This window comes from Corynebacterium sp., assembly GCF_030535495.1.
Lineage (GTDB): Bacteria > Actinomycetota > Actinomycetes > Mycobacteriales > Mycobacteriaceae > Corynebacterium.
Genome location: NZ_JAUNRW010000003.1, coordinates 1 through 57,671 on the forward strand (window position 1 = coordinate 1; position 57,671 = coordinate 57,671).

At 68.2% G+C, this 57,671-nt stretch carries 46 protein-coding genes (1 of these 46 running past the window's edge); 17 read left to right on the forward strand and 29 right to left on the reverse strand.

Going from position 1 to position 57,671, the window contains the following annotated elements; translation table 11 throughout:
- Positions 1–322 precede the first annotated feature (322 nt).
- The 3 genes from Q4F73_RS00755 to Q4F73_RS00765 form a co-directional block, all read right to left on the reverse strand.
- A complete protein-coding gene (locus Q4F73_RS00755) occupies positions 323–2,149 on the reverse strand; it encodes a phosphoenolpyruvate carboxykinase (GTP) (protein WP_303357436.1) in 1,827 nt (608 codons plus the stop codon).
- 97 nt (positions 2,150–2,246) lie between these two features.
- Positions 2,247–2,639, reverse strand: a complete 393-nt coding sequence (locus Q4F73_RS00760; protein ID WP_303357437.1) for a hypothetical protein — start codon at positions 2,637–2,639, stop codon at positions 2,247–2,249.
- Positions 2,639–3,679 (reverse strand): hypothetical protein, encoded by a 1,041-nt coding sequence (locus tag Q4F73_RS00765; protein WP_303357438.1) that lies wholly within the window; start codon positions 3,677–3,679, stop codon positions 2,639–2,641. The genes Q4F73_RS00760 and Q4F73_RS00765 overlap by 1 nt, the downstream gene beginning before the upstream one ends.
- Before the next feature lie 106 nt (positions 3,680–3,785).
- On the opposite strand from Q4F73_RS00765, the gene trmB reads away from it, so the two are divergent.
- From trmB to Q4F73_RS00790, 5 genes are read left to right on the forward strand one after another with little or no spacing between them, the layout of a single operon-like run.
- Complete coding sequence (gene trmB / locus Q4F73_RS00770; protein WP_303357439.1) at positions 3,786–4,565, forward strand: tRNA (guanosine(46)-N7)-methyltransferase TrmB; 780 nt, start codon at positions 3,786–3,788, stop codon at positions 4,563–4,565.
- Between the two features lie 33 nt (positions 4,566–4,598).
- On the forward strand, positions 4,599–5,276 hold the full coding sequence (locus Q4F73_RS00775; RefSeq protein WP_303357440.1) for an NYN domain-containing protein: 678 nt from the start codon (positions 4,599–4,601) through the stop codon (positions 5,274–5,276).
- 8 nt (positions 5,277–5,284) lie between these two features.
- Complete coding sequence (locus tag Q4F73_RS00780; protein ID WP_303357441.1) at positions 5,285–7,621, forward strand: MMPL family transporter; 2,337 nt, start codon at positions 5,285–5,287, stop codon at positions 7,619–7,621.
- A gap of 2 nt (positions 7,622–7,623) precedes the next feature.
- Positions 7,624–8,595 carry a YbhN family protein gene (locus Q4F73_RS00785; protein ID WP_303357442.1) on the forward strand — a complete coding sequence of 324 codons (972 nt, stop codon included), beginning with the start codon at positions 7,624–7,626 and terminating at the stop codon, positions 8,593–8,595.
- Between the two features lie 10 nt (positions 8,596–8,605).
- A complete protein-coding gene (locus Q4F73_RS00790) occupies positions 8,606–8,986 on the forward strand; it encodes a DUF3054 domain-containing protein (protein WP_303357443.1) in 381 nt (126 codons plus the stop codon).
- 194 nt (positions 8,987–9,180) lie between these two features.
- Here the strand turns inward: Q4F73_RS00790 and Q4F73_RS00795 are convergent, their stop codons facing one another.
- From Q4F73_RS00795 to Q4F73_RS00845, 11 genes are all read right to left on the reverse strand, one after another.
- Positions 9,181–10,743, reverse strand: a complete 1,563-nt coding sequence (locus Q4F73_RS00795; protein WP_303357444.1) for an acyl-CoA carboxylase subunit beta — start codon at positions 10,741–10,743, stop codon at positions 9,181–9,183.
- Between the two features lie 3 nt (positions 10,744–10,746).
- On the reverse strand, positions 10,747–15,555 hold the full coding sequence (gene pks13, locus Q4F73_RS00800; RefSeq protein WP_303357445.1) for a polyketide synthase Pks13: 4,809 nt from the start codon (positions 15,553–15,555) through the stop codon (positions 10,747–10,749).
- A 99-nt stretch (positions 15,556–15,654) separates the two neighbouring features.
- The gene (locus Q4F73_RS00805; RefSeq protein ID WP_303357446.1) at positions 15,655–17,526 is read right to left on the reverse strand and encodes a FadD32-like long-chain-fatty-acid--AMP ligase; all 1,872 of its coding nucleotides are present in this window, start codon (positions 17,524–17,526) and stop codon (positions 15,655–15,657) included.
- 170 nt (positions 17,527–17,696) lie between these two features.
- Positions 17,697–18,605, reverse strand: a complete 909-nt coding sequence (locus Q4F73_RS00810; RefSeq protein WP_303357447.1) for a cutinase family protein — start codon at positions 18,603–18,605, stop codon at positions 17,697–17,699.
- Between the two features lie 9 nt (positions 18,606–18,614).
- On the reverse strand, positions 18,615–19,112 hold the full coding sequence (locus Q4F73_RS00815; protein WP_303357448.1) for a hypothetical protein: 498 nt from the start codon (positions 19,110–19,112) through the stop codon (positions 18,615–18,617).
- Positions 19,112–21,040 carry an alpha/beta hydrolase-fold protein gene (locus tag Q4F73_RS00820; RefSeq protein ID WP_303357449.1) on the reverse strand — a complete coding sequence of 643 codons (1,929 nt, stop codon included), beginning with the start codon at positions 21,038–21,040 and terminating at the stop codon, positions 19,112–19,114. The genes Q4F73_RS00815 and Q4F73_RS00820 overlap by 1 nt, the downstream gene beginning before the upstream one ends.
- 261 nt (positions 21,041–21,301) lie before the next feature.
- Positions 21,302–22,318, reverse strand: a complete 1,017-nt coding sequence (locus tag Q4F73_RS00825; RefSeq protein ID WP_303357450.1) for an alpha/beta hydrolase family protein — start codon at positions 22,316–22,318, stop codon at positions 21,302–21,304.
- Between the two features lie 162 nt (positions 22,319–22,480).
- Positions 22,481–24,409 carry a flagellar motor control protein ZomB gene (gene zomB, locus Q4F73_RS00830; RefSeq protein WP_303357451.1) on the reverse strand — a complete coding sequence of 643 codons (1,929 nt, stop codon included), beginning with the start codon at positions 24,407–24,409 and terminating at the stop codon, positions 22,481–22,483.
- Between the two features lie 34 nt (positions 24,410–24,443).
- Positions 24,444–25,439 carry a decaprenyl-phosphate phosphoribosyltransferase gene (locus tag Q4F73_RS00835; RefSeq protein WP_303357452.1) on the reverse strand — a complete coding sequence of 332 codons (996 nt, stop codon included), beginning with the start codon at positions 25,437–25,439 and terminating at the stop codon, positions 24,444–24,446.
- Complete coding sequence (locus Q4F73_RS00840; RefSeq protein ID WP_303357453.1) at positions 25,436–25,942, reverse strand: phosphatase PAP2 family protein; 507 nt, start codon at positions 25,940–25,942, stop codon at positions 25,436–25,438. Before Q4F73_RS00840 ends, Q4F73_RS00835 begins: the two co-directional genes overlap by 4 nt.
- Positions 25,939–27,858 (reverse strand): glycosyltransferase, encoded by a 1,920-nt coding sequence (locus tag Q4F73_RS00845; RefSeq protein ID WP_303357482.1) that lies wholly within the window; start codon positions 27,856–27,858, stop codon positions 25,939–25,941. The genes Q4F73_RS00840 and Q4F73_RS00845 overlap by 4 nt, the downstream gene beginning before the upstream one ends.
- A 135-nt stretch (positions 27,859–27,993) precedes the next feature.
- Here Q4F73_RS00845 and Q4F73_RS00850 point away from each other — a divergent pair, with 135 nt between their 5' ends.
- Positions 27,994–29,358: a DUF5129 domain-containing protein gene (locus tag Q4F73_RS00850; RefSeq protein WP_303357454.1), complete on the forward strand. Its 1,365-nt coding sequence runs from the start codon at positions 27,994–27,996 to the stop codon at positions 29,356–29,358.
- On the opposite strand, the gene Q4F73_RS00855 is transcribed toward Q4F73_RS00850, so the two are convergent.
- The 3 genes from Q4F73_RS00855 to glf form a co-directional block, all read right to left on the reverse strand.
- Positions 29,355–29,963, reverse strand: a complete 609-nt coding sequence (locus Q4F73_RS00855; protein WP_303357455.1) for a three-helix bundle dimerization domain-containing protein — start codon at positions 29,961–29,963, stop codon at positions 29,355–29,357. The genes Q4F73_RS00850 and Q4F73_RS00855 overlap by 4 nt on opposite strands.
- Before the next feature lie 221 nt (positions 29,964–30,184).
- Complete coding sequence (locus Q4F73_RS00860) at positions 30,185–30,808, reverse strand: low molecular weight phosphatase family protein (RefSeq protein WP_303357456.1); 624 nt, start codon at positions 30,806–30,808, stop codon at positions 30,185–30,187.
- A 91-nt stretch (positions 30,809–30,899) separates the two neighbouring features.
- Complete coding sequence (gene glf / locus Q4F73_RS00865) at positions 30,900–32,093, reverse strand: UDP-galactopyranose mutase (RefSeq protein ID WP_303357457.1); 1,194 nt, start codon at positions 32,091–32,093, stop codon at positions 30,900–30,902.
- A gap of 187 nt (positions 32,094–32,280) precedes the next feature.
- On the opposite strand from glf, the gene Q4F73_RS00870 reads away from it, so the two are divergent.
- Together Q4F73_RS00870 and Q4F73_RS00875 are read left to right on the forward strand one after the other, a co-directional pair.
- Positions 32,281–34,299, forward strand: coding sequence for an N-acetylmuramoyl-L-alanine amidase (locus Q4F73_RS00870; RefSeq protein WP_303357458.1), 2,019 nt, complete (start codon positions 32,281–32,283; stop codon positions 34,297–34,299).
- Positions 34,300–34,471: 172 nt separating this feature from the next.
- Positions 34,472–35,845: an HNH endonuclease signature motif containing protein gene (locus Q4F73_RS00875; RefSeq protein WP_303357483.1), complete on the forward strand. Its 1,374-nt coding sequence runs from the start codon at positions 34,472–34,474 to the stop codon at positions 35,843–35,845.
- On the opposite strand, the gene glpK is transcribed toward Q4F73_RS00875, so the two are convergent.
- The 4 genes from glpK to serS are packed head-to-tail and all read right to left on the reverse strand — an operon-like array spanning position 35,842 to position 40,405.
- Positions 35,842–37,350, reverse strand: coding sequence for a glycerol kinase GlpK (gene glpK / locus Q4F73_RS00880; protein ID WP_303357459.1), 1,509 nt, complete (start codon positions 37,348–37,350; stop codon positions 35,842–35,844). The two genes, Q4F73_RS00875 and glpK, sit on opposite strands and share 4 nt — an antisense overlap.
- Before the next feature lie 9 nt (positions 37,351–37,359).
- On the reverse strand, positions 37,360–38,196 hold the full coding sequence (locus Q4F73_RS00885; protein WP_303357460.1) for a Cof-type HAD-IIB family hydrolase: 837 nt from the start codon (positions 38,194–38,196) through the stop codon (positions 37,360–37,362).
- 3 nt (positions 38,197–38,199) lie between these two features.
- Complete coding sequence (locus Q4F73_RS00890) at positions 38,200–39,135, reverse strand: 1-acyl-sn-glycerol-3-phosphate acyltransferase (RefSeq protein WP_303357461.1); 936 nt, start codon at positions 39,133–39,135, stop codon at positions 38,200–38,202.
- A 10-nt stretch (positions 39,136–39,145) separates the two neighbouring features.
- Complete coding sequence (gene serS / locus Q4F73_RS00895; protein WP_303357462.1) at positions 39,146–40,405, reverse strand: serine--tRNA ligase; 1,260 nt, start codon at positions 40,403–40,405, stop codon at positions 39,146–39,148.
- Positions 40,406–40,493: 88 nt separating this feature from the next.
- Here serS and Q4F73_RS00900 point away from each other — a divergent pair, with 88 nt between their 5' ends.
- Genes Q4F73_RS00900 through Q4F73_RS00910 form a run of 3 tightly spaced genes read left to right on the forward strand, consistent with a single transcriptional unit; the run spans position 40,494 to position 42,649 of the window.
- Positions 40,494–41,252: a GntR family transcriptional regulator gene (locus Q4F73_RS00900; protein ID WP_303357463.1), complete on the forward strand. Its 759-nt coding sequence runs from the start codon at positions 40,494–40,496 to the stop codon at positions 41,250–41,252.
- Between the two features lie 12 nt (positions 41,253–41,264).
- On the forward strand, positions 41,265–42,302 hold the full coding sequence (locus Q4F73_RS00905; protein ID WP_303357464.1) for a septum formation family protein: 1,038 nt from the start codon (positions 41,265–41,267) through the stop codon (positions 42,300–42,302).
- Positions 42,302–42,649, forward strand: a complete 348-nt coding sequence (locus Q4F73_RS00910; RefSeq protein ID WP_303357465.1) for a metallopeptidase family protein — start codon at positions 42,302–42,304, stop codon at positions 42,647–42,649. The genes Q4F73_RS00905 and Q4F73_RS00910 overlap by 1 nt, the downstream gene beginning before the upstream one ends.
- On the opposite strand, the gene Q4F73_RS00915 is transcribed toward Q4F73_RS00910, so the two are convergent.
- Entirely contained in the window at positions 42,646–43,332 is a 687-nt protein-coding gene (locus Q4F73_RS00915; protein WP_303357466.1) for a histidine phosphatase family protein, read from the reverse strand. The two genes, Q4F73_RS00910 and Q4F73_RS00915, sit on opposite strands and share 4 nt — an antisense overlap.
- The gene (gene pheA, locus Q4F73_RS00920) at positions 43,329–44,264 is read right to left on the reverse strand and encodes a prephenate dehydratase (RefSeq protein WP_303357467.1); all 936 of its coding nucleotides are present in this window, start codon (positions 44,262–44,264) and stop codon (positions 43,329–43,331) included. Before pheA ends, Q4F73_RS00915 begins: the two co-directional genes overlap by 4 nt.
- A 34-nt stretch (positions 44,265–44,298) precedes the next feature.
- Here pheA and Q4F73_RS00925 point away from each other — a divergent pair, with 34 nt between their 5' ends.
- The 4 genes from Q4F73_RS00925 to Q4F73_RS00940 are packed head-to-tail and all read left to right on the forward strand — an operon-like array spanning position 44,299 to position 48,072.
- Positions 44,299–45,495 carry an amidase gene (locus tag Q4F73_RS00925; RefSeq protein WP_303357468.1) on the forward strand — a complete coding sequence of 399 codons (1,197 nt, stop codon included), beginning with the start codon at positions 44,299–44,301 and terminating at the stop codon, positions 45,493–45,495.
- The gene (locus tag Q4F73_RS00930; protein WP_303357469.1) at positions 45,492–46,214 is read left to right on the forward strand and encodes a CPBP family intramembrane glutamic endopeptidase; all 723 of its coding nucleotides are present in this window, start codon (positions 45,492–45,494) and stop codon (positions 46,212–46,214) included. Before Q4F73_RS00925 ends, Q4F73_RS00930 begins: the two co-directional genes overlap by 4 nt.
- A gap of 3 nt (positions 46,215–46,217) precedes the next feature.
- The gene (locus Q4F73_RS00935; RefSeq protein WP_303357470.1) at positions 46,218–46,871 is read left to right on the forward strand and encodes a Fic family protein; all 654 of its coding nucleotides are present in this window, start codon (positions 46,218–46,220) and stop codon (positions 46,869–46,871) included.
- Positions 46,872–46,881: 10 nt separating this feature from the next.
- Positions 46,882–48,072: an LCP family protein gene (locus Q4F73_RS00940; RefSeq protein ID WP_303357471.1), complete on the forward strand. Its 1,191-nt coding sequence runs from the start codon at positions 46,882–46,884 to the stop codon at positions 48,070–48,072.
- A 59-nt stretch (positions 48,073–48,131) separates the two neighbouring features.
- On the opposite strand, the gene Q4F73_RS00945 is transcribed toward Q4F73_RS00940, so the two are convergent.
- From Q4F73_RS00945 to Q4F73_RS00960, 4 genes are all read right to left on the reverse strand, one after another.
- Positions 48,132–49,046, reverse strand: a complete 915-nt coding sequence (locus Q4F73_RS00945; protein WP_303357472.1) for a DUF5926 family protein — start codon at positions 49,044–49,046, stop codon at positions 48,132–48,134.
- A gap of 29 nt (positions 49,047–49,075) precedes the next feature.
- A complete protein-coding gene (locus tag Q4F73_RS00950) occupies positions 49,076–49,789 on the reverse strand; it encodes a glycerophosphodiester phosphodiesterase family protein (RefSeq protein WP_303357473.1) in 714 nt (237 codons plus the stop codon).
- Positions 49,790–51,652, reverse strand: coding sequence for a pyruvate kinase (locus tag Q4F73_RS00955; RefSeq protein WP_303357474.1), 1,863 nt, complete (start codon positions 51,650–51,652; stop codon positions 49,790–49,792).
- 76 nt (positions 51,653–51,728) lie between these two features.
- Positions 51,729–52,685 carry an L-lactate dehydrogenase gene (locus tag Q4F73_RS00960; RefSeq protein ID WP_303357475.1) on the reverse strand — a complete coding sequence of 319 codons (957 nt, stop codon included), beginning with the start codon at positions 52,683–52,685 and terminating at the stop codon, positions 51,729–51,731.
- Positions 52,686–52,815: 130 nt separating this feature from the next.
- Here Q4F73_RS00960 and Q4F73_RS00965 point away from each other — a divergent pair, with 130 nt between their 5' ends.
- A complete protein-coding gene (locus Q4F73_RS00965) occupies positions 52,816–54,609 on the forward strand; it encodes an alpha/beta-hydrolase family protein (RefSeq protein ID WP_303357476.1) in 1,794 nt (597 codons plus the stop codon).
- On the opposite strand, the gene Q4F73_RS00970 is transcribed toward Q4F73_RS00965, so the two are convergent.
- Positions 54,599–56,299 (reverse strand): alkaline phosphatase, encoded by a 1,701-nt coding sequence (locus tag Q4F73_RS00970; RefSeq protein ID WP_303357477.1) that lies wholly within the window; start codon positions 56,297–56,299, stop codon positions 54,599–54,601. The genes Q4F73_RS00965 and Q4F73_RS00970 overlap by 11 nt on opposite strands.
- Positions 56,300–56,401: 102 nt before the next feature.
- On the opposite strand from Q4F73_RS00970, the gene Q4F73_RS00975 reads away from it, so the two are divergent.
- Positions 56,402–57,067: an HAD family hydrolase gene (locus Q4F73_RS00975; RefSeq protein WP_303357478.1), complete on the forward strand. Its 666-nt coding sequence runs from the start codon at positions 56,402–56,404 to the stop codon at positions 57,065–57,067.
- On the opposite strand, the gene Q4F73_RS00980 is transcribed toward Q4F73_RS00975, so the two are convergent.
- Positions 57,054–57,671: the 3' end of a plasmid pRiA4b ORF-3 family protein gene (locus Q4F73_RS00980; RefSeq protein ID WP_303357479.1), read on the reverse strand. 717 nt of this gene lie beyond the right edge of the window; only the last 618 of its 1,335 coding nucleotides appear in the window; its start codon lies off the right edge, out of view; the stop codon is at positions 57,054–57,056. The two genes, Q4F73_RS00975 and Q4F73_RS00980, sit on opposite strands and share 14 nt — an antisense overlap.

The following is a 57,671-nucleotide window of genomic DNA, read 5'->3' on the forward strand; positions in this document are numbered from 1 at the left end:
GGTGCGTGAGTTCCTCGTCTCCAACCTCGTGGTGGTGCTGCGGAAACGGGGCTGAAGCTATGTCATTGACAGAAGCCTCCGGTACTGACTGCAGATAGTTTGCAATGACAGGGACGTTCCTTCCCAGAGATCGAAGAGTCGAGGCCGTTGCCCCGCACAGAATCTTCATTCACGATTCCTGATTGCGAATGCCGACCCTTCATTGCAAGTGTTTTGCAATGAAGATTCACAATGAGGCTCTCGCCTTTTGACATGACCGGAAGACAAGTCCACCCCCCAGGGACCAAGGTCAACCTGGGGGGTGGAAGTTACTCAGCGGGGCCTACTTGTGAGCCTCGATGCGCTCCTTGAGCTTACCCAGCTGCTCGTGCACCTCGGTGGGAACACGCGGGCCGAGGAAGGCGAGGTACTCCTCGTCGTCGGCGACGTCGCGGGCCCAGTCGGCGGACGGTGCGGTCAGAGCCTCCTGGACGTCCTCGAGCGGGGTGTCCAGACCGGTGAGGTCCAGGTCCTCGACGCGGGCGGTCTGACCGGCGACGGTCTCCTCGGCGCCGACCTTGCCCTCGATGCGCTCGACGACCCACTTGAGTACGCGGGCGTTGTCACCGAAGCCCGGCCACAGGAAGCGGCCGTCCTCGCCGCGGCGGAACCAGTTGACCAGGAAGATCTCCGGCATGCGGTCGCCGCCGTCCTTGCCCATGTCGATCCAGTGCTGCAGGTAGTCACCGGCGTTGTAGCCCATGAACGGCAGCATGGCCATCGGGTCGTGGCGCAGGGAGCCGACCTTGGCCTCGGCGGAGGCGGCGGTCTGGCCGGAGGCCAGGGTGGCGCCGATGAAGGTGCCGTGCTCCCAGTCGTAGGCCTGGGTGACCAGCGGGACGGTGTCGGCGCGGCGGCCACCGAAGAGGATGGCGTCGATCTTGACACCCTTGGGGTCGTTGTACTCCGGTGCGGCGACCGGGCACTGCTCGATGGCGACGCAGTAGCGGGAGTTCGGGTGCGCGGCGTTGGTGCCGGACTCCGGGGTCCACTCGTTGCCCAGCCAGTCGATGAGGTGGGCCGGCTTGTCGCCGTCCATGCCCTCCCACCAGACGTCACCGTCGTCGGTCAGTGCGACGTTGGTGAACAGGGTGTTACCCGGCTCCATGGTCTCCATGGCGATCGGGTTGGAGGCGTAGTTGGTGCCCGGGGCGACGCCGAAGAAACCGTTCTCCGGGTTGACGGCGTAGAGGCCGTCCTCGCGCAGCTTGAGCCAGGCGATGTCGTCACCGACGACCTCGGCGGACCAGCCCTCGATGGTCGGGGTGATCATGGCGAGGTTGGTCTTACCGCAGGCGGACGGGAAGGCGGCGGCGATGTTGTAGCTCTTGCCCTCCGGGGAGTTGAGCTTGAGGATGAGCATGTGCTCGGCCATCCAGCCCTCTTCCTTGGCCATGACGGAGGCGATACGCAGGGCGTAGCACTTCTTGGCCAGGATGGCGTTGCCGCCGTAACCGGAGCCGTAGGACCAGATCTCCTTGGTCTCCGGGAAGTGGGTGATGTACTTGGTGTCGTTGCACGGCCACGGCACATCCTCCTCGCCCGGCTCCAGCGGGGCGCCGACGGAGTGGAGGGCGTGGACGAAGTCACCGTCGGTGCCGATCTTCTCCAGGGCCTCCGCGCCCATACGGGTCATGATGCGCATGGAGAGCACCACGTAGGCGGAGTCGGTGAGCTGGACACCCAGCTTGGGGTCCTCGTCGGTGATGGGGCCCATGCAGAAGGGGACGACGTACATGGTGCGGCCCTTCATGGCGCCGCGGAAGACCTCGGTCATCTCCTTCTTCATCTCGGCCGGGTCGGCCCAGTTGTTGGTGACGCCGGCGTCCTCCTCCTTCTCGGAGCAGATGAAGGTGCGGGACTCCACGCGGGCGACATCGTCCGGGTTGGAGCGGGCGAGGAAGCTGTTGGGGCGCTTCTCCTCGTTGAGCTTGATGAGGGTGCCTGCCTCGACCAGTTCCGCGGTGAGACGGTCCCACTCCTCCTGAGAGCCGTCGGCGAAGACGACGTTCTCCGGCTGGAACAGCTCCACTGCCTCTGCGATCCAGGAGAGGAGCTTCTCGTTATCGGTCGGGGCCGGGCCGACGAGGCCCTTGATCTCGGTGGTCATATGTTCTCCTGACGTTGCGGCAGAGTTTCCTCTTTACAGGTTATCCATTAAATCGCGGTTGCGGCGGGCTGACCGGTTAAGCGAGAAGTGTCACATGTCATAACCAGCCCTTTTCACCGTGTTCGATCCAGTGCCACCCGGCCTTTTCCAGGGATGTCCCGGGGTTTCCCGCCCCACTTTCGGGGGTGGTATCGTCCGCCAAACCCCACGACAGGGGTGTTACGGCAGGCGCCACTTCGGGGTCAGGTACAGCCAGTCCCCAGGCTGCGCGGTGCGGATCGGTGGTGAACACGTCCACTCCCCCATCGGCGTGGACCGAGGAGATGTGGTCGATGATGCCGTCGCCGTCGAGGTCCGCGTAGACGGTCATCCCCTCCGCATCCGCGAGGGTGACGGCGTCCCCCGGCTCACCCTCCAGGTGGAACTGGTCATCACCGAGCTCCAGGCGCAGATCCCCCGACCCAGCGAGGGCCTCCAGTCCATGCAACATCACAGTTCCTCCGAAACTTGTCGTCGTAGCCAGGCGGCAGGGGCGCTGGGGCGGGTGCGCAGGCGGGCGGTCTCCTCGCGGAGCCAGGCCCGCCGTGCTTCTCGACGCCCCGTCCACCACCGCATCCCGCCCACCGTCACCGCCGCCGCCACGCCCACGGCAGGCGCGGTCTGCGCGGCCGCCAGCCCCGCCACCGCGCCCAGAGCCACGGCCTGGGCGGTGACCTCCCAGAAGACCGGTGGGCTCCCCGGGGTCACCGGGCGGCGCCGCTCCAGGTGATCGGCTGCCCGCAGCCAGGTCCCGGGGCGGGGCTCGGGCACGGCGACCGGGCGCCGCAGGGCGGACCACACGGCGTCGAGCTCGGACTGCCCGGACCGCAGGACCTGGCCGGGCACATCGGCCGGCAGCGGCGCGGTCGACACGAGGCGCCCGCAGCGGCGGGCCGCATCGCGCAGGGTGGGGTGATCGGCGGCGTTCCAGCCCCCGGGCGGGGCGACGGCCAGGACCACATCCACGTGGGGGTCGTTGACCACCTCGCATCCCGGCAGCTCAACCACCGGGGAACCGGGGCCGATCACCGCCACGCGGGGCACCCCACGCGCGGGAAGATCGGGACCGGCGATGGCAAGCAACTCGCCTGCCACGGCGGGGTGCCGGGAGGCCAGGGCGCGGAGCTCGCCGGCGAGGAGGCGGGAGCGAGCGTCGATAAGCGGCAGTTCGGGGCACCGGGCAGGAAGTTCCGGGACAACCAGAATGACCTGCGGCCCCGCCGCGATCCGCGAGCGCAGCGCGGCGGTGAGCGGGCCGGGGTGGATGAGCACCACGATGTCCGCGCCCGGAGTGAGCACCGGCCAACGGACGCAGACCTCCCGCACGGGCCAGCCGGGCAGCGGGACCGGGCCGTCGAGGGTGCAGGCGCCCACGCGCGGCGGGCCGGTGAGTTCGAGCAGGATCCGCCGCAGGGCCAGGCCCACCGGGCAGCCGAAATCCCGCTCCTGCGCCCAGTCCGCGGCGCGGATGAACATCTCCGGAGTCTCCACCGGCCCTCCCCCCGTGTCGTCAGGCTCATCCTCACCCACGCGTTCCCGGCGCGCAACCGGGGCCGGAAAATTGAAGTTTGCCCACGACAGGGGGAGAATATGAACGATGACTATTTCTGATTTTTCCGATGACCAGCGCCCCCTCGGCGACCTCCCGGCCGGCCGGCCCCTGCAGACCGATTTCGGTGATGACGGCCGCGACTACCCGCGCCTGGGAGCGGTGAGTTTCCGCCGCGGCACGCTCACCGACAACCAGGAGAAACTCTGGGAGGAGAACTGGCCGCGCCTGGGACGTGTGCTGGCCGACGAGCGCCTCGACCTGGAGGAGTGGTTCGGCCGCGAGGCCCCGACGATCCTCGAGATCGGTTCGGGCACCGGCACCTCCACGGCCGCGATGGCCCCGCTGGAGGCCGACACGAACATCATCGCCGTGGAGCTGTACAAGCCGGGCCTGGCGAAACTGCTCGGTGCGGTGGTGCGCGGCGGCATCGACAACATCCGCATGGTGCGTGGCGACGGCGTGGAGGTCCTGGCCCGCATGCTGCCCGAGGCCTCCCTCGACGGGGTCCGCATCTTCTTCCCGGACCCGTGGCCGAAGGCCCGCCACCACAAGCGGCGGATCATCCAGACCGGCACGCTGCACCTCATCGCCACCCGCCTCAAGCCGGGCGGCGTCCTCCACGTGGCCACCGACCACGCCGGTTACGCCGAGTGGATCACCGAGCTCGTTCACACCGAGCCGCTGCTGGAGTACCGGGGCTGGCCGTGGCCGGAGTGCCCACAGTTGGTCGACCGCCAGGTGATCACCAAGTTCGAGGGCAAGGGCCTGGACAAGGACCACACCATCACCGAATTCCTGTGGCAGCGCACCGCCGAAAATTCCTGATTTCTTCTGCATAAAACCGAAAAGAGTTTTCCCGTGAGCGATCTTCACGAATCCACCCACCAGTACGGCGCCCAGGAGGCACCCGGGCCGGAGAACCTGCTTCTCGTCTGGGACGCCCCCAACCTGGACATGGGATTGGGTGCCATCCTCGGCGGGCGCCCGACCGCCGCCTACCGCCCGCGTTTCGACGCCATCGGCCGCTGGATGCTGGCCCGCGCCGGCAAGCTCTCCCATGAGACCGGCAGCCGCGTGGAGGCCGAGGCCACCGTGTTCACCAACGTCACCCCGGGCGGCGCGGATGTCATCCGCCCCTGGGTGGAGGCGTTGCGCAACGTCGGTTTCGCCGTCTTCGCCAAGCCGAAGACCGACGAGGACTCCGACGTCGACCCGGACATGCTGGCGCACATCCGGCGTCGGCACGCGGAAGGGGTGCTGCGCGGGCTGGTCGTCGCCTCCGCTGACGGGCAGAACTTCAAGGAGACCATCGACGAACTCATCGCCGAGGGGCTGCCCGTCACCGTCATCGGCTTCCACGAGCACGCCTCGTGGGCGGTGGCCTCGGAGACGATCGAGTTCATCGACCTCGAGGAGATCACCGGTGTCTTCCGGGAGCCGCTGCCGCGCATCAGCCTCGACCAGCTTCCCGACGAAGGCGCCTGGCTCCAGCCCTTCCGTCCGCTGTCAGCACTGCTCGCCGGCCGCAACCACTAGGAGGGCCCATGTTCGAGAAGTGGGGACATTTCTCCTACCGGCACCGCCGCCTGGTGCCGCTCATCGTCATCGCCGCCATCCTGGCGGTGTACGCCATCTTCGGCACCCAGCTGGGCAACCGGATGAGCCAGGAGGGCTGGGACGACCCCGGCTCCAGCTCGACGGCCGCCGCCCACATCGAGCAGGACGTCTTCGGTCGCGACAACTCCGGCGACGTCATCCTGCTCTTCGAGTCCGCGGACGGGCGCCCGCTCAATGACCCGGCGACGTTCGGGGCGCTGGCCTCGCACCTGGAGTCCCTGCAGGAGCAGTACCCGGACGAGATCATGCACGTCACCAGCTACTTCGACACGCGCAACGCGCAGCTGATCAACGAGGACGGCACCCGGGCCTTCGCCGCGATCGGGCTGCGTGGTGACGGCGAACAGACACTCCGCGATTTCCGGGCCATCGAGGACTCCCTCGTCGACGATTCCCTGCCCGCCGAGATCCGGGTCGCCGGCGCGACCGCTGTCGCCGATTCCCTCGACGACGGCATGGCCGGGGACATCGTCCGCGCGGAGGTCATCGCCCTGCCGGTGGTGGCCGTGCTATTGCTGTTCGTCTTCGGCTCCGCCGTCGCCGCCCTCATGCCGCTCATCGTGGGCATCCTCTCCATCGCCGGTTCCCTCGGCGTGCTCTCGGTCCTCGCCGGGCTCACCCAGGTCAATGTGTTCGCCCAGTCCGTGGTCACCCTCCTGGGCCTGGGCCTGGCCATCGACTACGGCCTGTTCATGGTCTCCCGTTTCCGCGAGGAGCTGGACAAGGGGGCATCCGTGCCCGATGCCGTGGGCACGACGACGGCCACCGCCGGCAAGACGGTGGTGTTCTCGGCGGCGATGGTGGCGGTCGCCCTCTCCGGCCTGCTGGTCTTCCCGCAGGCCTTCCTCAAGTCGGTGGCCTACGGCGCGATCTCGGCGGTCGGCCTGGCCGCCCTGCTGTCGGTGACGGTGCTGCCCGCCCTGTTCGGCATGCTGGGCCGCAACATCGACAAGTGGACCGTCCGGCGCACCAAGCGCACCGCCCGCCGCCTGGAGGACACCGTCTGGTTCCGCCTCCCGGGCTGGGCCATGAAGCACGCCAAGCTGGTCACCGTCGCCGTCGCGGGTCTGCTCATCGCGCTCACCCTGCCACTGGCGGGTGTGAAGTTCGGCGGCATCAACGAGACCTACCTTCCGCCGAGCAACGACGTCCGCGTCGCGCAGGACGACTTCAACGACACCTTCCCCGCCTTCCGCACCGAGCCGGTGAAGCTGGTGGTCACCGACGCCACCGATCAGCAGCTGGTGGACATCTTCGTGCAGCTGCGCGACATCGAGGGCCTCAGCTCCCAGTTCACCCCGGACCACGGCACGGTCGACGGCACCACGGTGCTCTCCGCCGGTATCCAGGACCGCGACCTCAACAGCTCGGTCGTCGATCAGCTGCGTGCCATCGACGTCCCCGAGGGGGCGAACGTCCACATCGGCGGCACCCCGGCGATGGAGATCGAGTCCATCGAGGCGCTCATGGAGAAGCTGCCGTGGATGGCGCTCTACATCGTGGTGGCCACGTTCATCCTCATGGCGCTGGTGTTCGGCTCGCTCATCCTGCCGGCGAAGGCGATCATCATGACCGTCCTGGGCCTCGGCGCCACCCTGGGCATTCTCACCGCCATGTTCGTCGGCGGTGTCGGCGCCGACCTGTTCAACTTCACGCCCGGCCCGCTCATGTCACCGGTGCTGGTGCTCATCGTGGCCATCGTCTACGGCCTGTCCACAGACTACGAGGTCTTCCTCGTCTCCCGCATGGTCGAGGCCCGGGACAGAGGCAGATCGACGGACGACGCCATCCGCTACGGCACGGCCCAGACCGGGTCGATCATCACGGCGGCCGCCCTCATCATGATCGTCGTGGCCGGAGCCTTCGGCTTCTCCGAAATCGTCATGATGAAGTACATCGCCTTCGGCATGATCTTCGCCCTGGCCATCGACGCCACCATCATCCGCATGATGCTCGTCCCCGCGGTCATGCACCTGCTGCGCGAGGACAACTGGTGGGCCCCGCGCTTCATCAAACGCGCCTACGAGAAGATGGGCCACAGCGAGGAGCTGCCGCCGGTACCCGCCCCCGCCCCGACCCCGGCGACACCGGAGCCCGAGGTGGGCGAGGAGGTGCTGCTTAACGACGCCGCCGTCCTCGCCGACGACGAGGAGGCCGCCCGCGGCGGCCGCACCACCGCGGAGGATGAGGAGCTCATTCCTTTCGCGGAGCTCATGGCCCGTCTCGAGGCCGACCGGAACGGCCCCCGCCAGCTGGGACGCTGAGCATGTGGCGCTGGGTGCGCTGGCTGGCCCCGCTGGTGGTGCTCATCATCCTGGGGCTGATGTTCCGGGACCAGATGCCGTTCATCGGCGACGGCGTCCGCCGGCTGCGCGACGCCTCCCCGTGGGCGGTGGTGGCCGCCGTGGCCTGTGCCCTCGTCTCCATCGTGGCGATGGCCGAGGTCATGCGCCTGCTGCTGGGCTCCGGCGGCACCCACGTCCCGCTGCGCGACACCACCGCCATCACGCTGGCCTCCAACTCCTGGTCGACGTCGCTGCCCGGGGGCCCGGCGTTCTCGGCGGTACTCACCTATCAGGTGCAGCGCTCCTGGGGTGCCAGCCGCCTGCTGTGCGGCTGGTTCTTCGTGCTCAGCTCCGCGGTGTCCACGATGTGGCTCGTGGTCATCGGAGTGGCCGGCGTCTTCTTCCTCGGCGCCGACGTCAACGTCTTTTCCCTCCTGCTCACCCTGGCGCTCATGACGGCGCTGTCCTGGGCGCTGTGGTGGGCCGCCAACCACCCCGCCACCCTGGAACGCTGGGCCCGGCAGCTGCTGACACGGCTGTCACCGGACAAGGTCGAGGCGGTGGTGGATCAGATCCACCAGCTCGAGACCGTACGGCTCAACCGAAGGCGCTTCGCCCTGGTGGCCGGCTGGTCACTGCTCAACCGCGCGGCCGACGTGCTCACCCTGTTCCTGTGCGTCTGGGCCGTGACGGATTCCGCGCCGGCCGTGGCGGGGGTGCTGCTGGCCTACACCACGGCGAAAATCGCGGGATCCGCCCAGGTGACCCCGGGCGGGCTGGGGACGGTGGAGGCGGCGATCATCGCCGTCCTCGTCGCCGCCGGTCTCACCGCCGTCGACGCCACCGGCGCAGCCCTGGTCTACCGCCTCGTCTCCTTCGCGCTCATCACCGCCGTCGGGTGGGTGGTCTACTTCCTCCACTACGCGCGCAGAGGTGTCCACGCCAGGGGTTAGGCTGGAGGGCATGAACCGCTCCACCGCTCTGCTGGCCGACGTCGTCGCCATCGCCGCCTTCGCTCTCTTCGCCCGCATCGCGCACCAGACCGATGACATGCCGTTGAACGTCCAGGGGTGGCTGTCCACCTGGTGGCCGTTCCTCCTGGGCGTGCTGGTGTCCTGGGGGCTCATCGTCGGTCTGAAGCTCGACGGCCACCGGGTGTTCCCGGCCGGGATCATGACGTGGGCGGTCACCGTCGTCGTGGGTCTGGGCATCTGGGCAGTGCGCAACGGCGCACTCCCCCACTGGTCCTTCATCCTCGTCGCCACCCTCATGTCCGGCCTGCTGCTGCTCGGCTGGCGCGGGCTCGCCCGGTGGTCCCGACATGCAAAAACCGCCTCCCCGTGACGGGGAGGCGGTGACTGCACGACAGTTTAAGCCTGGATGGAGTGGCTCATCTGGTTGGCGATCATGAAGATGAGGCCAAGGATGTCGGTGACGAGGTCTGCGGCCATGCTCAGCATAGGGATCTCCTTCAGACAGTTGATGGGCAGTGACAACAACTACATCGTCTCACAGTAACCGATTCGTTACATAAAGATCTACATCGGCATGATCGTGTGCTTCTTCGGCAGGTCCACCTCGACCTTGGTCGCCATCTGCCGCACCGCCTGCCGCAGCGCCAGGCGGGTCTGGCTCGGCTGGATCATCGCGTCGAGGTAACCGCGCTCAGCGGCCACATACGGGCTGGTCATGTTCTCGTCGTAGAAGTCCATGAAGATCTTCTTCAGGTAGTCACGCTGCTCCGGCGGGGCCGCCGCGAGCTGCTTGCCCTGGATCATCACCACCGCCGCCGCGGAACCCATGACGGCGATCTGCGCGGTCGGCCACGCCAGGTTGATGTCACCGGTGAGGTTCTTCGAGCCCATGACGGCGTAGGCGCCGCCGTAGGCCTTGCGGACGATGAGCGTGATCTTCGGGACAGTCGCCTCCACCAGGGCGAACGCCAGCTTGGCGCCGCGGTGGATGAGTCCGGCCTTCTCCTGCTCCACACCCGGCAGGTAACCGGGGGTGTCCACGATGAACACGAGCGGGATGTTGTAGGCGTCGCAGATACGGATGAAACGCGCCCCCTTGTCCGCTGCATCGGCGTCAATGCAGCCGGCGAAGTGCATCGGGTTGTTGGCCACGAAGCCGACGGCGCGGCCGTCGATACGCCCGAAGGCGGTGATGAGATTCGGGGCGTAGTTGGCCTGGATCTCCACCAGATTGTCGTCGTCGCCGAGCAGGGGCAGCAGATCGAGCATGTCATAACCGGCGTTGGAGTCGTCCGGCATGAACAGGTCGAGTTCCGGGGCCTGGGCGACCTCCTCGTCCGACGGGGCGCCGAAGACCGGGGCGGGATCATGGCAGGTCAGCGGCAGGTGATCGAGCAGATCTCGGACGAAGTCGAAGGCCTCCTCCTCGCTGGGCAGGACGGCGGAGATGTTGCCGTTGAGCTCCTGCTGACGCGCACCACCCAGTTCCGCGGAGGTGACGTCCTCACCGGTGACCTCGCGGATGACGGCGGGGCCGGTGACATACATCTCGGTCTGTCCCTCGACGGCGATGACGAAGTCCGTCGTCACCGGGGCGTACACCGCGCCACCGGCGGACTTGCCCAGCATGATGGAGATCTGCGGGCTACGGCCCGACAGCGGCAGCTGGCGCCGCGAGATCTCCGAGTACATCGCCAGGGAGGTCACCGCATCCTGGATGCGGGCGCCACCGGAATCCTGAATGCCGATGATCGGGCAGCCGATCTTGATGGCCATCTCCATGACCTCCACGACCTTGCGGCCGAAGGTCTCACCGACGGAACCGCCGTAGACGGTCTTGTCGTGGGCGTAGATGCACACCGGGCGGCCGTCGATACGCCCGTACCCGGTGACCACACCGTCCGAGTAGACGGCATCCTCGACACCGGGGGTCTTGGCCAGGGCGCCGATCTCGACGAAGGAGCCGTCGTCGAGAAGCGCCGCGATGCGCTCGCGCGGGGTCGTCTGCCCCGCCTCGTCACGCTTCGCACGCGCCCGCTCACTGCCCGGATCGCGGGCGCAGTCGAGCCGGGCCCGCAGATCAGCGAGTTTGTCGGCGGTGGTGGTGTCGGTGGACGTGTCAGTCACAGATCACTCCAGTTCATCAATCCGCTTGGCCATGTGCGCACCGACGACGCCGATGGCCGGCTCGTCGGGCACTGCGAGGTGATCGCCCTTGAGCTGGACGATGTCAAGGTCGTCCACGATAGCCGACCATCCACCGTCCGGGTCAATGTGGGCATAACGCGGCTCCAGTTCGATGGCACCCTCGTGCATGCCCTCGGCGCGGAAGAGCAGCACCGGCAGCTTGACCTCCGCCCACCGGGCGAAGTCGAGCTTGTCCAGGATGCGGTTGTCCACGAAGCTGGCGCGCTGGTGCTCGAGAACACCGGCTGCCAGACCGTGCTCGGAGGCGTCGGTGGTAGCCAGGAACTGCTCGAGCATGCCGAGCATGGCCTCCTCACCGGCGGTCTCCAGCAGTTCGAAGGGCACGGGGAACTCCAGGCCGTAGGTGCGCTTGGCGAAGTCGCTGTAGCGCTGCCAGCGGGCCTTCGTCTCCTCCATCGTGTCCGGGATGGGCTCCGAGGGCTGCACCGTGTCCAGCAGGGCGATGTAGGCGACCTCGACGTCGGTGTCCTTGAGCTGGGCGGCCACCTCATAGGCGAGCGCACCACCGAAGGACCAGCCACCGAGGATCACGGGGCGACCCGCGGAGTACTCACGGATCTCCTCCAGGTAGGCGGCGGCGCGCTCCTCGAGGGTGCCCTCCAGGCGCTCGACGCCGTAGACCGGGACATCCTCCGGCAGGCGGCGGGCCAGCGGCAGGAAGACCACGGACGAACCACCGGCCGGATGGAACATGAACACACTCGGCTTGGTGGAACCCTCCGGGCGGGCGCGCAGCACGCGGATGTTGCCTTCGACCTCGGTCTCCAGGAGATCACGCACGACGTTGGCCACCGGCTCCAGGGTCTCGGCCTGGGCCACGACCTCCGGATCGATCTCGGCGCCGACGCGCTCGGACAGTCGCTCGGCGATCTGCTGCGCCGTCTCGGCGGAGATCCCCGGCAGCTGCGAGGTCACACCGGCCGGGGCACGCCCGGTGATGGTGGCCCAGGTGCCGAAGACCATGCGCTCGGCGGCATCACGCGGTGCCACGCCGACGCCCTGGGGCGGCGCCAGTTCCGCGGAGTCCCGCACGTCGGTCGCGGCCTCCTCGACGGCATCTGCGGAGACGACGGGCTCGATGAGGGGGGTGGCGGTGGACGTGGCGGCGACCGCCTCCTCCACGATGCGGACCACATCGGCGACGGAGGCGTCGCGCAGGGCCTGCACCTGCAGTGGCGGGATCTGGAAGTCGTTTTCCACCCGGTTCTTGATGCGCATGCCCATGAGCGAGTCCAGGCCGAGGTCGATGAGCGGCAGCTCACGCGGCAGGTCATTGACGTCATAGCCCATCGACTCGGAGACGATGGCGCGCAGGCGGTCCTCCACGGTCTCGCCGGAAGCCGGGTCCCAGCGCAGCTCTGCGACCTCGAGTGCCTCCTCCGGGAACTCCTCGGCGGCGGAGGCCTGCGGCGCCTGCACGCCCGGCACTGCGGCGGGTGCGCCGAGGGCGAGGGCGGTGGCGAAACCCTCCGCCAGCAGGGTGGTGGTCCCGGTGTCGGAGACCCCGTGAACGGTGATGGTCAGTCCGCCGATGCTGCGCTGCACCACGGTGGTGATCTCACCGTTGACCGGCAGCATCTGGTGTTCCTCGGCGGCCACGAGCTGGGCGCCGGGCTGCACGGACTCGGCGGCGCGCTCGAGCAGTGCCAGGGCGGAGGGGACGAGGTCGGCGGTCGTCGAGAAGCCGATGATGCCGTTGGGCATGGTGACACGCTGGCCCGGCAGGTCACCGGCCCGGTTGCTGGACGGGCGGGCGTTCGTCCAGTAGCGCTGGTGCTTCCACGTGATGGACGGCGCGGGAAGGACCTCACCCGGGCCGTACACCAGGGAGAAATCGACGGGGGCGCCGGCGGTGTAGAGCTTGGCCAGCAGGTCGCGCAGGGACTCGACCTCGCTGACCTTGCGCTTGAGGGTAAACAGCAGCTGCGCGTCGGGCTTGCCGACGGAGAACGCGGTGTTCATCATGCCCATGATCGACACGGGGTTCGGGGCGATCTCCACGAGCGTGGTGTGCCCGGCGGCGAAGGCCTGCTCCGTGGCGTCCTGGAAGTAGACGGGCTGGCGGGTCATGCGCAGCCAGTAGTCGGTGTCGTGGACGGTGGCACCCGGCTGGTGGGTCACACCGCGGTCGACGGAACTGATCAGCGGGGTGTGCAGCGGCCGCGCCGTGATGCCCGCGGTCTCGAAACCGAGCTCACCGAGCAGCGGCTCCACCGCCGAGGTGTGCCCCGCCCCCTTGACGTTGAGCAGGCGGGCGAACTTTCCTTCGGCCTCGAGCTTCTCGACGAGCGCCGTGACCTGCTCCCGCGGTCCGCCGACCGTGGTCATGCCGGGACCGGCGTACACGGCGGGCTCGATGTTCGCGAACGCCTCGTCGGCGTTGAGTTCCACCAGCGCCTCGGTGGACAGTTCGACCACGGCCATGGCGCCGAGCTGGTCCTCGGGCAGGGACTTCTCGCCCTCGCCCATGAGGCGGGCGCGGTGGCAGGCGATCTGGAGCGCATCCTCGGCGGTGAGGCCGCCGGCGGCGTAGGCGGCGGCGATCTCACCCATGGACATTCCCATGACGGCGGCCGGGCGCGCGCCGAAGGCGGCGAGCAGATCGGTCAGCGCGATCTGGATGGCGGTGATGGCGACCTGGGCGGTCTCGGTGTCGTAGGTCTGCTCGTCATCGCCGACGATCTCCAGGACGGACCAGCCGGACTCGAACTGGACGCGCTCGTCGAGCTCCTCGAGGCGGGCGCGGAACAGCGGCGAGGCGGCGACCAGTTCCTTGACCATGAGGCGGTGCTGGGAGCCGAAGCCGGAGTAGACGAAGACGGGGCCGGTGGCGGAGGGGGCGTCCGCGGCGGTGATACCGACGGAGACCTTGCCCTCGGCGACCTGACGCAGGCGCTTGACGGCCTCCTCCACGGTGCCGGCGCTCACCACGGCGCGGGAACGACCGTGGTTGCGACGGGCCAGGGAGCGGGCCACCGGCACCAGGTCGGCGTCGGAACGCTCCTGCAGGAAATCCGCCAGGTCGGCGGCTGCTTGTCGACGTCGCGACGGCAGCAGCCCACTCACCGGCAGCAGCGCGGATGCGGCGTCGGGAAGCTGTGCCTCGGTCGCAGGGGCGGACTCGTAGTCGGCCCGGTCGAAGGAGCTGACGACCACGTGGGCGTTGGTGCCACCGAAGCCGAAGCCGGAGACACCGGCGAGCTTGCGGCCGGAGTACTCGGGCCACTCGCGGGGATCCTCGACCACCTCGAGACGCTCGGCGTCGAAGTCGATGAAACGGTTGGGGGCGGCGTAGTGCAGGGACGGCGGGATGACCCCCTCGCCGATCGCCTGGACGACCTTGATGAGGCCGGCGGCACCGGCCGCGGACTCGGAGTGGCCGATGTTGGACTTCACCGAACCCAGCAGGGTCGGGTGGGACGGCGCGCGGCCCTCACCGAGGACAGCGCCGAGCGCCGTGGCCTCGATGGGGTCACCGAGGATGGTGCCGGTGCCGTGGGCCTCGACGTAGTCGACCTCGGCCGGGTCGACGCCGGCGTCCGCGTAGGCGCGGGCCAGCACGTCGATCTGGGCCTCCGGGTTGGGGGCCGTCAGGCCGTTGGAGTGGCCGTCGGAGTTGATGGCCGAACCCTTGACCACGGCGAGGATGGAGTCGCCGTCGGCAAGCGCGTCCGCGACACGCTTGAGCACGACCACCCCGGCGCCGTCGGCGCGGATGAAACCGTCGGCGTCATCGGAGAAGGCGTGGATGTGGCCGGTGGGGCTGAGCACGCCCAGTTCCCCGAAGGCCGTGGTGACGAACGGGGAGGCGAGGATGTTGACGCCACCGGCGACCGCCACGTCCGCGTCACCGTCGCGCAGGGCGCGCACGGCCTGGTGGATGGCCACCAGCGAGGAGGAGCACGCCGTGTCGACGTTGACGGAGGGGCCGCGGAAGTCGAAGGCGTAGGAGATGCGGTTGGCGATGATCGAGCTGGCCGTACCGGTCAGCGCATAGGGGTGCGCCTCCGCCGGGTCGGCGGTGATGAGCATGCCGTAGTCGTTGTTGGAGGAACCGAGGTAGACACCCACCGACTCCCCGCGCAGCGTGTTCGCGGGGATATGCGCGTTCTCCAGGGCCTCCCAGGTCACCTCGAGCATGATGCGCTGCTGCGGGTCCATGTTGGCGGCCTCCAGCGGCGAAAGCCCGAAGAACTCGGCGTCGAAGTTCGCCAGATCCGGAAGATAACCGCCGGTCAGCGGCTGCTCCGCCATCTTCGCGGACATGACCTCCTCGGAGGCGTACTCGGACCAGCGGCCGATGGGCAGGTCACCGGTGCCGTCGCGCCCTTCCACGAGCATGGACCAGTACTCGCCCAGGGTGCCCGCCCCGGGGAAACGGCCGGCCATACCGACGATCGCGATGTCGTGGGTGCCGGGGGTCCGTTCGACACCGCTGTGCCGGGGCAGGGAACGCTCGCGGGAGGCGGGCTCGCCGTCGACGAGGCGCTGGGCCAGGGCCTGGATGGTGGGGTACTCGTAGGCGATGGTCGCATCGAGCGGCACGCCCAGCAGATTCTCCAGTTCACCGGAGAGGACCACCGCGTCGCGTGAGGAGAGGCCGAAGTTCTCCATCGGCTTGGTATCGGTGATCTCCTCCGACGCCAGCCCGGTGACGTTGCCGACCCAGTCGCGGAGCCACCCACGCAGCTCCTCGACGGTCATTGTCACGGTCGCCTGGCTCTCACTCATTGGCACGGTCTTCCTTTTCCTGCTCTGGTCCAGCACCCACAATCAGTTCGGAACACTATCGACTGTGCGCACCCTGGCCGTTACTTTCTGCTGCTCGGACTATCCGCGCTCGGCGAGATAGGACTTCTGGATCACCCGACGCGCGATCTTGCCGGCGGAGGAACGCTGGATCTCATTCGGCCCGACGAAACGGATGTCGGCCGGGGTGACGCCATGAGCGGAGGTGACGGCTCCGCGGATCGTCTCCACGGCTGCGGCGTCACCGGATTCGTCGGCCTTGTCGTCGCGCTCGATGACGAGGACGAGCTGCTCGGTGGAGTCGGCGGCCCCCTCATCGGCGGTGACGGAGAAGGCGGCGACGGAGTCGGGGCGGACATGCTCGGAGGCGTTCATGACCGTGAACTCGATGTCCTGCGGGTAGTGGTTGCGGCCCGCGATGACGATGAGGTCCTTGAGGCGACCGGTGATGTAGGTCTCGCCCTCGACGATGGCGCCGAGGTCGCCGGTGGCCAGCCAGCCGTCGTCCGGGGTGTCCGCGTCGACCCGGGACTCCGGCAGACGCTCGCCGAGAGTGTTGGCGAAGGTCTCGGCGGTCTCCTCCTCGCGGCCGAGGTAGCCGGCCGCCAGGTTGTCACCCTTGACCCACAGCTCGCCGATCTGGCCGTCGGGCAGCTCGGCCCGGGTCTCCGGGTCGACGATGGTGAGGTTCTGCGGCTTGACCACCTGGCCGTTGGAGGCGAAGGCGACGGCCAGCTCGGAGCCCTTCTCCACGAACTCGACGACACCCTCGGCGAGCTTCTCACGGTTGAAGTAGGAGATGACCGGGCGGTCCTTGGTCTGCGGGGTGGTCACCAGCAGGGAGGCCTCGGCCAGGCCGTAGGAGGGGCGCAGGACGTTGGTCTCCAGGCCATGATCGGCGAAGGCCTCCTTGAAGGAGTCGAGGGCCTTCTCGGTGATCGGCTCGGAACCGATGATGATGCCGTCCAGGGCGGACAGGTCGAGAGTCTCGCCGTCCTGCGGCTTGCCGTAGCGGGCGGCCAGCTCCAGCGCGAAGTTCGGGATGACGGTGTAGACGGAGACACCCTCATCGGAGTCGCGGCGGTTGAGCTGATCGACCCAGCGCTTCGGCTGCTGGATGAAGTCCCGCGGCGCCATGATCTCGTTCGGCAGACCCAGGATGGTGACGAAGAGGGCGAGGATGATGCCCATGTCGTGGTGCAGCGGCAGCCAGGAGACCAGACGCAGCGGCATGCGCAGGCGGGCGGCGGTGAAGATCTGCAGCACGTTGGTGAGGATCGAGCGGTTGGTCAGCTGCACGCCGGCCGGGACACGGGTGGACCCGGAGGTGTACTGCAGGAAGGCGGGCTGATCGACCGGCATCGTCGACATGGACGCCATGAGCTGCTGGCCCTGCAGCGTCATCATCGGGTTCATGTAGGAGGACGCGAGGGTGTCGGGCAGGGAATCCACGGACAGGATGCGGGGACGCTCGCGGGAGGGGATCTCCGCGAAGTGCTCACGCACGGCGGCGGCGGAACCGGAGTTGGTGAGCACGAAGGAGGGCTGGCAGTCGGCGAAGACGGCCTTGAGGTGATCCGCGTGACCCGGCTCGGAGGGGTCATAGAGCGGCACCGGGGTCATGCCGGCGTACAGCGCCCCGGCGAAGCCGAAGATGTACTCCGGGGAGTTGTTGGCCAGGATCGCGACGCGGTCGCCGATCTTGCCCACCTGCTGCAGGCGTGCGGCGACGGCCTTGATGCGGGTGTTGATCTCGGTACGGGTGTAATCGACCGGAGTTCCCTCGCGGGATTCGGAGAAGTCCCAGAAGCGCAGGCACTGTCGTTCGCCGCCACCGAGCTGGAGGTCACCCTGGTACATGAGCTCGGCCAGACCCGCGAGGGTCAGCTGAGGTGCCAGGACGATCTCGCCCTTGTCGTTGAAGAACTGGCTCATCGCCGCTTGCAGGTCCATTTTTCTCCTCGTGGTCTACCCGTGGATGGAGTGTCCAGGGATGAAAGATCGTTCCGGCTAATCTCTTTGTGCCAACCTAACAGAGCAGGCACACGTCTAGTTAGTCCCGGTTTGTGATGGTTCCGTTACCGAACAGAGTACCCGGGTGCCCCTGCCATCGGGGCACAGGATCATCTGTTGATGAGGTCAGTGGCCCATTCGACGAGCCAGGCGTTGGTGGTTGTCCCGGGGATGACGTTCGGGTTGGTGGCGTACTGTGCGTGCACCCCGTTGGCGGCGGCGAGCTCGTGCGCCCTCTCGATCGCATTGCCGATCTGCCGGGGGGCGTCACAGATGCTGTCGTTGGGGGCGCAGATGTCCCACACCCGGTCCTGGAGCTCCCCGAAGCCACCGACGCGCGGGCCGCGCATGGTGGCCCCCGGCACGATCGGCTGGACGAGCAGGTTGAGGGGCTGGAGTGCCACCTCGGCACCGACACCGGCGACCTGGGTGCCGGGAACCTGGCCCACACCAGGTTCCCTGCGGCCGTCCGCGACCAGGGCGACACCCCTGATGCGGTCGGCCGGCACCACTCCGCTGCCCTGGCCGATCTGGTGGGCGACGTCCCCGAGAATCACCGCGCCCTGCGAGAACCCCGCGAGGATGAAATCGGTGTACGGGCACTCGTCGTGCATGGTGACCAGTTCGGTCTCCAGGACGCTCTGGCCCTCCTGGCGCGAATCGTCATAGCTCATCTCGTGCTGCGCCTGGACGGAGCGGAACTGCGCCGTGTACGGCAGGGTCCACACCTTGACGTCCTCGGCGGGGTAGCGCTCCTGGAGCGGACGCGTGACCGAGAGCATGAAGCTCCACTCGTTCGCGGTCGGATGGATCGGATCATCACCGGCCGCCGATTCCCAGGTACCCGGTGCCGAGATGACCTCGACATCAGGACACCACTCGGGCTGGAGGAGTTCGGTCGGTTCGGGAACACCCGGCGGCAGCGGCACGTCCTCGCCGGACTGGAGGAACCGGAAGGTTCCCACGCCGACGAGGAGGACCAGGACGAGGACCGCCAGGATGGTGAGGATCTTGCGCATGGGGGGAGACTAACAGTAGGAGTCGGTGGCAGCGGTCTCGATGATCTCGACCACGTCCTCGACAGGCTTGTCCGTGCGGCCCTGCTCGATGAGCTGGCCGGCGACGGCGGGCAGGGTGGAGCGGTTGAGGTCGCTGTCTCCTCCATCACAGACGGTGGAGGCGGTGCCGATGAGCTGATCCTCGACGCCGTCGACGTCGATCTCCGCGTCACTGATGGCACCGAGGTAGCGGACATCCTCCGGGGTCCGCGGGAAGGCGGCCTCCGGAACCTCATCGACTTCCCGCGCCGCCTGATCCTGCGGCTGCGGCTCGGCCGGGCGGGGCCGGTCGACCGTCTCTGGCTCCTCTTCCGGGGTGGTGGACTCGGTGGTGCTCTTCTTCGGGGCACGCTCGAGCGGAGCGACGGAGGTCGGCGACGAGGCGTCGTCCTCCACCGTGGCGTCCCCGCAGGCGGTGAGCGAGAGAGCACCGACGAGTGCGACAGCAATGAGTCCGAACCGGCGCACTAGCTGGTCCTCTCCTGAATGATGCCGTTGACCTGGCGGATGGTGCCGTTGCGGAACTCGACGACCTCACCACCGGCCGGGATGTTGGCGTGATCGGCGGTCGGGTACCCGAACTTGCCCTGCTCATATCCCTGGGAACCCCAGTGGCTGAAGATCGCACCGTACTTGATGTAGTGCGCCCCGGTGTCCGCGGACCAGTAGATGTTGCCGTTGTCGAACTCCTGGAAGGCGCCGCCCCGGATGGCCCGCTCACTGCCCTTGGGGAAGCCGAGTTCGGAGTTGACGGTGTCCAGCTCCCGGTACTTGTCGCCGATGGCACTGTGGACGATGCGTGCCTCGCCCGCGGCGTTGGTGGCGATGACACCCTTCTCGAATTCCTGCACCTGGCCGCCGTTGACGTCCTTCGGCTCGGAGGTCGGGTAGCCGAGGGAGCCGCGCTCCCAGTTGTCCGCACCCCAGACCGCCATGGTGGCGGCGGGCACCTCGAAGGCACCGGTGGCGGCGGTCCAGTAGATGGAGCCGTGCTCGAAGTGGACGAATCGGCCCTTGCCGTCCGGGGTGGCGGTCTCACCCGTGGTCGGGAAGCCGAGCCAGGAGGCGGGTCCGCCGATGTGGTGGTAGCGGGCGTTGATGCGTCCGTGCAGGGCGTGGGCACCGGTGTCCGGGGACCAGTAGGCGACACCGTTGCGGAAGTCCTGGCGCATGCCGTCCTCGACGGGGTACTCGTTGTTGACGCAGGAACCGATGACGCCGGACTTGGTGGCCTCGGCGATGGCACCGACCGGGGCGCAGTCGGGGCCGCGGTCATCGGCCGACAGGCCCATGGCGTTGGCCATGTGCGGCCAGGCCTGGGTCATCTCGAACTGCCAGTAGGGCCAGGAGTGGACGCCGGAGGGACGGAAGTGGACGATCGGCTGGACACCCTCGGCGCGGGCGTGGCGCACGAAGGTCTCGGAGGACATGCGGGAGATCACCTCGAGGCCCACACCGGCGAGGTTGGCGGGGTTGGTGGCCACGGAGTCGGACTGGCCGTAGTCGTCGCGGCCGGAACCGGCGGAGACGTAGACCTTCATGTCCTTGAGGGCACCGATACCGGTCTTGGGGTCGTGGTTGATCCAGTCCTGGCTGCCGGGCTGGCCCCACATCCGGGTGCCGTCGTAACCGCCGGCGTCACGCTGGGCGGCGAGGATGGCCCGCGGCATGCCGGTGGAGGTGGTGTCGAGGTAACCGGAGAAGGAACCGACGAAGTCGAAGAAGTGCGGGTTGCGCTGCGCGAGGTTCATGGCGGCGGTGCCACCCATGGACAGTCCGACGATGGAGCGGTCCCGGTTGGAACGGAAGCCCTGATCCAGGATGGGGATCAGTTCGTCCATGAGGAAGGACTCCCACTTGTAGTGCTTACCGTTGTCGGGCTGCTGCCAGTCCGAGTAGAAGGAGGACTCGCCGCCGATCGGCAGAATGACGTTGACGTTCTTGTCGGCGTAGAACTGCTCGATGTTGGTTTCGATGGTCCAGCCGGAGTCGTCGTCGCGGGCGCGCAGACCGTCGAGGGCCCACACCTCGGCGAAGGTGCGCTCCGGGGAGGAGTGCCAGTCTCGGGCGAGCAGGAGCTGCACCTGGATGAGTTCCTGCGGCATGGCGGCGGAACGGATGAACAGCGCGACGCGGCGGTTGGTGATCCACTCCATGCGTTCCACCTCGACGCCGTCCGGGAGGTTGTCGATGTCCGGGTACTCCGTGCGGATCGGCTCGCGCTGCGGAGGGTCCGTCGGGCGGATGGAATCAGACAGGTCACTGCTGCCGGGCAGGGAGCTCTGGGCCTGGGCCGTCGGAGCCAGGGTGACGCCGAGGGCCAGGGTGGTCGGTACGACGACAGCGGCGAGCCAGGGGCGCCGGCGCTGCGGGGAACGGGATGCGGTGTCGCGCATGGTGTGGGTCCTTGTGGGTTCGCGGTCGTGTGCCCCGGCGTGGCTCGGGTCCGGGTGGTGCCCGGGGGTTCCCCTCCCCCGGGATGCGCGTGTCGACGCCCACCCGTTCCCGACGTCGTACGCCGGTGCATGTCTGTTCAGTTGTTCTCGCCGTGGGGCGTGCTCAAGTTTAAGTAGAACTTGAGACTTTATCGTAGGGCGCGCCGAGAAAAAGTGCGAAACCCCGGAAGGAGATCCTTCCGGGGTGTCGGTGCCAGGTGGTTACCAGGCGTTCATGACGTCGAGGACGCGCGGCTTGGTCTTGTGCAGCTGGTCCCCGAACTGGGTCCAGTTGTGGATGCCGGTCGCCGGGTAGTCGGCGGTGACGTTGAGACCGGAGGCGCGGGCCTTGCCCTCCCACAGGTGGGTGGACACGCGGGCCAGCATCTCCAGCGGAGCGCCGGACAGCTGCAGGTTCACCGGGTAACCGGCGTCCTGCGGACCCGGGATACCGGTGGCGGCGGAGATGTAGACGTCCTTGCCGCGCAGGCCCTCCATGTTGAGGAAGGGGTCGTTCTCGAAACGACGCGGGCTGATGACGCTGCCGTACATCGCGTTGATGTTGAAGCCGCCGGCGTCGAGAAGCGCGACACGCATGAGGGTCTGCATGCCCGGCATGGTCTGGGTGAGGTAGCCCGACCAGGACATGGCCTGACGGAACTGGCCCGGGTGCTTGGCGGCCAGGTTGAGGGCCGCGGTGCCACCCATGGACAGACCGGCGATGGAGTTGTTGTCCGGCGCCACACCGAAGTGCTGCTGCAGGTACGCCGGGAGCTCAGAGGTGAGGAAGGTCTCCCACTGGTAGGTGACCGGGTTGTTCAGGTCATAGGTGGCCGGGTTGTCCCAGTCCGCGTAGAAGGAGGCGGCGCCACCGACGGGCATCACGAGGGTGATGTTGGAGTCGGCGTAGAGGGCCGGGGCGTTGACGTCCACGGTCCAGGCGTTGGCGTTGTTGGTGGCCCGCAGACCATCGAGCAGGTAGAAGCCTGCGTTGCCGCCCCGGCCGGCCGGCTGGATCTGAACGGTGACGTCGGCGCCGGTGGAGGCGGACCAGACGTTACAGCGCTGGACCCAGTGGGCGACGGGATCCCAGGAACAACCCGGGCGCAGCCAGCCACGGTGGTTGGCACTGGCTTCGCCGGCACCACCGACGACCATGATGGCCAGGGCGGTGGCGATCGCGGTGACCAGCACAACGATCTTCCGGCTCACGCTGCGGGCTCCGGTGATGACGGACATAATTCTCCTCGGCTTGGCGTACTTCTACGGGACTATCGACCGCGCCCGCCAGTTCGTTACCAACCGCGCGTTCGTGCAACAGCATCCCTGCTCGTGTCACTCTAGAGCACAGAGTAACTAAAAGCTCATCACTTCGTTACCTGTCCGTGATTTTACTTGTGTTTACCTGCTGACTTCCGGCGAAACCTCGTACTCCCACGCCAACCTCATTCCGGGGGTGGGCGGGCCGAACTCCTGCAGAACCTCCTCCGCATCATCGCTGAACTCGAGGGTCCGGCCGTCGGTGAGGGCGAAGCGGATGTTGCGCAGGAAGCGACCGGCACTCATGGGTTCGCGGTAGGAGGCCATCAATTCGGCCAGGGCCGGGGTCTGCAGGGCGTCCCGTGCCTGCCCCGTCTTCACCGGGTCGTACCACGGCGGCAGATAATCCAGGTGCAGCGAGGTGTCCGCGGCCTGCCAGGAGAAGGGCAGCCACTTGTCGTGCCCGATCCGGGCCTCGGGATCGCGAGGCTGGCGGGCGGCCAGGGGGGTGGCCAGCCCGACGGTGTCGAGCACGCGCATCTCCAGGGGAGCATTCATGCTCGTCATGCCGAGGTTGATGTGGTACAGCGTCGGCGGCTGGCCGACCAGGCCGGTGGGATCGGTATCGAGGTACTCGCGTGGGATGCGCGGGGCGGTGGTCCACGACATCTCACCCTCGCCGAGGGTGAACATCGTCATCAGGCCCGCGTCCTCCGCCATCGCCCGTTCCATGACCTCGGGGTAGTCGTTCATCACCATGGCGGTGAGGAAGTCGGAGGCGAACATCGGCGGATCACCCTGGTCCCGGTAGGTGGCGAAGGCCCAGAAGTCACGCTCGTCGACGATGCCCAGTTCCTCATAGTCCGTCTCCCAGTCGATGGGATGCCCGGTGATGGTGGTGCTCACCGACCACCAGCACACCGCCGCCAGCCCGAGGGCGGGCACTGCGTCGACACGCAGGGAGGTCTGTCGCAGATCCGCCAGCGGAATGAGCGCCACCGGCAGGAGCAGGGCGAACAGGGGCAGAAGCAGCATTCGGCCGTGCATGAAGTCGCCGCCGACGCGCACCACGTAGAGCACGTGGAGCAGGGCCGCCACGACGATGAGTGCGGTGACCGCCACCGGGGTACGCAGCCCCACCCGGGGCGCGGTACCCACGGTCGCCCGCCACAGGGTGACCGCGGCCAGCACGAGGAGCAGCGCCAGCGCCAACCACAACAGATAGGGATCAGCCAGGTCCTGGACATAGGCCCAGCCCGATTCCCATTCGGCGTCGCCGGCGGACTTGGCCACCGCCGTGTGCGGGGTCAGCAGGCCGTAATAACCCATGCGGAAGATCTGGTACCCGGCCGGGACCGGCAGCGCCACGGCCAGGATGAGCGCCCGCTGGCGCCAGGACGTTGCAGCGAGAAGCAGCAGGAGCCCCGCCAGGCCGCCGTAGAGGGCCAGCTCAGGACGCACCAGCCACGACAGGCCCGTCCAGAAGGCCAGCGCGTAGGTAATGCGGTCCGTCTGAGGCGTGGCCGCATGCCGGGAGGCGGTGGGGCCATGCTGTGCCCAGCTGGCCAACAGCCACCACAGCCCGGCGATCCACAGGAGACTGAGCCCCCATTCCAGGCCCGAGGTGGCGAAGTCCCGCGCCGGAGGCAGCGCCAGGTACACCAGCCCACCGGCGGGCAGGAGGAGCAGGCTGGAACGGCGCCGGTGCAGCACGGCCGTGCCCCACGCACCGATGCCGAGGGCCACGGTGGTGAAGATGAGTGCCAGCCACGTGGCGATCACCTCCAGGCGGGCATCGCTGACCAGTGCCACGAGGTAGATCAGGTACTGCCACAGCGTGGAGGTGTTGGTCTCCACCCGTTCGCCGGCGTTGAAGACCGGGCCGTTTCCGGCCAAAAGATTGCGCACGGTGCGCAGGACGATGAGGCCGTCGTCGCTCATCCAGCGCCGCTGCCATCCGCCCCAGAAGGCGAGAACAGCCAACAGCAGTGCCGCCACGGCACCGCTCCACAACGTCAGGGATGCCCGGCGTTTGTTCGGTTGACCGGACACCCCGGCAGCTGTGGTCATGAGTGCAGATCGTAGCAGGGGGACACCCCGGGACTTACATCATCGGGACCAGGTAAACAGCCATGATGATGCACAGCATCCACAGCACGGCGAGCAGCTGGAGAACGCGGTCGGACAAGGCCATCTCGTCCGGTGCGCCGCCCGCGCCGCGGTCGACATCCGCGGCGTAGCGCAGGATCGCGATGGTGAACGGCACCATGGAGATCTGGTACCAGACACCGGCCATGCCCTCGACGGAGTTGGAGAGCTGGAAACCCCACAGGGCGTAGCTCATCACCACAGCGGTGGCCGCCAGGGTCCACACGAAACGCAGGTAGGTGGCGGTGTAGCCCTGGAGGGAGCGGCGGATCTTCTTGCCGGTGCGCTCAGCCAGCTGCAGCTCGGCATAACGCTTACCGGAGGCCATGAACAGGGAGCCGAAGGCGGCCACGAGCAGGAACCACTGGGAGAGGTCGATGCCGGCCGCCACGCCACCGGCCATGGCGCGCAGCATGAAACCGGAGGAGACCAGCGCGATGTCGATCACCGGCAGGTGTTTCCAGCCGAAGCAGTAGCCGAGCTGCAGGGCGATGTAGACGGCAACGACCGCGGCCAGGCCCCAGCCGGAGGAGGCCAGGAAGGACAGGCCGATCGCGGCGATGATGAGCACCACCGCCATGGCGTAGGCCAGCCCCACCGGCAGCATGCCGGAGGCGATGGGACGGAAGCGCTTGGTGGGGTGCTGCTGGTCGGCTTCAACGTCGCGGGCGTCATTGACCAGGTAGATCGAGGACGCGGCGAGGCAGAAGACGAGGAAGGCGAGGGCGACGTCGAGAAGCGTGCGTCCGTCGAGAAGCGCGTCGGCACCGGCCGCCGCGGGGGCAGCGACGACGAGGACGTTCTTCACCCACTGCTTGGGGCGCAACGCCTTGAGCATGGCATCCGGGAGGTTCTTCGGGGGGCGACGCCGGCGGGTGTTGTCGATCCCCTCGGTGTGCGGCTCCGGATAGAAGATGCCGGTCCTCTCCTCCACCGGGTGTGATTCGGTCACGCGCTTTTCCTCTCGATTGCGGTGATGACCTTGGCCGTGGTGGCTCCCAGAACGGCGCCGGCCAGGGTGTCGGTCGGGTAATGCACTCCCAGAACCATACGCGAGACCATCATGAGCGGAATGCCGAGCAGCGGCGCCTTCGAGCCGCTGAGGTCCGACAGAGCGACCATCGCGGCGGTGGTCGAGGTCGCGTGCGAGGAGGGGAAGGACAGCCGCGACGGAGTGCCGACACCCACCCGGATCCGCGGATCATGCGGACGCGTGCGTCGCACGATGCGCTTGATCACCACGGAGGCGGCGTGGGAGACGAAGGCGGAGGCGCCGAGCGCCAGCCACTGGCGGCGGCGTCGCTTATCGACGACCGCGCCCGCCCCCGAGAGCGCGAACCATCCGAGGGCGTGCTCACCGATGTGGGACAGGGTGGTGGCGGTGGGAATCACCCCCGGCTTATCGACGAGGGCGTCCTGCACCCGGAGCAGCAGGTCCACTTCACGGTTGCTCATTCGAAGATCTTCCTCCAGGAATCGCGGCTGACCAGCTGCGGCTGGGCGGCCCGGTAGGTCTCGCGGAGCTCATCGAAACGCTCGGCGATCTCCTTCTGCAGGGCCCAGGTCTCCTTGAGCAGGCGCTCGGCGAGCTCACGGTCGCGTTTACGGAAGGCGACGCCGTTGTTGCCGGCGGTGGTGACGGTGGCACTGTCGACGCGGGAGAGGGAGAACCAGCGGGCCTCGGACGGGGACAGGTTGACCTGCGGAGTCTCGTGGTGACGCGGGTCCTCCTTGCCCAGGGAGTGCTTGAGGCCCTTGAGCAGCCACCCGACCTTCTTGACCTTGGCCAGACGGCCGCCGATGTCGCGGGTGGGCACGCCCGGCGCGCCGGAGGCCGGCGGCAGGTCGGCGGCGGAGGGGATGACGACGGCATCGGAGTAGTTCTTCCGGATCTCCGCGATGCGCGGCAGGGAGGACTCGAGGATGTCGAAGAGCTGGTCGGGGCCGGCGAGGAAGTCCTTCATCGACTCCAGCTGGATGGCCAGGGTCGAGTACTCCATGCACATGAGGTGCTTGAAGGTGGACTTGCGCATCGAGGAGATGATCCCGTCGACGGGCCCGTTGTGGTTGAGCGCGGCGACGATGAGCCGGTTGCGCAGGTGGAAGTAGGCCTGCCAGTCGATGGCGTCATCCTTGTCCGCCCAGGCCATGTGCCAGACGGCCACGCCGGGCCAGGTGGCCGTGGGGAATCCCGCCTGGGCGGCGCGCAGGGAGTACTCGGTGTCGTCCCACTTGATGAACAGCGGCAGCGGCTGGCCGATCTGCTCGGCGACCACGCGCGGGAACATGCACATCCACCAGCCGTTGTAGTCGACGTCGATGCGACGGTGCAGATCCCGGGAGTTCTTCGCGTCCGGGTCGCGGGCGTCTGTGTCCTGGCCGGTGAAACCGAGCGGGTACGTCGCGAAGTCATGGTCGTAGGTCGAATGCGGGGCCGGGCCCCACATGAAGTCGTGATCCTGGACGATCTCGCCCATGGTGCGCAGCTGGGAGCGTTCCTGCAGGTTGAGCATCTGCCCGCCCACGATGATCGGGGACGCCGCGTAACGGCCCACCTGGACCGAACGCAGGATGGACTCCGGCTCGATGGCGATGTCGTCGTCCATGTAGAGGATGAACGGGGCATCGCTGACGTCACCGAGGGCCTCGTACATGATGCGGGAGTAACCACCGGAGCCGCCGAGGTTGCCCTGGCGGAACTCGTGGAAGCGCCCGCCGAAGTGGGCGACGGCCTCGTCGTAACCGGGCTCATCGGCCGGGTGCTGCGTGCCCTGGTCGGGCATGATGACGGCGTCGATGGCGGCGTCGACAAGCGGGTCCTCGCCGAGTGCCTGCAGTGCCGCGACCGCATCGGTGGGGCGGTTGAATGTCGGGATGCCGACGGCGACGCGCTTGTCGAAGGGGCCGACCTCGGTGCCGTCCGGCATGATCTGCGGGCCCGGCTCGCGGTCGGCGTACCAGCCGGCCTCGGTGAGGGTGGTCGCGGTCTCCGCGGTGACGTCGAACCACAGCCACCCGCCGTCCTCGAAGTGGGAGAGCGGGATGGTGAATTCCGCCACATCGTCGGTGACCAGCTCTCCGCCGACGGCGACACGGGTGCCGTCGATCTTGGAACGGTAGACCTCGATGCTCGCCTGTCCGGCGACCTGCATACGCAGGAGGACATGATCGAGCTGCGACCAGCGACGCCAGTAGCTGGCCGGGAAAGCGTTGAAGTAGGTCTGGAAGGAGGCCTCGGCGCCGGCCGGAACCGTCACCGTGACCCGGTCCTCCCAGGTCAGGCGCTCCTTGTTCTGCTCCGCCTCGATGAGGTAGAGCATGCGTACGTCATGCGGCTCGCCCTTGCGCGGCAGCAGGATTCGCTGCAGCATCTCACGCACGGGGGCATTCGGGTTGTTCTTCACGTCGGGTGAATCCGCCTTTCGACTCATCTCCGGAACAAGGGTAGTGCCCGCGCCCCGGATTCCGCGCCGCACGCACCGAGAACCCACCCTTATACTTGCCGCATGAGAAAGCTGATCACTGCCCTCGTCCTCGGCGTGATGCTGCTCGGCACACCCGCCTCAGCCGCCGTGTCCGCCCGCTCCGTCGAGGTCCTCGACCTGGCTGACGATCTCTCGCAGGCCGATGAGCAGCTGCTCATCGACCGCACCCCGGAGGTTGATCTGCCTGCGGAGGTCACCGACGTGACCTATGTCCTCTTCCCGGACAATGACGACAACCTCAACGACACGGTCCGGCACTTCGGCGAGAACGAACGCCGCGATCTCATCTCGGAGGCCGGCGACAAGTTCGCACCCGGAGCGCTCATCGTCGCGGTCGGCCTCGACCCCCGTCGGATGGGCGTCTACTGCGGTGACGACGTGTGCGACGCCATCGGCTTCTACTCGCCGGGCCGCCAGGACGGCATCCTCGACCGCATGGAACAGCCGCTGCGCGACGGCAACTGGGCCGCCGGCATGCTGGAGGGCACCCGCGCGGCGGCGGATCCGGGCGCGGTGCGCGAGACTTCGGACGGGCCCGGCGTCATCGGCTGGATCATCGGTGCGGTCATCGCCGGCATCGGCCTCATCGCCGGCGTCTTCGTGTGGCTGGGCACCCGCCGGTCGAAGGCGAAGAAGGCCCGGGAGCAGTTCGACGTCATCCAGCGTGACTACGGTCGAGTCGCCCAGGACCTGCAGGCCATCGACGTGCGCGCCCACTCGCTGACCTCTCCCCTGGCCAATGATCAGCTGCGCGGGCAGTGGGAGGAGGTCAAGTCAGGTTTCCTCGGACTCAACGACACCTTCGGCGAGCTCGACGGGCTCAGCGCCTCCTCCCCGGACAAGGATTTCCGCCGTCACCACCAGGCCATCGGCGTGGCCCACGAGCAGGTCACCCGGCTGCAGACGGCGGAGGGCAACATCGAGACCCTCGCCCGGATGGAGCACGGCGACCAGGAGATCCGGCGCCGCGAGCTCACCGACATGCATGAGGATGTGCTCGCCGCCGCTGCCGCCGTGGACGACGAGTCCCTGCGTCACCGCCTCGAGCGTATCGACGCCCGCATCCTCGACCTCCGCGCCCGCCTCGACGACCCCCGGTTCATGGACACCTTCGCCGACCTCATCACGGACACCCGCATCATCCTGCAGGCAGCCCAGGACCGGATGTACGCGGAATCCGACGTGGAGAAGGACGACGATCACCGGGCCCCGGCGGTGTGGGAGTCGACGTGGCGCCCGGGCTACGGATACGGCAACTATGTCCCCTACGGGATGATCCACACCTGGCACTCCGCCGATGTGCAGGCGGCGTCATCGTCGTCTTCTGCGACGACCGGGTATTCCTCGGGTGGTTTCTCCGGCGGCGGCGCCTCCCGCGGCTTCTAGGCGGCGAACTCCACGGAGCGGGCGGGGACGACCAGCTGCGCGATGCGGGCCTCCAGGTCGTCGGCGAAGGCGCGGGCCTGGTCGATGGTCATGCCGTCGGTGGCGGGCACGTCCCACTGCAGGAAGGTGCGGCCCGGGAGGTCGTGGGGCTCGGCGGCGTCGAGGTAGACGACGACGTCTGCGGCGGCCAGGGTGCGGCGGTCGCTGTGGTAGCGGGCACCGTCGGCGGCCAGCCCGCGCTCGTTCATGACCCACTCGATGAGCGCGTCCTCACGGTTCTCGGGGTGGGTGTCGGCGACGGTGGCCACGACGCCGTTGCCGCTGACCTTGCGGGCCAGGGCCGCGGCCAGGACGGCGCGGGCGGCGTTGGTGCGGCTGGCGAAGAGGATTCTCGCGCGTGGAGTCCCCATCTCCCCGTGCGTCCACAGATGGTCCTCGATGCGTCCCGCCGCCTCACGGTGGACGAGGACGGGGAGGAAATCAGTGACCCGCGCGGTGGCGGTGTGCTCGGCGATGACTGCGTCGAGAATCTCGTCGATGACCGTGGAATCGGCGCGGTGGCCGAAGCGGGTGTAGAGGTCCTGGCGTACGGAGTGGAAGTTCATGATGATCCCTTTCTTGTTGTTTACCTAGCGTTAACCTTAAGTGAACAAAAGGTGAACGCGCAACTAAACATCCTGGGACTTTATGGCCAGACCTCAGAAAACCGCAGGTCACCGATGTTTACCTTGAGTTAACTTTTTGACATCAGCCATGTGAGTACGACCACAGAAACGCAACAACGCCCCACGAGGGGGCGTCGATAAGCGGTGGGTGAAGCGGTGTGTCAGGCGGCGTCGAAGGAGGCCTTGCCGAGCTCCACGAGCAGCTCCTTGACATGCGCCTCGATGGCGTCCGCGATCTCGCGGACCTTCTCGATGGGCTGATCGGCCGGGTCGTCGATATCCCAGCGCTCGATGCGATCGCCGGGAATGCCCGGCACCTCGTCGACACCGAGGAGGACCACGACGTTGGCGCGGTGGACCGTGCGCGGCACGATCTCCTTCTGGTACAGGTGTCCGGTGGGGATGCCGCGTTCCTGCAGCACCTCGATGACCTGCGGGTCAATCCCGCCGACGGGGTTCAGGCCGACGGAGCGGACGAAGACGCGATCACCCACGGCCTGCGACATGATGGCGGAGGCCAGCTGGGAACGACCGGCGTTGCGCTCACACACGAAGAGCACCTCCGGGCGGGCGGTGCCGCTGCGACCCTTGGCCTCGGCGCGCTCCTCGAGGATCTCGGAGACCTCGCGCTCGATGATGGTGGGCAGGAAGGTGGTCACCGTGGCGTTGGCTTCGGCGTCGGCGATCTTCTCGTCGAGAAGCTCATCGATGGTGCGGGCATAGAAGTACTGGCCGTAACGGCGGTGCATGTCCTCGCGGACGATGGCGTAGCGGTCGCTGTTCATGGTGTCGGCACCCTTTCGTGGAGCGGAAAACCTGTCGTTTTCCCGTTGTTAACCTAGAGTTAACTTTACGCCCCGGTGCCGACTGACACAACTAGTGACCGCGCTCCTGCTCCAGCTCCACACCGTCCTCGAAGAACGGCACGAGCTTGTTCTCCCACAGGGTCAGCGCCGCCGCGATCGCCATGTGCATGTCCAGGTACTGGTACGTGCCCAGACGCCCACCGAAGAGCACCCGGTTGTCGCGGGCCTCGGCGGCGGCGAGCTCGCGGTAGGCCTTGAGCATCTCGCGGTCCGCGGGCGTGTTGATCGGGTAGTACGGCTCGTCGCCCTCCTCGGCGAAGCGGGAGTACTCCTTCATGATCACCGTCTTGTCCTGCGGATAGACGTCCTCGCGCTCCGGGTGGAAATGGCGGAACTCGTGGATACGGGTGTACGGCACGTCCGCATCGTTGTAGTTCATCACCGGGGTGCCCTGGAAGTCACCGGTCTGCTGCACCTCGGTGTGGAAGTCCAGGGTGCGCCACCCCAGCTGCCCGGCGGAGTAGTCGAAGTAGCGGTCGAGCGGGCCGGTGTAGACGACCGGGGCGTCCGGGGATTCGGCGCGCAGCCCGTCGCGCACGTCGAACCAGTCGGTGTCGAGGCGGACGTCGATAAGATCGTGCTCCGCCATGTTCTCCAGCCATGCGGCATAACCGTCGACCGGCAGCCCCTCGTAGGTGTCGTTGAAGTAGCGGTTGTTGAAGTTGTAGCGCACCGGCAGGCGGGTGATGTTGCCGGCGGGGAGGTTCTTCGGGTCGGTCTGCCACTGCTTGGCGGTGTAGTCGCGGATGAAGGCCTCATACAGCGGGCGGCCGATGAGCGAGATCGCCTTCTCCTCCAGGTTGTTCGCGTCCTGGGAGTCGATCTCGGCGGCCTGCTCGGCGATGAGCTCGCGCGCCTCATCCGGGGAGTAGTAGCGGCCGAAGAACTGGTTGATCAGACCCAGACCCATGGGGAACTGGTACGCGGTGCCGTTGTGCATGGCGAAGACCCGGTGCTGGTAGCCGGTGAAATCGGTGAACTTGTTCACGTACTCCCACACCTTCTTGTTGGAGGTGTGGAAGAGGTGGGCACCGTACTTGTGGATCTCAATGCCCGTCTCCGGCTCCGCCTCGGAGTAGGCGTTGCCGCCCAGATGGTTCCGACGCTCGACGATGAGCACCTTCTTGCCCAGCTGGCTGGCCGCGCGCTCCGCGACAGTGAGTCCGAACAGGCCGGAACCGACAACAATGAGGTCGTAAGTCATGGAAGTGAGGCTAATCGACGCCCCCCTCCCCCGCCCGCTGCAACACCGGGGATCACGACACGCCGACACCGAGTTATTGTCACATCAGTATCATCGGTCCCGGATGTGTACTAGAGTTCACTCGTGACCAGTTTGGCCACACGTGTACCTATTGTTGTTCCACCCAATTTTTCAGGGAGCCCCCACCGTGCAGCAGCGACGCCGTATCGCCACAGGGCAGACCAGCGTCAACCCGACGTTGGCCGTTGTCCTGTCCCTTGCCCTCATCGTCTCCGCCGCCATCGGCGGCAACCAGATCCTCAAGACCCAGGACATCGGATCCGGCCCCATCGAGGTGTCGCAGGCGACCGAGTCCTTCGCTTCCGGTGACAACGTGCTTATCGACGACGCCGCCATCGCCGCGCAGTCCGGCGTTCCCGGCCCGCGCACGGTGAAGGAGTTCAGCCGCGACGAGCAGTTCTCCATGTTCGCCATCACCTGGCTCGATCACCGCGACCTGGCCGCCTTTGTCCGAGCGGAGATGCCGGACGGTTCCTGGGGCCCCTGGTGGGACGCCGAGGCCATCGGCGAGCTCGGACCGAACGGCGAGAACGGCACCGAGCTGCTCTACGTGGAGCCGACCAACAAGGTCCAGGTCTCCATCACCGGCGTCGACATCCTCGGCGCACCGGAACAGGCCCCCGAGGCCGACATCACCATCCCCGAGGAGACTCCCGCTGAGCCCGCAGAGGCCGCAGAGGCCGCCGCACAGCCGGTCGGCGCCGGCCTGGCACCGCTGCCGACCAACTACGGCGACATCCAGCCGGTGGCAGACGTCGCCGCCCCGGAGGACCTGGACGTCGTGTTCATCGACGGTAACGCCGAGGCCGGTGGCATTGCCCTGGCCACCGACTCCGTGACCCGCGGCATGCCGCCGGTGGTCACCCGCGCCGGCTGGGGAGCTCCCTCCGGCAGCCGCTGCGGCACCACGTACGACAACTCGCTGCAGGCCGCCGCGGTCCACCACACCGCCGGCTCCAACAACTACACCCGGGCCCAGGCCGCCAGCATCATGCGCGGCATGCACAACTACCACGCCAACACACTGCGCTGGTGCGACCTCGGGTACAACGCGGTCGTCGATAAGTTCGGCACCATCTACGAGGGCCGCGCGGGCGGTCTGGACCGCAACGTCCAGGGCGCGCATGTCGGCGGCTTCAACCGCGGTACCTTCGGTATCTCCATGATGGGCAACTACGACATCACCCCCACCACGCCCGCCATGGTCCGCTCCGTGGGCGAGATGATCGGATGGAAAGCGGCCATCGCCGGTTTCAACCCGCAGGGTTCCGCCCCGTACACGCCGTCGTCCTTCGGCGGCTCCAAGTACTCCGGCGGCGTCACCATGACCCTGCCCAACGTCTTCGCACACCGCGATGCCCACCACAACGCCTGCCCGGGCCAGTACGGTTACGCGCAGATGGGCACCATCCGCGCCATCGCCCAGGAGAAGGTCCAGCAGATGCGACGCGGAGGCGGCACCACGACCACCACGCCGTCCGCCACGGAGACCACGACCGTGACCACCCCGCCCGCCACGGAGACCACGACCCCTCCGCCGGCGACGGAGACCACGACCGTGACCACCACGCCGCCTCCGCCGGCACCGGCCCCCGCGCCGACCAACAACCCCCTCGGCCTGCTGGGCAGCGCGGCCGGTGGCGACGCCACCTCCCTGCTCGCCATCGCCGGCACGCTGGCGGGTCTGGCCGTGGCCTTCCTCGCCACCGAGGGTTCCCTGCCGGGCACCACCCAGCAGGTGGGTGACATCGAGATCATGGAGAACGTCTCCCTCCAGGACCTCAAGCCGGTGCTGGACATCGTGTCCACCTTCGCCAGCGATCCGCAGATCAACGAAGCTGCGACCCGGGTGGGCACCACCTACGGCGCAGCGCTGGGTGACCCGCGCGGCGGCCTCAACACCCCTGACGCCACCTACGCCCTGTTCGACAACGGCATCATCATCAATGAGGTCGACAGCACCGAGGCCCGCGCACTGTGGGGTGTCATCGGAGACCTCTGGGCGGCCCAGGGCTTCGATCTCGGCCCGCTGGGCATGCCGCTCAACGAGGAGTACAACGACGGCGACCTCATCCGCGTCGACTTCGAGGGTGGCTACGTCACCTTCAACCCCGCGGACGGCAATGTCGACGTCAAGCTGACGTAGCTTCCGCCCGCTGCTTCGCGACGCCCCGGACCACACGGTCCGGGGCGTCGCTTCTGCGTTCCTGACCTGCCGAAACTCCTGGGCCCACCCCCGCTCATCACCCCCATGTCCGGGGCATGCTCTAGCGTGACGTTCGAACAGGTAATCGAGAACAGGTGAGGAGGTGAATCCGATGCCCCAGGCGTCGTGGGCAGTACTTGATCCCCGCAATTTCCACTATGAGTACCGGCTGGCCAAAGTCCAGGCCGAGTACGCGATGTGGCGCTCCGCGCAGCCCATCACCGATGTCCGCAGTGAGGAGGACTGGTCCACCCTGTCCTCGGTTCTCTACTCCGAACTCGGGATACCCAAACATCGACAGGAGCGGTTCCTTGATGCCCTGGAGTGCCTCGACCGCCTGCCCCAACTTCGGTCCTTCCAGGAGAGCACGTGGCTGCTCGACATGGAGCAGCTGTCGGCCATCGAGCGCGCGGTCGGCGAAGCACCCGTCGCCATCCAGAACGACGACTTCTTCTGGCGGGCGCTCGACGAGGATCTCATCGAACGCTTCACCCCGACCCGTCCCCGCCAGCTCGCCCCCACCAACTCGACGATCAAGGCCACCATCTTGGGCACGATCCGCAGCGTGGAGACCCAGGCGATACCGGACTATGCACCGCTGGGTGCCAACCCGGATGAGGGCCCCGAGCCCTGCGAAAACCCGGGTGAACTGATGTCCACGCTTCCCCCGCAGGAGGAGGAGCCCGACATGCTGTCGATCGAGGACCTCCCCGGCGGCCGGGTGCGTTTCGATCTCTTCGTCGGGCAGGCCGCAGGCACCCAGATCGCCGATGCGGTGCAGCAGGCCGCCAGGGAGCGGGAATGCTCCCAGGCGGAGGCCCTGACTCAGCTGATACTGGGCAACATCACCACCTCGGTCACCACCATGGTGTACTCCGCCCGGGATGTCGCGGACTCCCCCGTCCACCACCCGCAGCGGGGCATCCTCAGCGATGCGGCCGCTGCCACCCTGAAGGACCTGGTGACCAAGGTCATCGACATGGACCAGGCTGCGGATGCTGCGACCCCTTCCTACGAGACCACGGCACCGATCCGCGCCTACCTCGTCGGCCGCGACTGGGTCTGCCGCTGGCCCGGGTGTTCGCGCAAGGCCACCTACTGCGACGCCGACCACCGGATCAACCACGGCGATGGCGGTCCGACAACCGCCTCCAACATGGTCATGTTGTGTCGCCACCACCACAACCGAAAAACTGACCAGCAGGCCTTCTACCTGCTGGATCCGATCACCGCCGATGTGTACTGGCTCTTCTCCGACGGCACCTGGGTGGTCGATGCAGCCACCGGTCCTCTGGCCCCGAAGCAGAAGCACTGGGTCCAGACGTTCTCGCAGCGTCGCGAACGGCGCCGGGAGATGCTCGCGGCGCGTGCGGCCGCGGAGCGCTTCGCGGACTACCGGGACAGGATCGACAATCCGCCCGAACCCCGCCGCTACCTTCCCTGGCGGCAGGACGCCGACCCCGAGCCGCGCCCGGTGGAGGTCTAGTCCCAGTTGAGGGAGCGTTCCACCGCTCGGTTCCAGTCCGCCACCAGCGCGTCCCGGCGATCACCGGACCATTCCGGGCGCCATGCTTCATCCGGTGCCTGCAGCGAGCGAACCTCCTCCAACCCTGCCCAGTAGCCGGTCCCGATGCCCGCGGCGAAGGCGGCTCCGAGTGCCGTCGTCTCGATGTTGCCGGGCCTGACCACCTCCGCGCCCAGCACATCCGCCTGCAGCTGCATGAGGGTGTCGTTGGCGGTCATGCCGCCGTCGACGCGCAGGCTGGTCAGGTCGATGCCGGAATCCGCCACCATCGCCTCCACCACCTCCCGGGTCTGCAGAGCCGTGGCCTCCAGCGCGGCGCGGGCGAGGTGGGTGCGATCCGCGAAACGTGTCAGGCCCACGATGACGCCGCGGGCATCCGGGCGCCAGCGGGGGGCGAACAACCCCGAGAAGGCCGGGACGATGAACACCCCACCGTTGTCGTCGGCGGCGATCGTCTCCACCTCATCGGCGGAACGGATGATGCCCAGCTGATCCCGCAGCCACTGGATCAGCGAACCGCCGACGGCCACCGAGCCTTCCAGGGCGTAGACCGGTTTCTCCCCGTCGCGCTGGTAGAGAACCGTCGTCAGCAGGCCGTGCTCGGAGAACTGGGGCTCATCTCCGGTGTTCTGCAGCAGGAACAGACCGGTGCCGTAGGTGCTTTTCGCATCACCGACCTCGAAGCACCCCTGCCCGAACATGGCGGACTGCTGGTCCCCGAGGACGCCGGTGATGGGCACCCCGGCCAGGGTGCCGCGACGGCGCACGGTACCGAATTCCGACAGCGACGGCCGGATCTCCGGCAGCACCTGAACGGGGACCCCGATCTCCGCACACAGCTCCTCGTCCCACCGGCAGGTCCGCAGGTCCATGAGCAGGGTGCGCGAGGCGTTGGTGACATCGGTGGCGTGCAGCGCCGGACGACCCTCATCACCGCGGGCCCCGCCGGTGAGGTTCCACAGCAACCAGGAGTCGATGGTGCCCGCGAGCAGCTCCCCGGCCTCGGCCCGCTCCCGGGCCCCGTCGACGTGGTCGAGGATCCACGCGATCTTGGGACCCGCAGGATAGGAATTCGCCAGCAGTCCCGTCCGATTCAACAGGCGCTGCGGGTCCTCGCCGGCGATATCGGCGGTGCGGGTGTCCTGCCAGACGATGGCGTTGTGGATCGGTCGGCCGGTGGCCGGATCCCACACCACTGCGGTCTCCCGCTGGTTGGTCACCCCGAGCGCGGCGATGCGGTCCGGGGAGACGTCGATGTCCACCATCGCGGACGACACCGCGCGGCGGGTGTTGGCCCAGATCTCCAGGGGATCGTGCTCGACCCACCCCTGCCGGGGCATGATCTGCCGGTGTTCGTACTGGGCGGAGGAGACCACCTGACCGGTGTCATCGATGATGACGCAGCGCGTGGAGGTGGTGCCCTGGTCGATCGCCGCCACATACTGTGTCGGATGGGAAGCCGTCATGGCTCAATCCTAGAACCACCGCTCCAGCACCTGCGCCAGTCCGGCCTCGTTGTTGGTGCCGGTGACGAAGTCGGCGACATCCTTGACCGAGTCACGCGCATTGCCCATGGCCACCCCGGTGCCGGCCCAGGCCAGCATCTCGATGTCGTTGGGCATGTCACCGAAGGCGATGACATCGCGCTGGTCGATGCCGTGCATGGCGGCCAGGGTGGACACTCCGAGCGCCTTGGTCACTCCGGGGGCCGCCACCTCGAGCAGCCCCTCGTTCATGGAGAAGGTCACGTGCGCGACATCCGGGTCGAGGAAGGGCGTGAGCAGGTCGAACATCTCCGGTGCGGTGAGGTCAGCGTGTCGCAGGAGCATCTTCACGGCCGGTTCGCTGATCACCTCGTGCTCCGGCAGCACGCCGAAGCCCTGCACCTCCCAGGTGTTGAGGAAGTCGGGGGCGATGACGAACATCTCCTCCTCGGGGTCGAAGGCCGAGCTGCCCACTCGCTCGCAGGCCACCGACACCCCGCCGACCTCGTGGAACGCCTCCCGCGCCAGCTCGACGACCTCGGCCATGGTGTCCGGGGCCAGGGTGTGGGAGGCGATGACCTGGTCGTTGGCGGAGTCGTAGACCACCGCGCCGTTGGCGGTGACGCACACGGGGCGGATGGGCAGCTGGTCCAGGACGGGGAAGATCCACCGGTGCGGGCGCCCGGTGGCCAACGCCACCCGGGTGCCCGCCTGCTCAGCCCGGACAATGACGTCACGGACCCGCGGGAGAACTCGCTCCTGCGAGGTGATGATGGTGCCGTCAACATCGCTGGCCACCAGTTTCGGTGCCGGACCGGGTGTCTCCATGAGCTATCTCCTGAGTTTTTCCTTCACCTTGTCGATGAAGGAGCGTGCATTGCCGAGCTTCGCATCGGCGCGCTTGTCCACCTTGGCGGCCGCCTTCTTCTCCGCGCGGGCCACCTTGGCGGCCTTGGCCTCGGCGTCGATGCGGCGGGCGTCGATAAGCGTGGGTGCAGAGCCGCCGTCCTGGGCGGGCATCCAGAACTCCCCGGCCGGGAACGGGCCGTAGGCCCGGGTGTAGTCGTCCTGGACGCGATCGAGGAGCACCTGCATGGCGTCCTTGAGGCGCTCGATGGCCACGTCCGGATCACCGGACGGGTCGACGGGTTCGCCCACCCGGATGAACACCGGCGTCTTCGTCCGGCCCAGGCGCTTGGGATGCCCCTTCGTCCAGATGCGCTGCGAACCCCAGATGACCACGGGAATGAGCGGGGCTTCGGCCTCGGCGGCGATGCGGGCCGCGCCGTTCTTGAACTCCTTGAGCTCGAAGGACCGCGAGATCGTCGCTTCCGGGAAGATACCGACCAGTTGCCCGGCGCGGAGTCGCTCGACGGCGTCGATAAGCGAGGACGCCCCGGCGGAGCGATCCACCGCGAGGTGCTGCATGGCGCGCATGAGGGGACCGGCGACGGGGGCGTCAAAGATCTCCTTCTTCGACATGAAACGCACCAGGCGGCGTCCCTGCAGGTGAGCGGGGATTCCGCCGAAGATGAAGTCGTAGTAACCGGTGTGGTTGAACGCCAGCAACGCGGGGCCCTCGAGCGGGATGTTCTCCGCGCCGAAGACGGTCAGCCGGATGCCCTGCGCCTTCATCAGACCGCGGACGATCGGGATGATGGGGCTGTTGTACGGGCGTTCCTTCGCCTCCACCGGGTGATCGGGCACCTCGGGCAGGTCGCGCGGGACGTAGAAGCCCCGGCGCTTGGTGAACGGTCGTGTGGCCATGATCTCTCCCCTACTTCTTCGGCTCGAGTACATCCTTGCCCACGAAGGGGCGCAGCGCCTCCGGAACGACGACGGAACCGTCGGCCTGCTGGTTGTTCTCCAGGATGGCGACGAGCCAGCGGGTGGTGGCCAGCGTGCCGTTGAGGGTCGCGGCGATCTGGGCCTTGCCGTTCTCGTCGCGGTAACGGGTCTGCAGGCGCCGGCCCTGGAAGGTGGTGCAGTTCGACGTCGACGTCAGCTCGCGGTAGGTGTTCTGGGTCGGGATCCACGCCTCGGTGTCGAACTTGCGGGCCGCGGACTGGCCGAGGTCACCGCCGGCGATGTCGATGATGCGGTAGGGCACGCCGACAGCCGAGAGCATGTCACGCTCCATGTCCAGCAGTGCCTGGTGCTGGGCGGTGGCGTCCTCCGGCTTGCAGTAGACGAACATCTCCAGCTTGTCGAACTGATGGACGCGGATGATGCCGCGGGTGTCCTTGCCGTAGGAACCGGCCTCGCGCCGGAAGCAGGAGGACCAGCCCGTGTACTTCACGGGGCCGTTCGACAGGTCGATGATCTCGTCCTTGTGGTAGCCGGCGAGCGCCACCTCGGAGGTGCCCACCAGGTAGAGCTCATCGCGCTCGAGGTAGTAGATCTCCTCGGCATGGTCACCGAGGAAGCCGGTGCCGGCCATGATCTCCGGGCGTACCAGCACCGGCGGGATCATCAGCTGGAAGCCGGCCTCGCGGGCCTTCTGCGCGGCGAGCATCATCATGCCCAGCTGCAGGAACGCGCCGTCGCCGGTGAGGTAGTAGAAGCGGGAGCCGCCGACCTTGGTGCCGCGCTCCATGTCGATAAGCCCCAGGGAGGTACCCAGTTCCAGGTGGTCCTTAGGCTCGAAGTCGAACTCGCGGGGCTGCCCGACGTTCTCCAGGACAACGAAGTCATCCTCACCGCCCGCGGGAGCGCCCTCGACGACATTCGACAGCTGCATCTGCAGCTCGGCGACGGTGGCCTCGGCGGTCTTCTGCGCCTCCTCAGCCTCCTTCACCTTCGCCTTGAGCTCGTTGGAGCCCTCCAGCAGCGCCGGGCGGTCCTCCGGGGCGGCCTGGCCGATCTTCTTGCCGAAGGCCTTCTGCTCGCCGCGCAGGGCGTCGGCCTCCGAGATCGCGGAGCGACGCTGTTCATCAGCGGCAATGAGCTTATCGACGAGCGCCGGGTCCTCACCTCGGGTCACCTGGGAGGCGCGGACGAGGTCGGGATTCTCGCGAAGGAATTTGAGATCAATCACGCATACGAGCCTACCCTCCGGAGGGCGTGATCATCCCGACAGGCCGACCCCCCACACTGGTCATAACCAGCGGCGTAGGATTGTTGCCATGGCTGCTGCACCTTCTCCCCCCGAGTTGCCCGCGACTCCCATCACGGACGGGCCGAAACCCAAGCACGCGCAGCTCCGGGCGATCCTGGAGGAGATGTGCGCCACCCAGCTCCACCCCGGCGACCTGCTGCCGGGCGAACGTGTCCTCGAGGAGACCTACGGGGTCTCCCGCATCACGGTGCGGCGGGCCATCGGCGATCTCGTCGCCAGTGGCAGGCTGCGCCGGGCTCGCGGCAAGGGCACCTTCGTGGCCCCGAACCCCCTGGTCTCGCGCCTGCACCTGGCGTCCTTCAGTTCGGAGATGGAGGCCCAGGACGTCGCGGCCGCCTCGAAGATCCTGCTGTCCGAACGCGCCCCCGCCCCACCGGAGGTTCTCGAGTTCTTCGGTTCGGCGCCCGCCACCCCGCACACGCACCTGCGGCGCCTGCGGCTCGGCGACGGTGAGCCCTATTCCATCGACGACGGCTGGTACAACGCCGAACACGTCCCGGACCTTCTGGAAAATGACGTCTACAACTCCGTCTACTCCATCCTGGAGAAGCATTACCGCGTCCCCGTCACGGAGGCCGATCAGGTGGTCACCGCCGTCGAGGCCGACGAGCAGCAGGCCGCGCTTCTCGACGTCACCCCCGGCACCGCCCTGCTTCATATCGTGCGGTTTTCACGTTCCGGGACACTGCCGGTGGAGTGGTGCTCCTCGGTGTACCGCACCGACCGCTACCGGTTGAACACCCGTGTCACCCGGGTGAGTGGGTAGAATCCGGACATTATGACGACTCCCACCGCACGTTCCGCGGCAGCCGTACGCACCGGACTGGTGGCGGCACTCGCCGCCTCCGTCGCCGTCGGCTCCTACGGGATCTTCTCCGCGGACGAGGTCACCGGAAACGGCACCTCTCCGACCACCGTCGCGGGTGCGGGCGGGGACGACGGCTCAGGCACCGACACAGACGCAGACAACGGAAACGGTTCCGCCCCATTCACCACGGCCGACGTCGGGGCCTGCCTGACGTGGGACATCGCCGCCGACGGCACCATCAGCAACTTCCAGCAGGCCTCCTGCGACGGGGAGCACCGCTTCGAGATCTCCGCCCGGGAGGATCTGGCCGCCTACCCGTCCTCCGAGTTCGGCCAGAACGCCTCGATGCCGGATCTGACCCGCCAGGCCCAGCTGCGGGAGGAGCTGTGCCAGACCCCCACCCTGCGCTACCTGGGTGGCCGCTTCGATCCGGTCGGCCGCTACTCCATCGCCCCGATCCTGCCGCCCGCCGAGGCGTGGGAGGCCGGTGACCGCACGATGCTGTGCGGGATCCAGGCGACCGATGCCGCCGGTGTGCCCATGCTCACCACGGGGGCCGCCGCCGAGCAGGATCAGGCGGTTGTCGCGCAACCCGGTGAATGCGTGTTCGTCGATGACTCCCGCTCGCTGCGCACCGTCGACTGCGCCGAGAATCACCAGCTGGAGACCACCTCCATCGTGGATCTCGCCCCCGTCTTCCCGGAGGGCACCCCGAGCATCGAGGATCAGGACCGCCACCTGCAGGACGTGTGCACCCGGGCCGCCATCGACTACCTCGGGGATGAGGAAGCCCTCTACCAGTCCACCCTGCAGCCCTACTGGGGCACGCTCGGCCAGGCCTCGTGGATCGGCGGCTCACGGTCGGTCAACTGCTCGTTGTTCCACGCCAACCCGGAGGGTGGGTTCTCCAACCTCAACCGTTCCGCCCGGGAGGACCTGCTCATCGACGGGGAACCTCCCGCCGAGCAGCCTCCCCGCAACCCGCTGCGTGAGCAGCCCGCCCCCTGATGGTCGACATCAGCGACGAGGCCTTCGACGACCTGGTCAACGACGCCCTCGACCAGATCCCGGACGAGTTCGCCCGCCGGCTGGTCAATGTGGCCATCCAGGTCGCGGACTACAACGAGGAGCATCCCAGCTACCTGGGCCTCTACGTCGGGGTGGCACTTCCGGACCGCACCCACCACCACACCGGATACCTCCCCGACGCGATCTTCATCTACAAGGAACCGCTCAAGCGTTACTCCCGCTCCCTGGAGGACCTGCGCGAGCAGGTGAAGGTGACCGTCTTCCACGAGGTCGGCCACTACTTCGGCCTCGAGGAGGAGGATCTCGAGCGTCTGGGGTGGGGTTAGATCTGGTGGTCCAGGTCCGCCCAGCGCACCAGCTTCCACTCCCCGAAGGGCCGGTCCCCGGGTTCCAGCACGATGAACCGGCAGTTGCCCAGGTATCCCGCGAAGGCGAAATCGGGATCGACGCTGGCCGCGTGGGCCGCCATGGTGCGGATCGCCGCACCGTGGCTGACCACCAGGACATCCTGGTCCGCTCCATCCGCCAGGTGGGTGAGCACGAGGTTCTCCATGACGGGCCGGTAGCGGTCCATCAGTTCCAGGTAGGTCTCCCCGCCCGGGATGCGCGCCTCAGCGTCCGCGTCCAGCCAGCCGCGTAGGGCGGTGGCGTACGAGCGGTGGGAGTCCTCGTCGGAGAGCATCTCGTGGTCACCGGCGAAGATCTCGTGGAGGCCGACCTCGACGTCGATGGGTATCTCGCGTTCCCGCAGTCCAGCGGTCTGCTCGAAGGCGGTCATGGCGAGCAGCGCGGTCTGCTGGGCGCGCAGCGCCACGGAGGAGACCACCGCGCCGAGGCGCCCGGGTGAACCACCGCCGGCCTGGCAGACATCGACGAGCTCGACACCGACGTTCCATGCCTGGTTGCGGCCGTTATCCGTCAGTTCCGCCCCCGGCGGGCGGGTGTCGAGCTTGCGGGCGACGTTGCTGTGGGTCTGGCCGTGGCGCAGCAGAATGAGGCGGCCGCTCATGCCTTCCCCTCCCGGGCGTCGCGGACCCAGTCGGTGGCCCGGTCCAGGCGGGCCAGATCAGTGGCCGGTGTGCCCTCCCCGCGCCCCGGGGCGGGCCAGGACCCGAGGTAGGTGATGTCCTCGGCGCGCAGCCACAGGGCGCGCAGGGCCTCGGCGACGGGGGCGTCATCAATGTGCCCGACCAGGTCGACATAGAAGTGGTAGGTGCCGAAGGTCCGGCGGGTGGGGCGCGACTCGATACGGCTCATGTCGACCCCGCGCAGGGAGAACTCCGTGAGCGCCCCCACGAGGGTGCCCGGCTCATTCGGCAGGGTGAACACGACGGTGGTCTGGTCGGTACCGGTGCGCGGCGTCGGCACACCCCGCGGTCCGACGACGACGAAGCGCGTGCGGGCACCGGCCACGTCGGCCACGTCGCGGGCCACCACGTCGAGGCCGAAGAGGACCGCGGCGCGGTCCGGGGCCGCAGCGGCATCCGCCCGCCCCTCGGCGACGGCTTCCGCGGCCGCCGCATTGGAGGAGGCGGGCACGAACCGGGCTCCCGGAATGTGCGCCGCCAGCCACTGCCGCACCTGCTGATGCGCGACCGGGTGGGTGGCGAACGTCTGCACGTCCGCCAGGTCCGTCCCGGGGCGCAGCATGATGGAGAACGCGATCTCGATCTCCAGCTCGTGGTAGATCTGCACGCCCCCGGCCTCCACGAGAGCATCGAACGTCGAGGTCACGGCCCCGTCGACGGAGTTCTCGATGGCCACGCACGCGAAATCGGCCCGCCCGGCGCGCACGGAGTCGAGCGCCTCGCGCGGTGAGCTCACCGGCAGCTGGGTCACCTCACCGGAACCGAACGCCCCCTGATCCTGGAAGCGGATGAGCGCGGCCTCGGTGAACGTGCCCGCGGGGCCGAGGTAGGCGACGGTGGTGGTCTCATTCATGTCTGCCAGCCTATCCAGTCGTATTCTGGTCCGCATGACCACGCCCGTGCCCGAGCTCGTCGCGCAGCTGCGCTCCGGTGAACGCCTGGCGGCTGACTCCGTCGAGCAACTGGCCGCGCGCGTGCAGCCCGGGGACGGCTTCTCCCACCTCGCCCTCGAGCAGGCCCACGACCGGGCCCGGCTCCTCGACCGGCAGGCCGAGCGCGGCCGTCTCCACGGCCTGCTCATGCCCGTCAAGGATCTGATGGATGTCGCGGGCATGCCCACCACCTTCGGCTCCGCGCACCGCACCCGCCTGGCGGAGGCAACCGACACCCTGCCCGCCGCGCTCCTGGACCAGGGGGCGATCATCCCCGGCAAGTCCCACACCGCCGAACTGGGGCTGATGATCTACACCGAACCCCCCGGCCTTGAGGCCCCCGACAATCCGCTCTGGCCGGGCCGCACCACCGCCGGTTCCTCCGGTGGCGCCGCGGCCCTCGTCGCCCGCGGGCTGGTCCCCGCCGCACACGCCTCCGACGGGGGCGGTTCCATCCGTGTCCCGGCCGCCGCCTGCGGCGTCGTCGGCTTCAAACCCTCCGCCCCGCGACTCGCCGCGCAGGGCTACCTCGCCCGCTCGCTTATCGACGCCGCCTTCCTCCTCACCATCACCCCCACCCCCGGCCGTCGCCGGATCGGGGTGCTCACCGAACCTCTCTTTGCTCAGGCGCCCGTCGAAGAGGCGCATCTGCGGGCGGTCCTCTCGGCAGCAGATGCACTGGCTGCGGCCGGGCACGAGGTCGTCGTCGTGCACCCCTACCCGGAGGCGCAGGTCACCTTCGCGTCCTTTCGCACCATCTTCACCGCCAAGCTCGCGGGGCTGCCGGGGCCGGCGGAGGGGCTCGTCGCCTGGCTGCGGGCGCAGGGCCGCGCCGTCACCCGCGGCCAACTGGATCAGGCCAACCGGCATGCCGACGCCCTGCCGCGTCACCTCGCCGCACACTGGGACATCGATGCCCTGCTCACGCCGGTGACCACCACGGATCCCCCACCCATCGGGCATTTCGCCGCCATGGAACCGGAGGAGAACTTCCTCGCCCAGACCCGCTGGTCACCCTGGGGCTCACTGTTCAACATGACCGGCGCGGCTGCCGTCTCCGTGCCGTGGGAACGACCCCTCAGCGTGCACCTCGGCGCCATCCGGCTCAACGACGGCGAACTACTCGCCCTGGCCCGGGAGCTCCACCCGTGAGCCGCCAGCGCCTGTGGACCGAGATCCTCATTGTCCTCGCCGTCAGCTTCGGCATCTCCGGGGTGCGGGCGCTGCTGCGACTCACGGATGCGCTGCTCGACACCCGCCCCCTCAATGAGCAGCAGATCGCCCTCTACCGCTCCCTGTCGAATGCCCCGTGGATCGACCTCGGCCTGCAACTGGCCTCCGCCGGCACCCTGCTCGCCTACGGCGCCCTCGCCCTCTACCTCCTCGGCGGCAGCATCCCCCGGCTGCGCTGGTCCGATGTCGGCTGGGGCGCGGGCCTGGCCGCCGTCATCGGCCTTCCCGGCCTCGCCTTCTACGCCACCGCCCTGCACCTGGGGTGGACCCGGGAGATCATCCCCACCACGCTCACCCACCCCTTTACCGAAGTCCCCGTCCTGCTCACCTGGTCGTTCGCCAACGCCTTCGGCGAGGAGGTCGTGGTGGTCATGTACCTGCTCACCCGCCTGCGCCAACTCGGCTGGGCCTTACCCGCGGCCCTGGCCTTCTCCAGCGTGCTGCGCGGTTCCTACCACCTCTACCAGGGAGTATCGGCCGGTTTCGGCAACATCGCGATGGGCCTGCTCTACGGCTGGTTCTACTGGAAGACCGGCCGCATCTGGCCGCTGGTCATCGCCCACTTCCTTATCGACGCCGTCGCCTTCGTCGGCTATGCCGCCCTCGGTGGGGATCTCTCGTGGCTGGGGATCGGGTAGGCGATGAGTATCAACGAGGTCATCTATTCCGCGGGCAAGGTCTTCGACAACCTCCGGACGGGACGCCTCGACACCGACTCCTTCCTGCGCCACGGTGATACCTCGGGAATTGCGTCCCGAGCAGACCTGGAACTTCTCCGCGATCTCCAGTCCGCGGCCGGAGTGGCAATGAGCGCCCGCCAAGCCGAGGAGACCCCGAGTGCACACCTGGCGGTTCGGATAAACGGCAGCATGACCCGCTCCGCTGCGCTTCGACCCGGCGTCCTGCGAACCGCTGAGCAGAACATCGGTGTAGCCACACCTTATGGTCGCCACAGCCCCCCGGCGTTGACCCTGGAAGAGTTACAGGCCCTCATCGAGGGGACGCAGGGCTTGCCTGATGTTCCGCAGCGAGCTGCACACCTGTTCGTGGCGGTGGCCGCAGCCCAGCCATTCGAGGACGGCAACAAGAGAACCGCACTCCTCCTGGCCAACACCCTGCTGCCTGGGCGGACGATCCTCGCCGCGCCCTATTCGGAGGACGACGCCACCGTCTCCTCCCGATTCCACGATCTGCTGTCCCAGGCCTACATGTTCGGAGAAACAGGTCCGGCTGCGGAGTACCTGGTGCACCACGGCCTGCAGGAGCGTCCCGACACGGACTCCGGCGGGGACTAGTCTTATCCCCATGCATGAACGTGACCCACGGCGGCATTCCTCCGATCCCCGCGACTCCGCTGATTTCGTCATGGGTCGCGACGGTAAGCCGCTCGTCGACCGTTATGGTCGGCCCGTTCGACGGCGTGCCGCCCGACCTCCCCAGCGTCCCCCTCGCAGGGAACCGCAACGACCGCCGCGTCGAGAAGCACCGCCCCCGCAGTACCTGCCGCCTCGTCGGGAGGAACCGCAGTACCGCCCTGCTCCTCCCCGCCGGGAGGAACCGCAATACCGGCAGCAGGCACCTCGGCGGCGTCGGAAAGCATCGTTTCGCCCGCTGCGGACCCTCGGCGCGCTGGTGGCCATCGTGGTGGTGCTCTCGGTGGCGATGATGCTGTGGGCCGATGCCCAGCTCAACCGCGTCGATGCCCTGCCGGAGCAGCGGGTCGCCAACACCGCGGGCACCAACTGGCTGCTCGTGGGCTCGGATTCCCGCGCCGGCCTGGACCAGGAGGACATCGACCGCCTGGGCACGGGCGGCGATATCGGAGTCGGGCGCACCGACACCATCATGCTGCTGCACATCCCCACCGTCGGCGAAGCGCGCCTGGTCTCGCTGCCACGCGATTCCTACGTGACCATCCCCGGTTACGGTGACGACAAGATCAACGCCTCCTTCACCTACGGCGGCCCGCAGCTGCTCACCGCCACCGTGGAGAGCGCCACCGGGCTGCGCATCGATCACTACGCGGAGATCGGTATGGGTGGACTGGCGAATGTCGTCGACGCCATCGGCGGCGTCGAACTGTGCCCCGAGTTCCCCATCAATGACCCCCTCGCCAACCTGGACATTCAGGCCGGCTGCCAGACAATGGACGGGCCCACCTCCCTCGGATACGTGCGCACCCGCGCCACCCCGATGGGAGACCTCGACCGTGTTGACCGGCAGCGGGAGTTCTTCGCCGCGCTCATGGACGAGGCCACCGCTCCCAACACCCTGCTCAACCCACTGGAGTTCTTCCCCCTGGTGACCAACACCGCCAACTCCTTCACTGTCGGGCGCGGCGACCACGTGTGGAACCTCGCCCGCGTGGGCCTGGCCATGCGCGGCGGGGTGCAGACCGAGACCGTGCCCGTCGGTGGCTTCGCCGACTACGCGGTGGGCAACGTCGTGCTGTGGGACCCCGCCGGCGCGCAGGCGCTGTGGGACTCCATGCGCTAGGAAAAGCGAGAAAGAGTGCGCGGCTGCGCACTCTTTTCCGCTTCTGACCTGCTTCGATACTAGCGAATGGTCACCTGGCGGGACTTGATGTTCTGCAGCTGCTTGCGCTCGTCGGCGCTCAGCTGGGCGTCATTGGACACCTCGGTGGCGACAGCCTCGGCGACACGATCCAGCTCCGCGCCGTAGGAGTCATGGGACACACCCGGGTCGAGGTCGAAGACCGGGACGATGATGCCGTGCGTGCGGAAGACACCGGCGAACTTCGTGCCCTCGCCGAGGTGGAGCTCACCGCGGGCGGCGACACGCGCCAGGGCGTTGAGCAGACCGTCCTCGTTGTCGTCGGGGCGGACCCACCGGATGTGTGCCTTGCCACCACCGGGGTTGACCCACCACACGGCGCCGGGGATGTCGGTGTCCACGCGGTGCGACTCCACGACGGAGTCATTGGCCTGCTGCAGGGCCTGGGCCGTGACCGGATCGAGCTGGGTGTCCTCCGGCATCCACCAGTTGAAGTCCTGGTACTCGGTGATCTCCAGTTCGGCGTCGGCGGCGATGAGGTCCGTCAGCGCGGGCTGGGATCCGTCGGCCACGCCCTGCTCGAGGGTGGCGCCGGAGGCCGCGTCGCGGACCCAGGTGAGGGCATAGGCCAGGTCGCGGCCCGGGTTCTGGGAGGGGATGCGGGTCTGCAATGCGACGAAAGCCGTGGTGCCGTCCTCCCGGACCAGCGCCGCAGCACCCCCGGGCAGGACCGTCGCGATGTAGACGTCGCGATCGGTACCGGCGACCGCGACCTTCGCGACCGCCGCGGGGACGAACTCCTGCAGGGCGATGAGATCCGCTTCCGCGTCGAGGCCGCCGTAGGGGCGGGCGTCCTTTTCCAGGGCGGCGCGCTCGGCGGCGCGGGCGGCGAGCTTGGCCTGACGGCGGCTCATGCCCTCGGGCAGGTTCTCGTTCTTCTTGTTCTTCTTGGCCATGGCTCAAAGATACCCGGAGCCACGATTCCTCAGCCGCCGAGTACCTCCAGCGCCAGCGACACCTCGTCCGTGGCCATGAGGTCGACGCCGTTGTCGCGCGCCCAGAGCATGTCCTCGGGCTCATTGACGGTCCACATGTAGGTCGGCAGTCCCATCTTCCCGATGAGGTCCGGTCGCCCCTTGGCCCGGCCCAGCGAGAGACCCAGTCCGGTCGGCTTACCGGGGTGCACGTCGAGGGGGTTGGCCCAGCGCTCGTACTTCCGGCGCAGGTGGAAGCGGTCCACCTGCGGGGCGAGCCGCTTCATGCGCACGACCGCTGCCGCGGAGAAGGTGATCACGTGGATGCGCGGGTCGTCGAGCATCCCGGCGTGCTGCAGCACGCGGACCACCTGCTCCTCCACCATCGGTCCGTAGCGGGACGGGTGCTTGGTCTCGATGTAGAGGTGCTTGTCGGTCGGCCTGACCATCTCCAGCAGCTCGGGCAGCGTGAGCACGGACTGCGGGTGGTCCTCGGTGCCGTAGTTGTACTTCAGCAGGTCATCGAGGGTCATGCGCGAGACGCGCCCCCGGCCGTCGGCCACGCGGTTGATGAGGGGATCATGGATCGCCACCACTTCGCCGCCGCGACAGAGCCGCACATCGCATTCGACTCCGTGGATGGGCATCCCCAGGGCGCGCTCGAAGGCGACCTCGGTCAGTTCGGGGTATTTCGCGGAGTAACCGCGGTGCGCAATGATCTCCATTTATCCATTCTCTGGCATCCAGCTACCGATCTGCCGCAACATCTGCCGATTCTTCCGCTGGGAACGCCCCAACTTGGTCGACAGGGTGTGCAGAATGCGGATCGCGTCGGTGATGTGCGGGCCCTTATTGAGCATAACGGCCTCGGAACGTAGGGCGTAGGCGGCATCGGTGATCTCCGCGCGCGTGGGCAGGCCGGACTTGGCCAGGCTCTCGAGCACCTGGGTCGCCATGACGACGGGTACGTGCGCGGCCTCCGCCATCTGGGCGATGAGGCGGGGCACCTCGGCCATGCGGTCGAAGCCGAGCTCGACGGCCAGGTCACCGCGGGCGATCATGATGCCCAGGTTGGGGTGGCGCATGCCGGCGAGCAGCACCTGCGCGAGGTTCTCGTAGGCGGGGATGGTCTCGATCTTCAGCACGATGCCCAGGCCGCGCACCCGCTCCGGGTTCTCCGACTCCGCGGCGATGCTCTCCAGGGTGTCCAGCACGAAGGCGACATCATCGACATCGCGGATGAAGGAGACGTTGGCGATGTCACCGTGCTCGGCCACGAAGCGGAACGCCTCGATGTCCTCCTCGGTGAGACTCGGCAGCGGCAGCACCGTCTCCGGCAGGTTGATGCCCTTGTAGGCGGCCAGGTTCGTGCCGCCCCCGCTGGCGTAGGTGATCTCGAGTTCCACCTCGACGTGCTCGCCGTTGTCCCGCTTATCGACGGCGCGCCCGGCGATCGAGCCGTCGTCGAACAGCACGCGCTGCCCGACGCGGATGGCGCTGACCGCCTCCGGCAGGGTGCAGCTGATGCGCGGGGTCCAGCCCGGCGCGGGCTCGGCCGGTGCCGGGTCGTCGGTGAGAATGAGCGTGTCGCCGACGTGCAGGCGCAGCTTCTGCTCGGTGGCCGGCACCCCGGACACACGGCTCTTGGTGTAGTTGGACTGCAGCAGGGTGGAGTTGGTGATGTAGGCGTTCTGCTGCCCCTCGGCGAGCACGCCGCCGTCCTCGACCCGGGTGACGGTGAACTTCCTCTTCGAGTCGCGGTTGTCCCACAGATCGATGATCTCGCCCTCGGTGAGGCGCTCCAGCCAGTCCCTCTCCACGCGCAGCGGCAGGGTGGGGCGGCCGGGCAGGTCGGCGGGGACCGGAGCTGCCTCGTCCACGTCGTTGGGGGTCAGCCAGATCTTGGAGGGGGTGAGCACCAGGCCGGTGTCCAGGCGGGTGACGCGTGCGCGGCCCACCTCGGGGCCGGGGGCGATCCGGCCGGTGCGCACCTTCGGTCCGGCCAGGTCCATGGCCACCTTGATCTCCCGGTCGGCCTCGGCGGCGGCGGTGTGGACGTGGTCGATCATCCGCTTCCACACCTCCGGGCCGTCGTGGGCGCAGTTGATGCGGGCCAGTTCCATGCCGGCGGCGACGAAGTCACGCACCATGTCGAGGTCCTCGCCCGCCTCCGTCGGCAGGGTGACCATGATGCGTGAGTGGGTCTCGTCGGAGGAGTCGCCGAACAGCGCGGTGGCGTGGTCCTCGAGGATGTCGTCGGCCCGGGCGAAGGCGTCGCGGACCTCGGAGCCGGTGTACTTGAGCTGCTCGCCGCTGTAGGCGGAGAGCACGTTGCGCGCCGCCTGGAGGCGGGCGAGGACGGCGGGCTCGGCCGTCGACAAGCGAGTCGCGCCGATGGAGGCCAGTCCGCCCTGCACCGCGCGGATGTCGTGCTGGCGCAGCTCGGCGTAGTGCGTGAGGTTGACCGCGCCGTCGCGGTGGTTGTCGGCGACGCGGGAGATCTCCTCCGCCGCCCGCGACTCCTCCGCCCGGACGGCGTCGATAAGTCCGTCGACCTCGGTGATCAGATCCTGCAGTCTGGCTTCCACAGCCGTCCTCCCGTAACGCGCGACAATGTCCCCCTCATTGTGCCTGCGTTCGGAAGCTTCGGCATCTCGAGCGTGCTCAGTCCTCCGCCGGGAAGAACTCCTCCTTGATGGCGCGCAGGGTGGCCGCGGAGTGGGCGAAGCGCTCCTTCTCGTGGTCGTTGAGCTGGAGTTCCACCGCACGCGCGATGCCGGCGCGGTTGATGATCGCCGGTGTGCCGATGTAGATGTCGTGCTCGCAGTACTCGCCCTCCAGGTACGCGGAGACCGGCAGGGCGACGTCCTGGTTCTGGACGATCGCCTTGGTGATACGCGCCAGGCCCATGCCGATGCCGTAGGAGGTCGAGCCCTTGGCGTCGATGATCTCGTAGGCCGCGTCGCGGGTCTCCTCGAAGATCTTCTCGATGTTCTCCGCGAAGCCGGGCTCCTTCTCGGCCCGGGAGTTCATGGTCACACCCGCGATGGTGGCGGAGGAGACGACGGGCAGCTCGGTGTCCCCGTGCTCACCGATGATGTAGGCGTGGATGGAGGTCGGGGAGGTCCGGGAGAGTTCGCCGAGCATGAAACGGTAGCGGGCGGAGTCGAGGACGGTGCCGGAACCGATGACCCGGTGGTGGTCGAGGCCGGAGTACCGCCACACTCCGTAGGTGAGCAGGTCGACCGGGTTGGTGGCGACGAGGAAGATGCCGTCGAAACCGTGGCCCATCACCTCGTCGGTGATGGCCTTCATGATCTTCATGTTCTTGTCCACCAGCTGCAGGCGGGTCTCGCCCGGCTTCTGGGCGGCGCCGGCACAGATGACCACGATCGCCGCGTCCCGGCAGTCCTCGTAGGTGCCTTCGGTGACACGGGTGCGGGAGCTCGACCACACGACACCGTGGTTGAGGTCCATGACGTTGCCGCGAAGCTTCTTGGCGTCGATGTCGATGATGGCCAGGTGGTCGACGGTGCCCTGGTTGACCAGAGCGTAGGCGTAGGCGACGCCGACATCACCGGCGCCGATGAGTACCACTTTGTTTCCGACTGCTGTGCGCATGGGATCTCCAAGCTTTCCGAATGTGTCTGGATTGTGTGTCCGGGTTCGAGCTACCTCTATTATTGCCTCTTCCGATCGGACATGCAGTGTGTGCTGCACGACAGTGCGTGGTCTGCCACAATCAGGGCCCATGAGGCTTCTGCGCCGCGTCCTCCTCCCCGCCGCCGTCGGGGCCCTCAGAGGCATCGCCTTCGGCCTGGAGGTGGTCAATGACCTCACCCCCGGTTTCCGCATGGCCCGGCGACGCCGCCTGCCGGACAATCTCGGCGCGGGCATCCTCGGGGCGGAGATCGCCACGTGGTGGGCAATCTCACCCTCCCTGCTGCCGCGGCCCTGGTGGGTGACCGCGGCCAATGTCGCCATTGTGCAGGGTGTCGGGCACCTGGCGGGCACCGCTGTGGCCTACCCGCTGCGTCGTCGCTGGTCACCGCGTGCCTGGTTGTGGGCGGGAACCGGACACATGCTCATGGTCGGCGTCACCGCCAGCGCCGCGCTGCTCAGTCTGCGGCGCCAGGAGCAGCAGGCCCGGCTGGTGCGCGTACGTAATCGGGGTAGCCGGCACGCGCTGGCAGGGGCGGTGGTGGGCACCGCCGGTTACGGCGCCCTGCTGCTGGTCGGCGATGCCGCCCAGGCGTTCGTCGACCGGACCGGGGCGCGCCTGTCCCGGTGGATGCCCCTGTGGGTGGCCTGGCCCCTGACGGCCGGCGGGCTGACCTGGATCGCGCTCCTCCTCAGCGACAAGGTGCTGGTGCGCAGAGTCCTGGCCCGACTGTCCCGGCAGGCCGCGGTGTTGAACGCCTCGGTCTTCCCGGGATCGATGATGCCCTGGGAGCCGGAACGCTCCGGATCCCCGTGGTCGTTGGAGCCGTGGTCGGCGGTGGGCTCCCAGGGCCGCGCGGTGCTGTCGCTGGGCCCGCGCGCCCGCGACATCGCCGAGATCACCGGCCTGCGTGAGGTGCGCGAGCCGATCCGCATCTTCGTGGGCCTGGTCCCGGGCCGCACCGTGGAGGCCGCGGCGCGGCTCATCCTCGCGGAGATGGACCGCACCGGCGCTTTCCGACGCGACACCCTCGTCATCCAGACCTCCGCCGGCACCGGGTGGGTCACCGACTGGTCCGTCGACGCGGTCGAGTTTCTCACCGGCGGCAACTGCGCCACCATGTCGATGCAGTACTCCTACCTGCCTTCGCCGGTGGCCTATGTCGTCGACCGCGACACCCCGGTGCGGGCCGCCCGCGCCCTGATCGCGGCGGTGCTCTCCCGCCTCGAGCAGATGGATCCCGCGGACCGCCCGAGGCTCTACGTCGCCGGCGAGTCCTTAGGCGCCTACGGCACGGCCGCGGCTTTCGACGACCTCGACGATCTGTTGCGCCGTACGGACGGCGCTCTGCTGTCCGGCGCGCCCCGTTTCACCCGTCTCATCCGGGATCTCAGCGACCACCGTGACGCCGGTTCCCCCGAACGCCTGCCGCTTATCGACGGCGGCCGGCACGTCCGCGTCGTCGCCACCCCGCTCCACCTGCGGCAGGACCACCTCGGGCGCGCCTACCGCCATCCCTGGCAGTACCCCAGGGTGGTGATCGCCCAGCATGCTTCCGACCCCATCGTCTGGTTCTCCCGGGACATGGTGTGGCGCCAACCCGACTGGCTGCGCGAACCCGGCTCCCGCGGGGTGCCCGCCCCCCGCCCGCAACGCCTCGACGTCTTCCACGGCATGCGCTGGGTGCCGTTCGTCTCCGGGTGGCAGGTCGGCCTCGACCAGCTCAACTCCCTGGCTGTGCCGGGCGGACACGGGCACAACTACCACGAGGAGATGCTCTGGTACTGGGACGCCGTCCTCGGGGAGCACGCCAGCGTGCGGATGGACCATGCGCTGGAGCGCCGCGCGAGCGCCTTCATCCGCCGGGATGCGATCAGGCGGTGATGAGGGCGCCGTCGTAACGCATGGTGGGCCCTGCGACCACCGGGGAACCGGCGACGGTGACGTCGACGACCCGCTGCCAGGACATCTCGACGCTTTCCGGACGGATGTGCAGCAGGGCATAACCGTGGGCGTCGAGGTCCACGTGGTTGATGTGCCGGTTATGGGAGAGGACGTGGCGCTCCGCGGTCTGCGAGACGGGATTGTTCTCCACCGCACCGAGAAACTCGTCGACGTTGGCGGCGGTGATCGAGGAGCACACCAGCTCCGCGGCCACGATGCGGTCCCCGTGCCAGATGTGGTTGGCCCACTCGGAGTGGATGTCACCGGCGAGGAAAACGGTCCGGCCGTGGGGGTGCTGGCCCGCCAGCTGGGCGAGCAGGCGCTCCCGATCGGCGACGTAGCCGTCCCACTGGTCGACGTTGACCGGGGTCCCGGCCGCGTCGAGCCCCACCATCTGCATGAGCTGGGACCGCAACCCCGGATCAATGTGGACCAGGTTGAGCGGGGCCATCATGACGGAGGTGCCGATGAGATTCCAGGCCGTCGAGGCGGTGGACAGCCGCCCCGAGAGCCAGTCGAACTGCTCCGAGCCCATGATCGTGCGGTCCGGGGCATTGCGGGCGGCGGGCTGCATCATGCCCGGCGCGCTGCGGTAGGAGCGCAGGTCGAGCATGTGCAGCTCCGCCAGGGTGCCGAAGCGCAGCGTGCGGTAGATCCGCCCGCCCCGCGAGGGGGACGTGCCGCGCACCGGGAGCCACTCGAGGTAGGCCTGCATGGCCGCGTCCTTGCGGGTGTGCCAGTCACCGTGGAAGGGCCCGTGCCCCTCGGCGCCGCCGGACCAGAAGTCGTTGGCCACCTCGTGGTCGTCCCACGTGACCACCCAGGGGGCGGCGGCGTGGGCGTCCTGCAGCTCCACGTCCCGCCGGTAGTGGCCGTAGCGGGAGCGGTAATCCGCCAGGGTGCGGATCTCCCAGGTGGGCACGTGCGGGCGCACGACGCCGTATTTCCCGGCGTACTCGCCGGAGGCGTATTCGTAGATGTAGTCGCCCAGGTGGACGACGACATCGACCTCCCCGGCCTCTGCCCGGCGCGCGATGTCCGAGTACGCGGAGAAGTAGCCCGCCTCGAAGTTCGCGCAGGAGCACACGGCCAGGGTGAGCTTATCGACGCCCGCCCCATCCCCCGGAGCCGTCCGCGTCCGGCCGACCCGGGACATCCTTCCTGCGTGCTCACCGTCGAGGACGGTGAAGCGGTAGTGGTAGACGGTGTCCGACTCCAGGCCGAAGGGGTCGACGTGGACGGTGTGATCGTGGGTGGCGGAGGCGGTGACGGTTCCCGCCCGGGCCAGCCGGGTGAACCCCGGGTCGGTGGCCATCTCCCAGCGCAGCAGCACGTCCGGGCCGACCCCGGAACCGGGGACACACTCCGGGGCCGGGGTCACTCGGGTCCACAGGATGACCGAGGTGGGCACCGGGTCCCCCGAGGCCACACCGTGCATGAACACGTGGTGCTCTCCGTCGGCGAAAGGCCGCGGGGCGTGGAGGGTGTCCAGGTCAGCGTCCGCGTAGGCCTGCACGTCCGAGGCCCGCACGCGCGGCAGCGAGCTCGGGACCGCCGCTGCCGCCCCCGCGATGAGGGTGCCCTGCAGTAGGCTCCGTCGCGTGATCGGGTGGTCACTAGGTTGCCTCACGGCGCCTATTATGTGGCCGTGGCTGGGGTGGCGCAGTACGGGGAGCCAAGAATTCATCGTGGCTTCATATAGGTAAGAGTGTTGTCACATAAAGTGTGACCCATGCAACTTCCCGCCCACCTCACGGCCGTGTTCTACGACCTGGACGGCACCCTCGTCGACCATGACCACGCCGCCCGCCTCGGCGTCAATGCGTGGAGTCAGACCTTGGGTTTCAGCGGTGACCAGTGGGAACGGTGGGCGCGCATCGAGAAGAAGTGGTTCACCGCCTTCGAGAACGGCCAGGTCAGCCACCTCGGGCAACGGGTGGAACGTTGCCGTGAGTTCATCGGCCGCACCGACCTGAGCGATGAGGAGGCGTTGGCCATGTACGAGGACTACCTCGCGGTCTACCGTGCCAACTGGCGGGCCTTCCCCGACGCCCTCCCCTCCCTGCGGGAGGCCCTGGGCCAGGGGCTCCGTGTCGGCATCCTCACCAACGGCGCCGAGGACCTGCAGCGCGCCAAACTGGAGCGCACCGGCCTGTGGCTCGACGGGATGGTCATGTGCGCCACCGTGGAGCTCGGCGCCCCGAAGCCGCAGCCGGAGTCCTACCTCGCGGCACTCGACAAGCTCGGCGTGAAAGCTACGGACAGCGCGATGATCGGCGACTGCCTTGTCAACGACGTCGAGGGAGCGCGGCGCGTGGGCATGCACGCGATCCACCTGGATCGGACGGGGGCGACGGTGGCGTCGATAAGCAGCCTCGCCGAGATCAGCTGGGCGTAGCGAAGACCATGTGGCGGGCCAGGTGACTCACCGCGGCCACGCGCTCCGGGTCGGGGCTGCTGCCCAACGGATCAGGCCCGTGGGTCAGAAACTCCAGCAGGGTACGGGTCTCGCTGAACGGGTAGGGAATGGAGGAGTGGGGATGCTCGATGCGCCACCCGACATCCCCGACCAGTTTCCGGGTGAGATCGGCCCACCTGTCCACCGCGGCCTCCGATCCGGCGACCACCAGGTAGAACCACGCGGCGTGCACCTCGAACTTATCGCGGGAGTTCGGCCGGGCCTGCTGCGCCTGTTCCCAGATGAGCCCCGGATCCAGCAACGCCCGCTCCCCGATCTTCGTGGGCAGCAGGCGCCCCCGGTACTTGCGCAGGAGCCCCAGTTTCTTCGCCAGGCGGTGCAGGGCCTTCACGGGCGGCAGGTTGGCTTCCCGGTTCGCCTGCCCGTGGAGAGGACCGCCGAGGTCAAGCCGGTCGCACAGCTGCGTCACCAGCACCGGGGGAAGGTAACCCTGCCCGGTGAGGGTCACACCCTCGCCCACCAGATCCAGCAGCTGGCTGAAGGGCTCGACGGCCTGCGCCACGACGGCGGCCGACGGTGGGGT

Bases quoted from the DNA above. Each gene is read 5' to 3' on its own strand.
- Q4F73_RS00755 (WP_303357436.1), bottom strand. From the start codon at position 2,149: ATGACCACCGAGATCAAGGGCCTCGTCGGCCCGGCCCCGACCGATAAC.
- Q4F73_RS00760 (WP_303357437.1), bottom strand. From the start codon at position 2,639: ATGTTGCATGGACTGGAGGCCCTCGCTGGGTCGGGGGATCTGCGCCTG.
- trmB (WP_303357439.1), top strand. From the start codon at position 3,786: ATGACTATTTCTGATTTTTCCGATGACCAGCGCCCCCTCGGCGACCTC.
- Q4F73_RS00780 (WP_303357441.1), top strand. From the start codon at position 5,285: ATGTTCGAGAAGTGGGGACATTTCTCCTACCGGCACCGCCGCCTGGTG.
- Q4F73_RS00785 (WP_303357442.1), top strand. From the start codon at position 7,624: ATGTGGCGCTGGGTGCGCTGGCTGGCCCCGCTGGTGGTGCTCATCATC.
- Q4F73_RS00790 (WP_303357443.1), top strand. From the start codon at position 8,606: ATGAACCGCTCCACCGCTCTGCTGGCCGACGTCGTCGCCATCGCCGCC.
- pks13 (WP_303357445.1), bottom strand. From the start codon at position 15,555: ATGAGTGAGAGCCAGGCGACCGTGACAATGACCGTCGAGGAGCTGCGT.
- Q4F73_RS00805 (WP_303357446.1), bottom strand. From the start codon at position 17,526: ATGGACCTGCAAGCGGCGATGAGCCAGTTCTTCAACGACAAGGGCGAG.
- Q4F73_RS00810 (WP_303357447.1), bottom strand. From the start codon at position 18,605: ATGCGCAAGATCCTCACCATCCTGGCGGTCCTCGTCCTGGTCCTCCTC.
- Q4F73_RS00820 (WP_303357449.1), bottom strand. From the start codon at position 21,040: ATGCGCGACACCGCATCCCGTTCCCCGCAGCGCCGGCGCCCCTGGCTC.
- Q4F73_RS00825 (WP_303357450.1), bottom strand. From the start codon at position 22,318: ATGTCCGTCATCACCGGAGCCCGCAGCGTGAGCCGGAAGATCGTTGTG.
- zomB (WP_303357451.1), bottom strand. From the start codon at position 24,409: ATGACCACAGCTGCCGGGGTGTCCGGTCAACCGAACAAACGCCGGGCA.
- Q4F73_RS00840 (WP_303357453.1), bottom strand. From the start codon at position 25,942: ATGAGCAACCGTGAAGTGGACCTGCTGCTCCGGGTGCAGGACGCCCTC.
- Q4F73_RS00845 (WP_303357482.1), bottom strand. From the start codon at position 27,858: ATGCTGCAGCGAATCCTGCTGCCGCGCAAGGGCGAGCCGCATGACGTA.
- Q4F73_RS00850 (WP_303357454.1), top strand. From the start codon at position 27,994: ATGAGAAAGCTGATCACTGCCCTCGTCCTCGGCGTGATGCTGCTCGGC.
- Q4F73_RS00855 (WP_303357455.1), bottom strand. From the start codon at position 29,963: ATGAACTTCCACTCCGTACGCCAGGACCTCTACACCCGCTTCGGCCAC.
- Q4F73_RS00860 (WP_303357456.1), bottom strand. From the start codon at position 30,808: ATGAACAGCGACCGCTACGCCATCGTCCGCGAGGACATGCACCGCCGT.
- glf (WP_303357457.1), bottom strand. From the start codon at position 32,093: ATGACTTACGACCTCATTGTTGTCGGTTCCGGCCTGTTCGGACTCACT.
- Q4F73_RS00875 (WP_303357483.1), top strand. From the start codon at position 34,472: ATGCCCCAGGCGTCGTGGGCAGTACTTGATCCCCGCAATTTCCACTAT.
- glpK (WP_303357459.1), bottom strand. From the start codon at position 37,350: ATGACGGCTTCCCATCCGACACAGTATGTGGCGGCGATCGACCAGGGC.
- Q4F73_RS00885 (WP_303357460.1), bottom strand. From the start codon at position 38,196: ATGGAGACACCCGGTCCGGCACCGAAACTGGTGGCCAGCGATGTTGAC.
- Q4F73_RS00890 (WP_303357461.1), bottom strand. From the start codon at position 39,135: ATGGCCACACGACCGTTCACCAAGCGCCGGGGCTTCTACGTCCCGCGC.
- Q4F73_RS00900 (WP_303357463.1), top strand. From the start codon at position 40,494: ATGGCTGCTGCACCTTCTCCCCCCGAGTTGCCCGCGACTCCCATCACG.
- Q4F73_RS00905 (WP_303357464.1), top strand. From the start codon at position 41,265: ATGACGACTCCCACCGCACGTTCCGCGGCAGCCGTACGCACCGGACTG.
- Q4F73_RS00910 (WP_303357465.1), top strand. From the start codon at position 42,302: ATGGTCGACATCAGCGACGAGGCCTTCGACGACCTGGTCAACGACGCC.
- Q4F73_RS00915 (WP_303357466.1), bottom strand. From the start codon at position 43,332: ATGAGCGGCCGCCTCATTCTGCTGCGCCACGGCCAGACCCACAGCAAC.
- pheA (WP_303357467.1), bottom strand. From the start codon at position 44,264: ATGAATGAGACCACCACCGTCGCCTACCTCGGCCCCGCGGGCACGTTC.
- Q4F73_RS00925 (WP_303357468.1), top strand. From the start codon at position 44,299: ATGACCACGCCCGTGCCCGAGCTCGTCGCGCAGCTGCGCTCCGGTGAA.
- Q4F73_RS00935 (WP_303357470.1), top strand. From the start codon at position 46,218: ATGAGTATCAACGAGGTCATCTATTCCGCGGGCAAGGTCTTCGACAAC.
- Q4F73_RS00940 (WP_303357471.1), top strand. From the start codon at position 46,882: ATGCATGAACGTGACCCACGGCGGCATTCCTCCGATCCCCGCGACTCC.
- Q4F73_RS00945 (WP_303357472.1), bottom strand. From the start codon at position 49,046: ATGGCCAAGAAGAACAAGAAGAACGAGAACCTGCCCGAGGGCATGAGC.
- Q4F73_RS00950 (WP_303357473.1), bottom strand. From the start codon at position 49,789: ATGGAGATCATTGCGCACCGCGGTTACTCCGCGAAATACCCCGAACTG.
- Q4F73_RS00960 (WP_303357475.1), bottom strand. From the start codon at position 52,685: ATGCGCACAGCAGTCGGAAACAAAGTGGTACTCATCGGCGCCGGTGAT.
- Q4F73_RS00965 (WP_303357476.1), top strand. From the start codon at position 52,816: ATGAGGCTTCTGCGCCGCGTCCTCCTCCCCGCCGCCGTCGGGGCCCTC.
- Q4F73_RS00975 (WP_303357478.1), top strand. From the start codon at position 56,402: ATGCAACTTCCCGCCCACCTCACGGCCGTGTTCTACGACCTGGACGGC.